The organism is Nocardia brevicatena NBRC 12119 (genome assembly GCF_000308495.1).
In the GTDB taxonomy this organism is placed as follows: Bacteria; Actinomycetota; Actinomycetes; order Mycobacteriales; family Mycobacteriaceae; genus Nocardia; species Nocardia brevicatena.
In genome coordinates this window covers 1-56,167 of record NZ_BAFU01000007.1, presented here as the reverse complement: position 1 = coordinate 56,167, position 56,167 = coordinate 1, and the positions used below count along the sequence as shown (strand labels likewise).

The 56,167-nt window shown below is 67.1% G+C and carries 59 protein-coding genes, 1 pseudogene and 1 riboswitch (1 of these 61 cut by a window edge); of the genes and pseudogenes, 21 read left to right on the top strand and 39 right to left on the bottom strand.

Annotated features, from left to right (window positions below):
• On the top strand, positions 1–1,084 hold the 3' portion of the coding sequence (radA, locus tag ON20_RS01680; RefSeq protein WP_040833074.1) for a DNA repair protein RadA. Its footprint begins 284 nt before the window's first position; the window shows 1,084 of its 1,368 coding nt (coding positions 285–1,368); its start codon lies off the left edge, out of view; the stop codon is at positions 1,082–1,084.
• A 42-nt stretch (positions 1,085–1,126) separates the two neighbouring features.
• Here radA and ON20_RS01675 read toward each other — a convergent pair whose 3' ends face one another.
• Both ON20_RS01675 and ON20_RS01670 read right to left on the bottom strand, forming a co-directional pair.
• Complete coding sequence (locus ON20_RS01675) at positions 1,127–1,825, bottom strand: lipase chaperone (RefSeq protein WP_040833033.1); 699 nt, start codon at positions 1,823–1,825, stop codon at positions 1,127–1,129.
• Between the two features lie 116 nt (positions 1,826–1,941).
• Positions 1,942–2,565: a carbonic anhydrase gene (locus tag ON20_RS01670; protein ID WP_040833073.1), complete on the bottom strand. Its 624-nt coding sequence runs from the start codon at positions 2,563–2,565 to the stop codon at positions 1,942–1,944.
• Positions 2,566–2,740: 175 nt separating this feature from the next.
• On the opposite strand from ON20_RS01670, the gene ON20_RS01665 reads away from it, so the two are divergent.
• Positions 2,741–3,658, top strand: a complete 918-nt coding sequence (locus tag ON20_RS01665) for an HhH-GPD family protein (RefSeq protein WP_051161392.1) — start codon at positions 2,741–2,743, stop codon at positions 3,656–3,658.
• A gap of 222 nt (positions 3,659–3,880) precedes the next feature.
• Here the strand turns inward: ON20_RS01665 and ON20_RS01660 are convergent, their stop codons facing one another.
• The gene (locus tag ON20_RS01660; RefSeq protein ID WP_051161390.1) at positions 3,881–4,669 is read right to left on the bottom strand and encodes an alpha/beta fold hydrolase; all 789 of its coding nucleotides are present in this window, start codon (positions 4,667–4,669) and stop codon (positions 3,881–3,883) included.
• A gap of 469 nt (positions 4,670–5,138) precedes the next feature.
• On the opposite strand from ON20_RS01660, the gene mhuD reads away from it, so the two are divergent.
• From mhuD to ON20_RS01645, 3 genes are all read left to right on the top strand, one after another.
• On the top strand, positions 5,139–5,453 hold the full coding sequence (gene mhuD, locus ON20_RS01655; protein WP_040833032.1) for a mycobilin-forming heme oxygenase MhuD: 315 nt from the start codon (positions 5,139–5,141) through the stop codon (positions 5,451–5,453).
• Positions 5,454–5,523: 70 nt separating this feature from the next.
• Positions 5,524–5,675, top strand: a riboswitch (cobalamin riboswitch).
• Positions 5,676–5,705: 30 nt separating this feature from the next.
• Positions 5,706–5,915 carry a CbtB domain-containing protein gene (locus ON20_RS01650; protein WP_040833031.1) on the top strand — a complete coding sequence of 70 codons (210 nt, stop codon included), beginning with the start codon at positions 5,706–5,708 and terminating at the stop codon, positions 5,913–5,915.
• A complete protein-coding gene (locus ON20_RS01645; protein ID WP_040833030.1) occupies positions 5,906–6,688 on the top strand; it encodes a CbtA family protein in 783 nt (260 codons plus the stop codon). Before ON20_RS01650 ends, ON20_RS01645 begins: the two co-directional genes overlap by 10 nt.
• Before the next feature lie 59 nt (positions 6,689–6,747).
• Here the strand turns inward: ON20_RS01645 and ON20_RS01640 are convergent, their stop codons facing one another.
• From ON20_RS01640 to ON20_RS01625, 4 genes are all read right to left on the bottom strand, one after another.
• On the bottom strand, positions 6,748–7,191 hold the full coding sequence (locus ON20_RS01640) for an OsmC family peroxiredoxin (protein ID WP_040833029.1): 444 nt from the start codon (positions 7,189–7,191) through the stop codon (positions 6,748–6,750).
• Positions 7,192–7,247: 56 nt separating this feature from the next.
• Entirely contained in the window at positions 7,248–7,703 is a 456-nt protein-coding gene (locus ON20_RS01635) for an SRPBCC family protein (RefSeq protein WP_040833028.1), read from the bottom strand.
• Positions 7,704–7,771: 68 nt separating this feature from the next.
• Entirely contained in the window at positions 7,772–8,446 is a 675-nt protein-coding gene (locus ON20_RS01630) for a response regulator transcription factor (RefSeq protein WP_040833027.1), read from the bottom strand.
• The gene (locus tag ON20_RS01625; protein ID WP_083864482.1) at positions 8,443–10,071 is read right to left on the bottom strand and encodes a sensor histidine kinase; all 1,629 of its coding nucleotides are present in this window, start codon (positions 10,069–10,071) and stop codon (positions 8,443–8,445) included. Before ON20_RS01625 ends, ON20_RS01630 begins: the two co-directional genes overlap by 4 nt.
• Before the next feature lie 289 nt (positions 10,072–10,360).
• Between ON20_RS01625 and ON20_RS01620 the strand changes: the two genes are divergently transcribed.
• Both ON20_RS01620 and ON20_RS01615 read left to right on the top strand, forming a co-directional pair.
• Entirely contained in the window at positions 10,361–11,260 is a 900-nt protein-coding gene (locus tag ON20_RS01620; protein WP_040833069.1) for an ABC transporter ATP-binding protein, read from the top strand.
• Positions 11,257–12,141 (top strand): ABC transporter permease, encoded by an 885-nt coding sequence (locus ON20_RS01615; RefSeq protein WP_051161386.1) that lies wholly within the window; start codon positions 11,257–11,259, stop codon positions 12,139–12,141. The genes ON20_RS01620 and ON20_RS01615 overlap by 4 nt, the downstream gene beginning before the upstream one ends.
• Here ON20_RS01615 and ON20_RS01610 read toward each other — a convergent pair.
• Genes ON20_RS01610 through ON20_RS01605 form a run of 4 tightly spaced genes read right to left on the bottom strand, consistent with a single transcriptional unit; the run spans position 12,073 to position 13,095 of the window.
• Positions 12,073–12,558, bottom strand: coding sequence for a hypothetical protein (locus ON20_RS01610; RefSeq protein WP_040833026.1), 486 nt, complete (start codon positions 12,556–12,558; stop codon positions 12,073–12,075). The genes ON20_RS01615 and ON20_RS01610 overlap by 69 nt on opposite strands.
• A complete protein-coding gene (locus ON20_RS36010; protein ID WP_157228642.1) occupies positions 12,555–12,707 on the bottom strand; it encodes a hypothetical protein in 153 nt (50 codons plus the stop codon). The genes ON20_RS01610 and ON20_RS36010 overlap by 4 nt, the downstream gene beginning before the upstream one ends.
• Complete coding sequence (locus ON20_RS36005; protein WP_157228641.1) at positions 12,707–12,880, bottom strand: hypothetical protein; 174 nt, start codon at positions 12,878–12,880, stop codon at positions 12,707–12,709. Before ON20_RS36005 ends, ON20_RS36010 begins: the two co-directional genes overlap by 1 nt.
• A complete protein-coding gene (locus ON20_RS01605) occupies positions 12,877–13,095 on the bottom strand; it encodes a hypothetical protein (RefSeq protein WP_157228640.1) in 219 nt (72 codons plus the stop codon). Before ON20_RS01605 ends, ON20_RS36005 begins: the two co-directional genes overlap by 4 nt.
• A gap of 199 nt (positions 13,096–13,294) precedes the next feature.
• On the opposite strand from ON20_RS01605, the gene ON20_RS01600 reads away from it, so the two are divergent.
• Positions 13,295–14,563, top strand: a complete 1,269-nt coding sequence (locus ON20_RS01600) for a helix-turn-helix domain-containing protein (RefSeq protein ID WP_040833024.1) — start codon at positions 13,295–13,297, stop codon at positions 14,561–14,563.
• Positions 14,564–14,568: 5 nt separating this feature from the next.
• Here the strand turns inward: ON20_RS01600 and ON20_RS01595 are convergent, their stop codons facing one another.
• The gene (locus tag ON20_RS01595) at positions 14,569–15,216 is read right to left on the bottom strand and encodes an HAD family hydrolase (protein ID WP_040833067.1); all 648 of its coding nucleotides are present in this window, start codon (positions 15,214–15,216) and stop codon (positions 14,569–14,571) included.
• 11 nt (positions 15,217–15,227) lie between these two features.
• Positions 15,228–15,578 carry a divalent-cation tolerance protein CutA gene (gene cutA / locus ON20_RS32705; protein WP_157228639.1) on the bottom strand — a complete coding sequence of 117 codons (351 nt, stop codon included), beginning with the start codon at positions 15,576–15,578 and terminating at the stop codon, positions 15,228–15,230.
• Between the two features lie 161 nt (positions 15,579–15,739).
• On the opposite strand from cutA, the pseudogene ON20_RS01585 reads away from it, so the two are divergent.
• Positions 15,740–16,555 (top strand): annotated as a pseudogene (locus ON20_RS01585) (aldo/keto reductase); the annotation flags it as partial.
• A gap of 202 nt (positions 16,556–16,757) precedes the next feature.
• Here ON20_RS01585 and ON20_RS01580 read toward each other — a convergent pair.
• From ON20_RS01580 to ON20_RS01525, 11 genes are all read right to left on the bottom strand, one after another.
• A complete protein-coding gene (locus ON20_RS01580) occupies positions 16,758–19,313 on the bottom strand; it encodes an ATP-dependent Clp protease ATP-binding subunit (RefSeq protein ID WP_040833023.1) in 2,556 nt (851 codons plus the stop codon).
• Between the two features lie 269 nt (positions 19,314–19,582).
• Positions 19,583–20,161, bottom strand: coding sequence for an anthrone oxygenase family protein (locus ON20_RS01575; protein WP_083864470.1), 579 nt, complete (start codon positions 20,159–20,161; stop codon positions 19,583–19,585).
• 115 nt (positions 20,162–20,276) lie between these two features.
• Complete coding sequence (locus ON20_RS01570) at positions 20,277–20,903, bottom strand: FHA domain-containing protein (RefSeq protein ID WP_040833022.1); 627 nt, start codon at positions 20,901–20,903, stop codon at positions 20,277–20,279.
• Between the two features lie 259 nt (positions 20,904–21,162).
• Complete coding sequence (locus tag ON20_RS01565; RefSeq protein WP_040833021.1) at positions 21,163–21,525, bottom strand: histone-like nucleoid-structuring protein Lsr2; 363 nt, start codon at positions 21,523–21,525, stop codon at positions 21,163–21,165.
• 118 nt (positions 21,526–21,643) lie between these two features.
• A complete protein-coding gene (gene lysS, locus ON20_RS01560; RefSeq protein WP_051161413.1) occupies positions 21,644–23,110 on the bottom strand; it encodes a lysine--tRNA ligase in 1,467 nt (488 codons plus the stop codon).
• A gap of 302 nt (positions 23,111–23,412) precedes the next feature.
• On the bottom strand, positions 23,413–23,835 hold the full coding sequence (locus tag ON20_RS01555; RefSeq protein WP_040833063.1) for a rhodanese-like domain-containing protein: 423 nt from the start codon (positions 23,833–23,835) through the stop codon (positions 23,413–23,415).
• A gap of 8 nt (positions 23,836–23,843) precedes the next feature.
• Complete coding sequence (locus ON20_RS01550; protein WP_083864466.1) at positions 23,844–24,509, bottom strand: cysteine dioxygenase; 666 nt, start codon at positions 24,507–24,509, stop codon at positions 23,844–23,846.
• 730 nt (positions 24,510–25,239) lie between these two features.
• On the bottom strand, positions 25,240–26,031 hold the full coding sequence (locus ON20_RS01540; RefSeq protein WP_040833018.1) for a type III pantothenate kinase: 792 nt from the start codon (positions 26,029–26,031) through the stop codon (positions 25,240–25,242).
• A gap of 24 nt (positions 26,032–26,055) precedes the next feature.
• Entirely contained in the window at positions 26,056–26,475 is a 420-nt protein-coding gene (panD, locus tag ON20_RS01535) for an aspartate 1-decarboxylase (protein WP_040833017.1), read from the bottom strand.
• 292 nt (positions 26,476–26,767) lie between these two features.
• A complete protein-coding gene (gene panC / locus ON20_RS01530) occupies positions 26,768–27,766 on the bottom strand; it encodes a pantoate--beta-alanine ligase (RefSeq protein ID WP_083864464.1) in 999 nt (332 codons plus the stop codon).
• Positions 27,763–28,710: a Rossmann-like and DUF2520 domain-containing protein gene (locus tag ON20_RS01525; protein ID WP_083864462.1), complete on the bottom strand. Its 948-nt coding sequence runs from the start codon at positions 28,708–28,710 to the stop codon at positions 27,763–27,765. Before ON20_RS01525 ends, panC begins: the two co-directional genes overlap by 4 nt.
• Positions 28,711–29,368: 658 nt before the next feature.
• On the opposite strand from ON20_RS01525, the gene ON20_RS01520 reads away from it, so the two are divergent.
• The 3 genes from ON20_RS01520 to ON20_RS01510 are packed head-to-tail and all read left to right on the top strand — an operon-like array spanning position 29,369 to position 32,259.
• Positions 29,369–29,581 (top strand): ferredoxin, encoded by a 213-nt coding sequence (locus tag ON20_RS01520; RefSeq protein WP_040833015.1) that lies wholly within the window; start codon positions 29,369–29,371, stop codon positions 29,579–29,581.
• 1 nt (position 29,582) lies between these two features.
• Complete coding sequence (locus ON20_RS01515) at positions 29,583–30,974, top strand: NAD(P)/FAD-dependent oxidoreductase (protein WP_040833014.1); 1,392 nt, start codon at positions 29,583–29,585, stop codon at positions 30,972–30,974.
• A gap of 13 nt (positions 30,975–30,987) precedes the next feature.
• Positions 30,988–32,259 carry a cytochrome P450 gene (locus ON20_RS01510; protein WP_040833013.1) on the top strand — a complete coding sequence of 424 codons (1,272 nt, stop codon included), beginning with the start codon at positions 30,988–30,990 and terminating at the stop codon, positions 32,257–32,259.
• Between the two features lie 176 nt (positions 32,260–32,435).
• Here ON20_RS01510 and ON20_RS01505 read toward each other — a convergent pair whose 3' ends face one another.
• From ON20_RS01505 to ftsH, 7 genes are all read right to left on the bottom strand, one after another.
• Entirely contained in the window at positions 32,436–33,485 is a 1,050-nt protein-coding gene (locus ON20_RS01505; RefSeq protein WP_157228638.1) for a DUF6779 domain-containing protein, read from the bottom strand.
• Positions 33,486–33,588: 103 nt separating this feature from the next.
• On the bottom strand, positions 33,589–34,059 hold the full coding sequence (locus ON20_RS01500; RefSeq protein ID WP_040833060.1) for a DUF3180 domain-containing protein: 471 nt from the start codon (positions 34,057–34,059) through the stop codon (positions 33,589–33,591).
• A 2-nt stretch (positions 34,060–34,061) separates the two neighbouring features.
• Positions 34,062–34,613 carry a 2-amino-4-hydroxy-6-hydroxymethyldihydropteridine diphosphokinase gene (folK, locus tag ON20_RS01495; protein WP_040833012.1) on the bottom strand — a complete coding sequence of 184 codons (552 nt, stop codon included), beginning with the start codon at positions 34,611–34,613 and terminating at the stop codon, positions 34,062–34,064.
• Positions 34,610–35,008 (bottom strand): dihydroneopterin aldolase, encoded by a 399-nt coding sequence (gene folB, locus ON20_RS01490; protein WP_040833011.1) that lies wholly within the window; start codon positions 35,006–35,008, stop codon positions 34,610–34,612. Before folB ends, folK begins: the two co-directional genes overlap by 4 nt.
• Positions 35,005–35,826 carry a dihydropteroate synthase gene (gene folP / locus ON20_RS01485; protein ID WP_051161411.1) on the bottom strand — a complete coding sequence of 274 codons (822 nt, stop codon included), beginning with the start codon at positions 35,824–35,826 and terminating at the stop codon, positions 35,005–35,007. Before folP ends, folB begins: the two co-directional genes overlap by 4 nt.
• A gap of 110 nt (positions 35,827–35,936) precedes the next feature.
• The gene (gene folE / locus ON20_RS01480) at positions 35,937–36,542 is read right to left on the bottom strand and encodes a GTP cyclohydrolase I FolE (protein WP_157228643.1); all 606 of its coding nucleotides are present in this window, start codon (positions 36,540–36,542) and stop codon (positions 35,937–35,939) included.
• Between the two features lie 151 nt (positions 36,543–36,693).
• Positions 36,694–39,048, bottom strand: a complete 2,355-nt coding sequence (ftsH, locus tag ON20_RS01475) for an ATP-dependent zinc metalloprotease FtsH (protein WP_040833009.1) — start codon at positions 39,046–39,048, stop codon at positions 36,694–36,696.
• Positions 39,049–39,327: 279 nt separating this feature from the next.
• On the opposite strand from ftsH, the gene ON20_RS01470 reads away from it, so the two are divergent.
• Entirely contained in the window at positions 39,328–40,332 is a 1,005-nt protein-coding gene (locus ON20_RS01470; protein ID WP_245546934.1) for a hypothetical protein, read from the top strand.
• Positions 40,333–40,336: 4 nt separating this feature from the next.
• Here the strand turns inward: ON20_RS01470 and ON20_RS01465 are convergent, their stop codons facing one another.
• Positions 40,337–41,155 (bottom strand): DUF1266 domain-containing protein, encoded by an 819-nt coding sequence (locus tag ON20_RS01465; protein WP_040833007.1) that lies wholly within the window; start codon positions 41,153–41,155, stop codon positions 40,337–40,339.
• A 187-nt stretch (positions 41,156–41,342) separates the two neighbouring features.
• Here ON20_RS01465 and ON20_RS01460 point away from each other — a divergent pair, with 187 nt between their 5' ends.
• The 5 genes from ON20_RS01460 (at position 41,343) to ON20_RS01440 (ending at position 47,725) form a co-directional block, all read left to right on the top strand.
• Positions 41,343–41,600, top strand: coding sequence for a DUF2277 domain-containing protein (locus tag ON20_RS01460; RefSeq protein WP_040833006.1), 258 nt, complete (start codon positions 41,343–41,345; stop codon positions 41,598–41,600).
• 182 nt (positions 41,601–41,782) lie between these two features.
• The gene (locus ON20_RS01455; protein WP_040833005.1) at positions 41,783–43,408 is read left to right on the top strand and encodes an aldehyde dehydrogenase family protein; all 1,626 of its coding nucleotides are present in this window, start codon (positions 41,783–41,785) and stop codon (positions 43,406–43,408) included.
• A complete protein-coding gene (locus ON20_RS01450; RefSeq protein WP_040833004.1) occupies positions 43,405–44,241 on the top strand; it encodes an SDR family oxidoreductase in 837 nt (278 codons plus the stop codon). Before ON20_RS01455 ends, ON20_RS01450 begins: the two co-directional genes overlap by 4 nt.
• A gap of 431 nt (positions 44,242–44,672) precedes the next feature.
• Complete coding sequence (locus ON20_RS01445) at positions 44,673–45,563, top strand: LysR family transcriptional regulator (protein ID WP_040833003.1); 891 nt, start codon at positions 44,673–44,675, stop codon at positions 45,561–45,563.
• A 179-nt stretch (positions 45,564–45,742) separates the two neighbouring features.
• Positions 45,743–47,725, top strand: a complete 1,983-nt coding sequence (locus ON20_RS01440; RefSeq protein WP_083864460.1) for a serine/threonine-protein kinase — start codon at positions 45,743–45,745, stop codon at positions 47,723–47,725.
• 21 nt (positions 47,726–47,746) lie between these two features.
• On the opposite strand, the gene hpt is transcribed toward ON20_RS01440, so the two are convergent.
• The 4 genes from hpt to ON20_RS01420 form a co-directional block, all read right to left on the bottom strand.
• Entirely contained in the window at positions 47,747–48,307 is a 561-nt protein-coding gene (hpt, locus tag ON20_RS01435) for a hypoxanthine phosphoribosyltransferase (RefSeq protein ID WP_040833002.1), read from the bottom strand.
• A gap of 1 nt (position 48,308) precedes the next feature.
• Positions 48,309–49,421, bottom strand: coding sequence for a tRNA lysidine(34) synthetase TilS (tilS, locus tag ON20_RS32700; RefSeq protein WP_051161405.1), 1,113 nt, complete (start codon positions 49,419–49,421; stop codon positions 48,309–48,311).
• Between the two features lie 161 nt (positions 49,422–49,582).
• The gene (locus ON20_RS01425; RefSeq protein ID WP_083864458.1) at positions 49,583–50,716 is read right to left on the bottom strand and encodes a zinc-dependent metalloprotease; all 1,134 of its coding nucleotides are present in this window, start codon (positions 50,714–50,716) and stop codon (positions 49,583–49,585) included.
• A gap of 30 nt (positions 50,717–50,746) precedes the next feature.
• The gene (locus ON20_RS01420) at positions 50,747–52,225 is read right to left on the bottom strand and encodes a D-alanyl-D-alanine carboxypeptidase/D-alanyl-D-alanine-endopeptidase (RefSeq protein ID WP_438803364.1); all 1,479 of its coding nucleotides are present in this window, start codon (positions 52,223–52,225) and stop codon (positions 50,747–50,749) included.
• 189 nt (positions 52,226–52,414) lie between these two features.
• On the opposite strand from ON20_RS01420, the gene ON20_RS01415 reads away from it, so the two are divergent.
• A complete protein-coding gene (locus tag ON20_RS01415; RefSeq protein ID WP_040833001.1) occupies positions 52,415–52,906 on the top strand; it encodes an inorganic diphosphatase in 492 nt (163 codons plus the stop codon).
• Positions 52,907–52,972: 66 nt separating this feature from the next.
• On the opposite strand, the gene ON20_RS01410 is transcribed toward ON20_RS01415, so the two are convergent.
• Complete coding sequence (locus tag ON20_RS01410; RefSeq protein ID WP_040833000.1) at positions 52,973–53,794, bottom strand: crotonase/enoyl-CoA hydratase family protein; 822 nt, start codon at positions 53,792–53,794, stop codon at positions 52,973–52,975.
• A gap of 124 nt (positions 53,795–53,918) precedes the next feature.
• Between ON20_RS01410 and ON20_RS01405 the strand changes: the two genes are divergently transcribed.
• The gene (locus ON20_RS01405; protein ID WP_040832999.1) at positions 53,919–54,470 is read left to right on the top strand and encodes a flavin reductase family protein; all 552 of its coding nucleotides are present in this window, start codon (positions 53,919–53,921) and stop codon (positions 54,468–54,470) included.
• A gap of 198 nt (positions 54,471–54,668) precedes the next feature.
• On the opposite strand, the gene ON20_RS01400 is transcribed toward ON20_RS01405, so the two are convergent.
• Both ON20_RS01400 and ON20_RS01395 read right to left on the bottom strand, forming a co-directional pair.
• Complete coding sequence (locus tag ON20_RS01400) at positions 54,669–54,857, bottom strand: hypothetical protein (RefSeq protein WP_040832998.1); 189 nt, start codon at positions 54,855–54,857, stop codon at positions 54,669–54,671.
• 17 nt (positions 54,858–54,874) lie between these two features.
• Positions 54,875–55,333, bottom strand: coding sequence for a DUF2752 domain-containing protein (locus ON20_RS01395; RefSeq protein ID WP_040832997.1), 459 nt, complete (start codon positions 55,331–55,333; stop codon positions 54,875–54,877).
• Positions 55,334–55,575: 242 nt separating this feature from the next.
• On the opposite strand from ON20_RS01395, the gene ON20_RS01390 reads away from it, so the two are divergent.
• The coding region (locus ON20_RS01390; protein ID WP_040832996.1) for an alpha/beta fold hydrolase at positions 55,576–56,167 on the top strand (592 nt) is incomplete at its 3' end.

Sequence of the window (56,167 nt, the reverse complement as noted above, 5' to 3'; positions counted from 1 at the left end):
ACCCGGCGTCGGCAAGTCCACTCTGCTGCTCGAGGTCGCGCACCGTTGGGCGCAGCAGCGCGACGAACGGTCGCTGTATGTCACCGCCGAGGAGTCGGCCGGACAGGTGCGGCTACGCGCGGACCGGACCGGCGCAGTACACGAACGGGTGTACTTGGCGGCGGAATCCGGCCTGTCGGTGATCCTCGGCCATGTCGAGCAGGTTCGGCCCACCCTGCTGGTGGTCGATTCCGTGCAGACCATGCTCGCCGCCGACACCGACGGGGTGATCGGGGGCGTGACCCAGGTACGCGCGGTGACCGCGGCGCTGACCTCGCTGGCGAAGGCAAGCGGTATCGCGGTCCTGCTGGTGGGACACGTCACCAAGGACGGCGCCGTCGCCGGTCCACGCACCCTGGAACATCTCGTCGACGTGGTGCTGCAGTTCGAGGGCGACAAGAACTCGACCCTGCGCATGGTGCGCGGTATCAAGAACCGCTTCGGCAGCGCCGACGAGGTGGGCTGTTTCGAACTGCACGACGACGGCATCACCTGCGTCACCGACCCGTCCGGTCTGTTCCTGCACCACCGCACCGAATCGGTACCCGGCACGGCCGTCACCGTCGCCATGGACGGCAAACGCCCGCTGGTCGGCGAGGTCCAGGGCCTCACCGTGGATACCCAGGTCCCGGCGCCGCGCCGCGCGGTCAGCGGGCTCGACTACAACCGGGTCGCCATGATCCTGGCGGTCCTGCAGAGCCGCTGCGGGCTCTACGTCGGCAAACAGGACGTCTACGCGGCCACGGTCGGCGGTATGCGCCTGGTCGAGCCGGCGGCCGACCTGGCCGTGGCCCTGGCCGTCACCGGCGCCGCCCGCAATACCGCGCTACCCCCCGGCTGGGTGATTCTGGGCGAGGTCGGTCTGGCGGGCGAGGTCCGCCGGATCACCTCCACGGCACGCCGACTGGCCGAAGCCGAACGGCTCGGCTTCACCACCGCCATCGTGCCACCGGGAGTGGACCCGAAGTCCACACCCATGACTCTCCACGAGGCGCCCACCCTCCGCACGGCCATTCGCCTCGCGGGACTCTCCCGGAAATCGTGACGATCGAGTACCGTCGCGTTCGGCTCTCTCCGGCGATGGCTCTCAGGCGAGATTGAACGGTTCCGGGGCGCTGCGGACCGTCCCCAGCTGCGCGACGACGTGGTAGGCGCCGGCCGGTACCGGCAGACGATCGCCCTCGCATCCCGGCTGCGAGGTCGAGCCGGACCACGTCACCGTAAAGGCCGCCTGTTCGCCGTGGTCGAGTGTCCGAACATCGGGCTCGCCGTCGGGATAGCAGTCGGTACTGGCCCACAGCTGCTCTTTCCCGTCGAGGGAGTACACCGCGACCCGTTGCAACCCGGAACCCATGTCCCGGGTGCAGGCCCCGGACGAGATATTGGTGATCACGACCCCGAAGACCGGCTGTTCCCCGACCCGGTAGGTGGGCTGTTCCACGGTCACCTTCACCGCCAGCGACTGGTCCGGACACTGCCCCTCCGCGATCGGGGCATCGCCGCTCGGGGCGGTACCCGACGGTTTGCTCGGCTCCCTCGACCCGGCCGCCTCCGTCTTGGACGGAGCCGTACTCGGGGCCGGGGAGCGGGCCGACGTCACCGTCGGCTTTTCCGTCCCGGTGGACGAGGCCGCCGCCGCCGGCGTCTCACCGGATGTGTCACCACCGCGGGATATCGCGACCACCAGCCAGATCACCAGCGCGAGCACGACAACCAAGATTCCGATGGCAAAAACACGACGCCGCCAATAGATCTCCGGCGGCAGCGGTCCAGTCGGTTCCAGCACGGTTCAACGGTAAGCGCACCGACGAGCGGCGCCACTCAGGGGCACGGCGTGTCGGACCGTAGCACGTCCACACGTCGCCGTTGGCCCGGCCCCGGGCATCCGCACCGAGATCGCGCTCAGGCGACCTCACCGATATTGCCGACCACCTTGTGCAGTTTCACCTGGCCTTCGGCCAGCTTGTAGGTCACACAGGCGATCGCGCATTCACCGGTCGCGACCCGCTGGGAGATGATCATCGACCGTTGCATGAGCAGCCGCCCGGTCTCCACGACATGCCGGGCCTCCAGCTCGTCCACGCTGGACAGGCCCTCGCGGCGGCCGATCAACATGGACGGCGTGACCCGCTCGACGATGCTGCGAATGAAACCTCCCGGCACCTCGCCGCCGTCCAGCGCGTCGAGGGTGGCCTTGACGGCTCCGCAGCTGTCGTGGCCGAGCACCACGATCAGGGGCACCTTCAGCACCCCGACGCCGTATTCGATGGAACCCAGCACCGAGGAGTCGATGACATGTCCGGCGGTGCGCACCACGAACATATCGCCGAGCCCCTGGTCGAAGATGAGTTCCGCCGCGACCCGAGAATCCCCGCAACCGAACAGAACCGCCGATGGGCTCTGTCCGGCAACGAGCTTGGCGCGGTCGGCGGCGCCCTGGCTAGGATGCAGCAGCGCACCGTTCATAAAGCGCTCGTTGCCTTCGCGAAGTGACTTCCAGGCACTGACCGGGTTGGATTGAGGCATAGTGTCCATTTTGCACGTATCCCTGCCGGGCCCCCGCGTCGGCGTTGTTACGGCGCGGCAAATACCGCCCGGCATCGGCGATATCGAAATGGTGAGGGCGAACGGCACGCAAGCGGGACACATGGTCGCACCGCGAGCGACGACGATGGGCAAGGCAAGGCGCGGGAGAAACAGGATGAGTCATACAGAGACCGAGGAGATCGCGGGGACCGAGGCCGCCGTGGACGTGGACATACTGGTGGACTGGTATCGGCGCACCGCCCGCGATCTGCCCTGGCGACGCCCCGGAGTGAGCGCCTGGCAGATCCTGATGAGCGAGATCATGCTGCAGCAGACCCCGGTCGCCCGAGTGGAACCGGTCTGGCGGGAATGGGTGGCACGCTGGCCGGTGCCGTCGGCCATGGCCGCGTCCACGCCGGGTGAGGTGCTGCGCGCCTGGGGGAAGCTGGGCTATCCGCGCCGCGCGCTGCGACTGCACGAATGTGCTCAGGTGCTGGCCACCGAGCACGGCGACGAGGTGCCCGCCGAGGTGGAGATTCTGCTCGGCCTCCCCGGTATCGGCGCCTACACCGCTCGAGCCGTCGCCTGTTTCGCCTACGGTCGGCGGGTGCCGGTGGTGGACACCAATGTCCGTCGGGTGGTCGCCCGCGCGGTACACGGACGAGCCGAGGCGGGCAATCCATCCGCCCGCGACCTGCGGGAAACCGAGGCCCTGCTGCCTCCGCAGGTCGATCGGGCGGCGGTGTTCTCGGCCGCGCTCATGGAACTCGGTGCCACGGTGTGCACCGCCCGCACCCCCGGCTGCGACCGCTGCCCGCTACCCCGCTGCGCCTGGGTGACGGCGGGCCGTCCGGCCGGGCAGTCGGTCCGCCGCACCCAGAAATACGACGGCACCGACCGCCAGGCCCGCGGCCGCCTCCTGGACGTACTGCGCGCGGCCTCCGGACCGGTGGAACGGGTGCGCCTGGACCTGGCCTGGACGCGCGACCCCGGCCAGCGTGACCGGGCACTGGATTCGCTGCTGGTGGACGGTCTCGTGGAGCAGACCGAGGACGGCCTGTTCGCCCTGGCAGGAGAGGCCGGCCAGGCGTGAACCCGCCCGACCCCACCCGGGGGCGGCCCGCGACGCAGTCACGGGCCGGCAGCACTCACCTGGCGTAACGCCCGTCTCGGCTCCGATCACACGCGGGTTGTCGACGAGCCGCACCCGGCCACATCCCCCGGACCGCGCATTTGCTGTCGGGCCACCGCGCATGCAGCCTGCCTCGAGCGTGATCTCACTTCTCCTACGGTCCTGGCCAGGCCGTCGACGGACTCACTCCCGACCGTATCCCTCGAGCGTCGGGATCGGCGCTTCGCGCTTCGGCAGCACCCGGGTCAGAAAACGCTCGACCTCCGCGCGGTAACGCGCGGGCCGATCGTCGTGCACCAGATGTCCCGCGTCATGAATGAGGACATGTTCGGCGCACGGATTCCGCTCGACCATGAGGCGCATCTGGCCCGGCGGAGTGATGGTGTGCTCCCCCTCGATGAGCAGGGTGGGCGCACGCACCGCCCGCCATTCGGACCAGAAGTCGCGACCGCCCCATTCCTCGGAGATATCGCGGAAGGTCGCAATCGAACCGTGCAGACGGTAGCCGTCGGGGCCGTGCGCGAAGGAGTTCAGGAAATACCGGCCCGCCACCGGGCCGAAGAAGTCCAGCACCGTGTCGGCGTCGGGGAACGGCTGCGGCCAGGCCTCGATCACGGCGGCCCAGTTCGCGGCGGTGCGGCCGGTGAAATCCGGGGCCATGTCCTCGACAACCAGGGCCCGGACCCGGTCGGGGTGACGGGCGGCGAAAACCCAGCCGTGCAGACCGCCCATGGAATGGCCGACCACCGTCATCGGTGCGGCCAGCTCCGCGGTGGCGGCGGCCAGATCCGCCACGAAGGCCTCGGTGGTGAGTTCGTCGGGAGCCGGGCGGCCGTGCCCGGCGGCGTCGAAGGTGTGGACATGCCCGTACCCGCGCAACCAGTCCAGGTGATCCCCCCACGTGCGCGAACTCCCCATCAGACCGTGCAACAACAGAATGGGGGCACCCACCCCACCTTCGTCGTGCAACACGGACCGAGTCTATTACCGCACAAAGCCCACAAATCCTCGGCCCACCCCCCAGCCGGCGCCAACGACACCTTCACGGATCAGCTCACCCGACGAGCGGGCCCGTCCCGACCGAAGCGATTCGCACCGACGAATTCACGCAGAGAGGAAAGCCCGAGCCATGAGAACCCCGACAGCACCGTTGAACGTGACTCGCCCAACACAGCCGGCCCCGGGCGTGGACGGACCGCAGCGACATCACGCAACGGCGACACCCAGAAGAAAAAACCCAAGGTCACGAAACCACAAAGGGTTGCGGCCCGTCTCGCGTTTCAGCGCCCGAAGCGCATGTGCCGAAGGCACGAGTCTCGGGCGCTGAAACGCGAGACCCGCCAGGGCCGCAACCCCGCGCCGCCGCCAGGCGGCGCAATCGGACACAGCAACCCCGGGCCGCCTCTGGCGGCGCAATCAGACAGAGCCCTAAGCTCGGGGTATGACCGTTGTGAAGATCAATGCGATCGAGGTCCCCGAGGGCGCGGGACCGGAACTCGAGAAGCGGTTCGCCCACCGCGCACACGCCGTGGAGAACTCCCCCGGTTTCCTCGGTTTCCAGCTGCTGCGCCCGGTGGCCGGTGAGAACCGGTATTTCGTGGTCACACAGTGGGATTCGGAGGAATCGTTCGCCGCGTGGCGGGACGGGCCGGCCAAGGAAGCCCACGCCGGACAGCAGAACAAGCCGGTCGCCACCGGGGCCTCGCTGCTGGAGTTCGAAGTCGTTCTGGACGTCGCGGGCAAGTCCGCTTCCTGACCGCCGGGTCGTGCGCCGGCCACAGTGTCCGCCGCATGTGCCGCGCCGGGTCGAAGGCGGGTGCGTATTGACTGTTACCGGGCGCGGGTGTCACAGTTCGAAGGACAAACGCGAAGGTGATGCGGTAATCCGGTGAGACTCCGGAGCGGTCGCGCCACTGTATTCCAGTCACCCGATCGGGGTGTCGGATAGCCAGACACCGGCACCCTCGCATGGACTCGACAGGACGCGTGTTCCGAGGAGGACCGGATTATGACCATCGCACACCCCCAGAGCCGAGCGCTTCCCGCTCCCGTTACGGATTCCCTGGTGACCGTCCTGGTCACGGTCGGTGTCGTCTTGTTGGCATTGCTCACGCTGTACCTGGTCGGGTTCGATCAGGGCGCCGTCTCCCGCAGTGGTATGTACCTGCACGAGCTGATGCACGACGGACGGCATCTGCTGGGGCTTCCGTGCCATTGATCGGATCGCTCACTTCTTTGCTGCTTCGCGGTTTGCTCGCCGGTTTTCTGGCGGGGCTGCTGGCCGGTACGGTCGGCTATTTCGTGGGCGAACCGAAGGTGGACGCCGCGATCGCCATCGAGGAATCCGCGGGCGGCCACAGTCACGGCGCCGTTGCCGAATCGCACGCCGGGCACACCCACGGCGGCGAGGAAGAACCTCTGGTCGGCCGCACCGGTCAGAAGGTCGGCCAGTTCCTGGCGACAGGTCTGGCCGGGATGGCGCTGGGGGCGATCTTCGCCGCGGTCGCGCATATCGCCCGCCGCCACACCACCTTGCCGGGTAACCGCCTGGCGCTCGTGCTCGGTATCGGTGGCTGGGCCGCCATCGTCGCGGTGCCGTTCTTCAAATACCCGGCGAACCCCCCGGCCGTCGGCGATCCGGAGACCATCAACGACCGGACACTGCTGTGGGTGGCCGCCGTACTCCTGGGTCTGGTGGCCGTCGGAGCCGGGGTGTGGGTGTGGAAACTGCTGTCCGTGCAGTCGGAAACCGTGCGCCTGATCGCGGCGATGGCGATATTCGTCCTGGTCACCGCGCTCGGCTACATCCTGCTACCCGGGGTGAACGAAGTGGGCGACGATTTCCCGGCGACTTTGCTGTGGCAGTTCCGCGTCGCATCGTTGTCGGTGTCGACGACATTGTGGGCCGCTCTCGGCCTGGTCTATGCCGGACTCACCGAATGGGCCGCTCGCAGCCGGACCCCGGTTCACGAACCCGCCACCACGGCCTGATCTCCGAAGCCGCGGCTCGTTGTCCGGGCTCTCGCCGGCGCGAGAGCCCGGACAACAGTTCAGGATTCGAGCGCGGCGTCCAGTCCGATGTTGTCCACCCCGGCCAGCGCCTTGCTCACCGGGCAGCCGGCCTTGGCGGCCTCGGCCGCGGCGGCGAAGCCGTCGGCGTCCAGTCCGGTGACCCGGCCACGAACGGTCAGGTCGATACCGCTGATCCGGAATCCCCCGGCCGGATCGGGGCCCAGCGTCACCGCGGCGGTGACGTCGAGGCTCTGCGGGGTGCCCCCCGCTCGGCCGATCTCGGCGGACAGCGCCATGGCGTAGCAGGACGAATGGGCGGCGGCGATCAGCTCCTCCGGGCTGGTCGTGCCGTCGGCGTTGTCGGCCGTACGCTTGGGGAACGACACGTCGTACTTGCCGACCCCCGAACTGGCCAGGTCGACTTGGCCGGAGCCGTCCTGCAGGCCACCGGTCCATGCGGTACGCGCGGTACGTGTTGGCATCACGATCCTTTCGCAGATGTTGTGTTCGCCTTCACCGATGAACGTACTCGTCCGGATCAGCCGGCCACAGCCGTACGCCGATCGAGCCGCTCCAGCACGGCGGGCCATGCCTCGCGATGGCGGTCCCGCGCCTGTTCACTCGCAAAACCGCTGTGGCGCAGGCGGAGCCGGATACCGCGCGGCTGTTTGATGAACTGCACCGTCACCACGGTCTCGGCTCCCTCGGTACCGCCCGCGCCGGTCACCCACGTCATCTCGACCAGACGGTCCGGTTCCAGGCGAAGGAACCGGCCGTAATGCGGCTGCCGGGCGCCCTCGTGCAGGGTCTCGAAATAGAAGGGTTCATTCACCTCAGGGCGCATCCGTACCGAGTCCGGTTCGGCGAACCAGATATCGAAACCCCGTGTCCATGCCAGATATAACAGCGATGCCGAAGCGGCCATGACATGCTCCACGGTGAGCTCGTACGGCCGTGCTGACAGGTCCGGTATACGCACTTGCTGGTCGACCATCGGGAAAGCCTAGCGCGTATACCGCGCCGTTCAGGGCGAAGTGGGATGACCGGCCGTTGGGGACCGGGTCATTGCCATCCGGGACGGACCAGACCGGATTCGTACGCCATCACGACGAGTTGGGTACGGTCGCGCGCGTCGAGTTTGGTGAGGATACGGCTGACATGGGTACGTGCCGTGGCCGGGCTCATGAACAACCGTTCGCCGATCTCGGTGTTCGTGAGCCCCTCGGCGACCAGGGTCAGCACTTCCCGTTCCCGGTCGGTGAGGTCGTCGAACACCGCCGGTGTCACTCCGGGCGGCGGCGGTTTGGCGCGAGCGGAGAATTCGGCGATGAGGCGGCGGGTGACGCCGGGGGAAAGCAGCGCGTCACCGGCCGCGACCACCCGGACGGCGCGCACCAGGTCGGCCGGTTCGGTGTGTTTGACCAGAAACCCGGTGGCGCCGGCCCGCATGGCCTCGAATACGTACTCGTCCAGTTCGAAGGTGGTCAGAACCACTACTTTCACCCGGGCCGATTCCGGGTCGTCGACAATCGCGCGGGTCGCGGCCAGCCCGTCCAGGACGGGCATTCGGATATCCATCAGGACCACATCGGGTGTCAGGGCCCGGCTCATCCGAATGGCCTGTTCACCGTTGTCGGCCTCGCCGACCACCTCGATATCGGGTTGGGCGTCGAGCAAGGCGACGAAACCGCCCCGGACCAGTGCCTGGTCGTCGGCGACGAGGACACGGATACTCATCGCACCTCGGCGTCCCGGGGGTCCGTATCCGCGGGGACGGCGCCGGTGTCGTGCCCTGCCGACAGCATGTCCACGCCGTCGGCGCCCCTGGTATCGCCCTCGGTGGATTCCGCACCGCCCGCCGCGGATCCCGCCTCGCCTGTGTCCCGGCCAGGCGCCCCGCCTGTGGGACCGGATGTGTCGATCACACCGAGCGGACGGCTCGGCAGGCGGGCGGCCACTCGGAAACCGCCGCTGGGGCGTGGACCCGCGGTGAGCGCGCCGCCGAGGGCGTGCGCACGTTCACGCATACCGATGATGCCGTTGCCGCCGGAACCGGAACGCTCCGACTTTCCGGCGGGCCGGGTGTTGTCGATGGTGAGGTCCACCGATTCGGTGGAATAGCGCACGGTCACCGTGGCTTCCACGCCCGGCGCGTGCCGGAGCACATTGGTCAGCGATTCCTGGATGATCCGGGCCGCCGTCATATCGATAACGCTGGGCAGAGGACGAGCGTCCCCCAGGACCTTGGTGTGCACGGACAATCCCGCGGTGCGGGAATGCCGCAGCAGTTCGTCCAGGTCGGCGATACTGGGGGCAGGGCTGCGGGGAGCCGGACCCGGTGCGGGACGGTTCACCCCGCCGCGTGCGGGACCGGGCGCGAGACCGGGAACGGGGTCGGGTACCGCGACCAGTCGGCGCCCGGTAGGGCCGTTGTCCCCGGCGTCCGCGGCGTGCCCGTCCGTATCCCGCCGCCGGGACCGATCCCGGGACGAGCGCTCTTCCCGGTACGGACGTTTGCCGAACAGTCGGCCACGGCCGGATGCGGGCTCCGAAGCCGGGTCGGAGCGGTCGTCCGTCTCCCACGACCGATCGTCGTCCGCATCGGCGGTGCCGTCCACGGGCGCACCCGAGCGGATGGCCTGCAACAGTGCGTGCACATCGACGAGCGCGTCCTTGCTCGTGGACTTGATCGCGGCCAGTGCCGTCGCCGCCTGCTGCGGTTTGGTGTGGAACAGTTCCAGGGCCACCGAGGACTGCACATTGATCAGCGAAAGACTGTGCGCGAGCACATCGTGCAGCTCCCGGGCTATGGCCAACCGTTCTTCACTGGCCCGACGCCGACGCTGCGCCTGGGCGGACCGGCGGGCGGCCTCGGCCCGCTGCCTGCGCGCCTCCAGCACCGCGCGCCGCTGCCGAATACCCTCGGCCATCCCGACCAACACCATCAACCACGCCATCAGCCCGATTGCCTGCCACACCCCGACCGGTCGGCCGAACAGTGCCGGAACAGGCCACACCAGCAGCAGATAACCGAGCGGAATCAACGGGTAGCCGAACCGGCGCGGACCGTGCACCCCCGCGGTGAGGAACGCGACGATCAGCGACAGGAAAACCGGTCCGTACCCGTAGTCGAGGAATACGAAGGCGATACAGACGCCCAGGGCGACCAGCAGAACCGACAGCGGCCGATAACGCCGGAACAGCAACGCGACCGGGCCGGCCAGCAGCAGCAGATATCCGAACAGGTCCAGCGATCGCACGCCGGTCTGTTGCAGGTTGGCCGCTCTCGCGCCGACCACCTGAACCAGGGCGACGGCCACCGCCGGTCCCACGTCCCACCCGACCAGGTCTCGACCAGACATCCCGAGCTTCCGCACCTGAACCAGCCTATGCGGCCGAAGGCGTCCGGCCATCCGTCACCACGCGTATTTCTTCATCCGGTTGTCGATCGGCCCCTGCGCCACCGCCTTTTTCGGAGCCGAGGGCCGCGCGAAGCCGTTCGGTATCGGCGCGCGGTCGTACGTGTGGCGGCGTACCGGAGAACAGGCCGGTGGACGGATGTGCCGAAAGACGTTCGGCGGGAGGGTTGTCCCGAGCGGTCGGCGGCCGGAGCGGATACCGGGTCCCGCTCGGGAAGGGAAGGAGCACAGCATGAGCGAAACGATCGTGCGAACGACGGGTCTGACCAAACGCTACGGCGACCATACCGCCGTGGACGGGGTGGATATGTGGGTCCGCGCAGGTGAGGTCTACGGGTTCCTCGGCCCGAACGGGGCGGGTAAGACGACGACGCTGCGGATGCTGGTGGGGTTGGTAGCGCCCAGCGCCGGCACCGCGACGATATTCGGCCACGCGCCCGGGGATCCGGTGGTACTCCGCCGAATCGGCGTACTGATCGAGGGTCCGGGCTGTTATCCGTACCTGTCCGGGCGCGACAACCTGCGGGTGCTGGCCCGCTACCGGGGGCTGGGCCGGGACGCCGTCGAGGAGGCCCTGGCCCGGGTCGGGTTGACGGCGCGGGCCGACGACAGGTACCGCACCTACTCCCTGGGTATGAAACAGCGGCTCGGTGTCGGCGCCGCCCTGCTCGGCAATCCCGACCTGCTCGTCCTCGACGAACCGACCAACGGCCTGGACCCGGCGGGGATGGCCGAGATGCGTGCCTTGATCGCGGAGTTGGCCGCCGACGGACACACCGTACTGCTGTCGAGCCACATGCTCAGCGAGGTGCAGGAGATCTGCGATCGGGTGGGGGTCATCTCGCGCGGCCGGTTGCTCGCGCAGTCCACCGTGACCGAACTGCGTGGTGGGGCGTCGCTGCTGGTGCGGGCGGAACCGGCCGAGGTGGCGTTTCCGGCGGTACAGCGGGCGATCGGGGCGAGTGCGCTGCTCACCGCGCGCGGTATCCGGATCGAGAGCGGCCCGGATACCGCGCCGGCGGTGGCCCGCGCGGTGATCGACGCCGGAGCCGACCTGCTCGAACTGCGGGTCGACGAAAGGACCCTGGAAGAAGCGTTTTTCGAGATGACCATGATGGAGGATGCGCGATGACCGCGATACCCGTTTCCACCGATCGGAGCCCGTTCGGCGGTTTTCTCGCCAGTATTCGGGCGGAGACGCTGCGCTTGCGCGGCTGGCCCGCCTTCTGGATCGTGCTCGGCACCTGGATCGCGCTGAACCTGGTGTTCACCTATCTGTTCAACTACCTCGCCTACAGCTCCGGTGAACAAACTGCCATGTCCGACGGACTCCCCCCGGATCGATTGCTGCCACAGTTGCTGCCTTCCGCGGTACCGGAGGTGTTCACGCAGGGTATGGCCATGTTCGGTGGGGCGCTGATGCTCATTCTCGGCGCTCTCACCACCGGCAGCGGCTATGGCTGGGGCACCTGGAAGACGGTGTTGACCCAGGGACCGTCGCGCACGGACGCGGCCACGGCGACGCTGGGCTGTCTGTTCACGGTGGCGGTCGGGGTCGTGCTCACCGCGTTCGCGGTGGATCTCGGCGTCGCCACACTCATCGCATTCACCGAATCTCAGCCGATCGTCATGCCGACGGTCGAACAGAGCATCGCCGGAATCGGCACCGGCGTGGCGATTCTCGGCATGTGGACGCTGGCGGGTGCGCTGATCGGCGCGATCGCCCGCGGCCCCGCCCTGGCGGTGGGGCTGGGACTGGTGTGGGTACTGGTGGTGGAGACACTGCTGCGTGGGGTGGAGAATATCTTCTCGCCGATCTCGGTGGTCACCGATCACCTGCCGGGTACCGCGGCCGGATCGCTGGCCGGTGCCATGCGCGATTCCACGGCCCCGACCACCCCCGGTGTCCTCGATATTCTCGGCCGCGGCGAGGCCGCGCTGGTGCTACTCGTCTATCTGGCGGTGTTCGGTGTCGGGACGGTATGGCTGGTCCGGACACGGGACCTGGCCTGACAGAGAATCGGATGCGGCGGGCGAGTTATCCATAACTCCGGCCCGCCCGCTTCTGCCAAAGGGTTCCGCTCGGTGATTGCGCGTCAGGATCGCGCTCCCCATGATCTCGGCGATCGGGTTCCACCGGGCGTGGCATTCGCCGTCCAGTTCGAGCACGTCCGCCTGCTTCACGATCCGGTCCAGATACCCCTCCAGATGGTCGGCACTCGGCGCGAACACCGCCTCGGCCTCATGGTGTCGGATACGTTCTTCGAGATCGGCCACCCCGGACAACCCGCCGGCGGCGCACAGCGTTTCGCACAGCTCGTAACCGAGCCGCAGAGCCAACCGCTCGATGCGACGGGTGTCGAATTCCGCACAGCCGGTGAGGTCGGTACGCAGGTAGGCGAGGGCCGGTACAAGGTCGTCGTCGGTCACGGGGCCTCCGACGAGTCGGGGGTGTGGTCCAGTGCGCGCAGACGGTCGATAACCCTGGTGAGGATGATGGCGTGCGGCACGTACGACAGGAACGATTTCGCCCTGGACTTGGCCCGCTCGTCGAGCGGGGGCCGATGAGGGAGTGCCATCACATCACCGCCGTGGCGTAGCTCAGTCCGTCCAGATAGCGGTGGCAGCCACCGTGTCCGGCGTGCGTGGACATCAGAAACCGCGCATGCTCGAGACTCGAGGGCGGGTGCGTGTCGCCGCATTTCTCGAGACGCCACCGGTTGATCAGCTCGGTGGGGGCGGTGCGAGTCATCGGACTCTGCCCGGGTCGAGGACAACCACGCCGGCTGCGACGAGCGTGTCCAGGGCCGCTTGTTTGCGGGCGCATTCGAGACCACAGTCCTTGTGCGTCTGCCAGGCGGCGTGCGCCGCAGCGGTGGTGAACGGTTGGTCCGGTTTCTCATGGGGCCAATTGGGTGCCCATATGCCCGAGCGCATTTCAGCGACGGGGTCGCCAATCTCTGTCATCGGAGACCTCGGTGTTGGGTTGTGGTGGTGTGGGATGGCCGACCCGCACGGTGCTGGGATCAAACCGATACGGGACGGTGCAGCACTCAAATCGTCTACCCTTAGTAAGGCCTTATAAAGGACATATATGAGGTCATAGAGAGGACATTTACTTACTATTCTCTTGGAATATGTCCTCATGGATGACTAGACTGCACTCATGGTTGTACCGGGGAACGCGGCGCTTCGTGCCGCCAGGCAAGCGTTCGGGTATCGATCTCAAGCAGCGCTGGCCGAGGCCGTGAACGAAACCGCGCGCGCGATCGGACTGCGAATCTCGGTTACCGCTCGGACGGTTCGTCGATGGGAATCTGCGGAACCTCCGTGGCCCCATCCCGAGCACGTAACCGCGCTGGAGGCGTTGTTCAAACGGCCGATTTCCGATCTGGGATTCACCCCGCCGTGGACCGATGAAGGTGCCACGAGTTCTGGCCGGCCGACGAGTCACCCGGCTGTGGATTTGCGTGGGGGACGCCGCTTCGGCGTGCCTATCGCACCACTTCCGGCATCCGTGGCCTCGGATTTCATGGCGATCACGGTGTCCCACCGTCACCTGTACTGGTCACTGCCTGCCGCAAGCCTGCACCGACCTGTCGCTGAACATGTACAACTCGGGATGTTTCTGCTGTCCCAGGCGCCCGCCAAGTCCGCTGTTCTCGGCAGGGCCGTTTCGGAATCGAGCCTCTTGGCGGGCCGTCTCGAATTCTTCGATCTACAGAAGCCCGAGCTCTCGCAACCCATTTTCGTGACTGCGCTCCAAGCAGCGCACGAAGCCGATGATCTCCTTCTCGGCGCGGCGGCCCTTGCGCACATGGCGTTCGCTCCGGCTTTCTCCGGCGACTCTTCTCGGGCCGAAGAAGCCCGGGAACGGCTGCGCGCGGCACGGACATTCGCGCGCAGAGGCGATGCCGGCGCCGAGATGATGGCATGGCTGGATGCGGTCGAGGCGGAGGTGGAGACCCGCGTGGGTGATATCCGGCGAGCACTGGATCTGCTCCACCACGCTGAAGAAACCTATCGGGAACACGATGCCGATGCGCACCCGTCGCCGCCCTGGCTGGACTGGTTCTCGCCCACTCGACTGGCCGGGTTCAAGGGGCACACCCTGATGGCTGCCGGTCGAAGTCGTGAAGCACAGGAAACACTCGAACAAGCCTTGGCCGCACTCCCGGACGAGGCGGTGAAGCAACGATCGGTCTTTCTGGCAGACCTTGCAGGAACAGCTGCCCACGCAGGCAACCCCGAACAGGCATGCAGGTACCTCGAAGAAGCGCTGGATCAGCTCGGCCGGACCTGGTACGCGACCGGCATGGACCGAATCAAGGCCGTTCGGCAAACACTGCGGCAGTGGGACTCACTGCCGATCGTACGCAGCCTGGACGATCGCCTGTACAACTGGCATACAACCGTCGGTTCCCTTACGCGCTAGGGCGGTTAAGCCTCGGTGGCAACGATGTCCGGAAGTTCGGTGAGGTCACGGATGCGCCAGTCGGACAGCTCCGCGACCTCCGGCCTATCGCGCAGAATCCAGCCCCACGGTCCCCGCTGAATATAGGCCGTCCGCATACCGGCTCTCTTCGCGGGCGCGACATCGTTGTCGAGCCGGTCACCTACGTAGACGATCTCGTCGGCGCCGCACGGTGCTTCCTCGATCACCTTTTCGAAGAATTGTGCGGAGGGTTTTTCTACGCCCCAGTCGTCCGAGGTGGCAATGAAGTCGGCCGGCAGGTTCAGCTCGCGCAGTAGCTTGCCGGATCGAACCGTCTGATTACCGACGATCCCAACCCAGATTCCCATTTCGCGTAATTTGGAGAGTGCCGGACGAACATCCGGATACAGGTCGTCTTCGCCGAACCATTCCGGCTGTCCGGCATCCGCCCGAGCTTGACGCTCCCGGGTCAGATCGAACCCCGGCCGGAACACCTGGAACGTCTCTCGGTAATCCTTCCCCGCCGCGATGGCCGCACCGAAGACCGCAACGAACGTGTGCCGGGGCACACCGAGCCAGTCTGCCCATGTTCCATACTCACGAGTCTCATCTACGAGCGTCTCGCCCACGTCGAACACCACAGCCGAAATCACGACCGCCAACCTTACCCGCGCTTGCTACTCGCCCTCGGCTCCGCCGCGGGCGCCTGTTCCTGTGAGGCTGTAGTGCGCTCTACCCAGGCAGCGTAGGCGTCGGTGCACCACGGGACCTCGGTTGCGGTTACCTCCGGGTTGCCCCAGGTATGCAGTTCGGCGATGCGTTCGGCGAGCCGGTCGCGGGGGCCGGCGCTCGTGCGGGCGGTGACCCGCCATTCCTGGCTCTCTCCGAGTTCGCCGAGGTGCCAGAACACCGAGGTCGCAGGCCCAGTGATTTCGGCGCCGGCTGCCAGTCGCTCCGCCACGATCGCACGAGCTATGTCTTTGGCGACGGATTCGGTGGGAGTAGTGGTGGTCACGGACCACACCCGTGAGGTTGGCATTCTGCCAGATTAGGCATGCTGTGGTCGAGCGGCCTTTTGCGTTGCTTCGCCCTCTACCTCGCGGTAATCGCCGCCGACACGGTCCGGATGAGCTACCGTTTCCCGAGCCCTGACCGATCAACGAGGAGAAGCAGCGCATGTCACAGCCTGTGATACCCGACATCACCCTCGATGACGGAAACACCATCCCTCAGCTGGGGTTCGGTGTGTTCCGGGTGCCGAACGAGGAAGCGACGGCCGCGGTCGCCAAGGCCCTCGACGTCGGGTACCGGGCGATCGACACCGCCGCCTACTACAAGAACGAAAGCGGTACGGGTGCCGCCATCGCAGCCTCCGGTATCCCACGGGAAGAACTGCACATCACCACGAAGGTGTGGCACACCGATCTGGGGTTCGAATCGACAATGCGGGCCGTGAAGGCCAGTCTCGCGAACCTGGGCGTCGACTACCTGGACCTGTATTTGATCCATTGGCCTGTGCCGGCGCGTGGCCTGTATATCGAGACGTGGCGGGCGATGGAGAAGATCAAAAGCGATGGGTTGGCGCGTTCGATCGGTGTCTCGAACTTTCCTCCGGACGTGCTCGAGCGGCTGCTCGCCGAGACGAACACCGTTCCGGCGGTGAACCAGGTCGAGTTGCATCCGTGGCTGCCGCAGACCGCGGTACGGGAGTTCGACGCCGGCCACGGGATTGCGACGCAAGCATGGAGTCCACTTGCTCACGGGCAACTGGTCGACGACCCGACGGTGGCTGCTGTCGCACAGCGGCATGACAAGACGCCGGCGTAGATTCTGCTGCGGTGGAATCTGGAGCTCGGCAATGTGGTGGTGTCGAAGTCGGTGATACCAGAACGTATCCGTTCGAATCTCGAGGTTTTCAAATTCGAGCTGGCAAGTCAGGATCACGATTTGTTGGCGTCGTTGGATTGCGGCCGCCGAACGGGCCCAGACCCCTGTGTAGGACGTAAGAGAAGACGTCTACTGGGCCCTTTTGACATCCGAGCTACCGGCCATGGACCGGATCGAACAGTAGCCTCAGTGGCTCACGTCCACTTCAGTTCTTCATCGACGCCCTGTCGTCCGGCCACCGGAACCGGGCCACCGACAGCAGAAGGCTCCTCCCGCACCAAGGCGAGAGGAGCCTTCGCTCGGATCGCTATTCTCCCGAGGCCGCCTCGGAGGAGCCTTCCGCCGCGCCGGTCAGCACGACCTCCGGCTTCTCCTCGCTGCCCGACTTGGTCAGCTTCGCCTTACCGGTGAAGGTGAACCGGGCGTCCTCGCCGGAGCCCTCGCCGTCCCAGCCCTCGACGTCCACCAGGACGCTCTGGCCGGGGCCGATCTCGCCGAAGAGGATCTTCTCCGACAGCTGGTCCTCGATCTCGCGCTGGATGGTGCGGCGCAGCGGCCGGGCACCGAGCACGGGGTCGAAGCCACGCTTGGCCAGCAGGTTCTTGGCGTTCGCGGTGAGTTCGATCGCCATGTCCTTGTTCTTCAGCTGGGTTTCGACGCGGTTGATCATCAGGTCCACCATCTCCACGATCTGCTCGGTGGTGAGCTGGTGGAAGACGATCACGTCGTCGATCCGGTTGAGGAACTCGGGCCGGAAGTGCTTCTTCAGTTCGTCGTTGACCTTGAGCTTCATCCGCTCGTAGTTCGACTGGGTGTTGTCGCTCGAGGTGAAGCCGAGCCCGACCGCCTTCGAGATGTCGGAGGTGCCGAGGTTCGAGGTGAAGATCAGCACCGTGTTCTTGAAGTCGACCGTGCGACCCTGGCCGTCGGTGAGGCGACCGTCCTCCAGCACCTGCAGGAGGGTGTTGTAGATCTCCTGATGCGCCTTCTCGATCTCGTCGAACAGCACCACCGAGAACGGCTTGCGGCGCACCTTCTCGGTGAGCTGGCCGCCCTCCTCGTAGCCGACGTAGCCCGGCGGGGCACCGAACAGCCGCGAGGCGGTGAAGCGGTCGTGGAACTCGCCCATATCGATCTGGATGAGCGCGTCGTCGTCGCCGAACAGGAAGTTCGCCAGCGCCTTGGACAGCTCGGTCTTACCGACACCGGACGGACCGGCGAAGATGAACGAACCGGACGGACGCTTCGGATCCTTCAGACCGGCGCGAGTGCGGCGGATCGCCTTGGAGACGGCCTTGACGGCGTCCTCCTGGCCGATGATCCGCTTGTGCAGCTCGTCCTCCATGCGGAGCAGACGGGTGGTCTCCTCCTCGGTGAGCTTGAACACCGGAATGCCGGTCCAGTTGGCCAGCACCTCGGCGATCTGCTCGTCGTCGACCTCGGCCACCACGTCCAGGTCACCCGACCGCCACTGCTTCTCCCGCTCGGCACGCTTGGCGACCAGCTGCTTTTCCTGGTCGCGCAGGCGAGCGGCCTTCTCGAAGTCCTGCGCGTCGATCGCGGACTCCTTCTCCCGGCGCGCCTCGGCGATCTTGTCGTCGAATTCGCGCAGGTCCGGCGGGGCGGTCATCCGGCGGATACGCATCCGCGCACCGGCCTCGTCGATCAGGTCGATCGCCTTGTCCGGCAGGAACCGGTCGTTGATGTAGCGGTCGGCCAGCGTGGCGGCGGCCACCAGCGCGCCGTCGGTGATGGACACCCGGTGGTGCGCCTCGTAGCGGTCGCGCAGACCCTTGAGGATGTTGATGGTGTGTTCGACGGTCGGCTCGCCCACCTGCACCGGCTGGAAGCGGCGTTCCAGGGCGGCGTCCTTCTCGATGTACTTGCGGTACTCGTCGAGAGTGGTCGCACCGATGGTCTGCAGTTCCCCACGGGCCAGCTTCGGCTTCAGGATGGAGGCCGCGTCGATCGCGCCCTCGGCGGCACCCGCACCGACCAGCGTGTGCAGCTCGTCGATGAACAGGATGATGTCGCCGCGGGTATTGATCTCCTTGAGCACCTTCTTCAGGCGCTCCTCGAAATCACCGCGATACCGGCTGCCCGCGACCAGGGAACCCAGGTCGAGGGTGTAGAGCTGCTTGTCTTTCAGCGTCTCGGGGACCTCGCCGTTGACGATGGCCTGGGCCAGGCCCTCCACCACGGCCGTCTTACCGACGCCGGGCTCGCCGATCAGCACCGGGTTGTTCTTGGTGCGACGGCTGAGCACCTGCATGACCCGCTCGATCTCCTTCGAGCGGCCGATCACCGGATCGAGCTTGCCTTCCAGGGCCGCCTGGGTGAGGTTGCGGCCGAACTGGTCGAGCACCAGCGAGGTGGACGGGGTGCCCGTCTCACCGCGAGCGCCGGACTCCACCGGCTCCTTGCCCTGGTATCCGGACAGCAGTTGGATGACCTGCTGGCGGACCCGGTTCAGATCGGCGCCGAGCTTCACCAGCACCTGCGCCGCGACGCCCTCACCCTCGCGGATGAGGCCGAGCAGGATGTGCTCGGTGCCGATGTAGTTGTGGCCGAGCTGCAGCGCCTCGCGCAGGCTCAGTTCCAGCACCTTCTTGGCCCGCGGGGTGAACGGAATATGGCCGGACGGTGCCTGCTGGCCCTGGCCGATGATCTCCTCGACCTGGCTGCGCACGCCTTCCAGCGAGATACCGAGCGACTCCAGGGACTTGGCCGCGACTCCCTCGCCCTCGTGGATCAGCCCCAACAGGATGTGCTCGGTGCCGATGTAGTTGTGGTTGAGCATCCGGGCCTCTTCCTGGGCCAGGACGACGACGCGCCTCGCGCGGTCGGTGAACCTCTCGAACATCGCTCCCTCACTCTCCTGCTCCGGACTTTCCGGCAACCCGCGCCGCAGTGTTGTGCACCACCACAGGCGTCAGCCTGCCACGAAGGCCGGGGGTTGCGGCCCCCGCCTCCCACTCTAGTTGGCAGGGGATTCCTCCGCCGCCGGTCCACCCTGTGTGGACCGTCGTCGACACGGCTATTCACTCATAACGCCCCCGACAGCGGTTTCGTTTCCGCTCAGGTTTTGCCCTGAGCGAACACCCCCCGCCGATGGGAAACGGCGCTTTCCGGTCAGCGGTGCGATCGGTCGTACGCCGCAATACCCACATCCGTCCGCACCATGCCCGCGGATCGGCTGTCCACGCGCACCGGCTCGCGCCCGCTCTGGACACCGGCGGCGAACAGCGCTGCGCAGAGAACGAGGAAGGCCAGGCCGTGCAGAACGCTGCGGACGATGTTCCAGCGTACCCAGCCGGGTTCGAACGCGGCCCGGACCGCCTCCGGATCGGGCAGCGTCGCCGGATCGCCCGCGGCGGCCAACTGGTCGTTCAGAGGGACATTGCACCCCGCGGTGATCCCGAAGGCGACCAGGTTGAGCACCAGGGCGATCCCGATCCACCACAGGGTGGGGCGGGAACCCAGGTGCAGTACCGCCGCGAGGAGCGTGAACCCGACCATCCCCAGGAATCCGACCATGAAGGCGGGGTTGATGATGACGATATTGATCTTCTGCATCACCTCGATCACCATCCGGTCGTCCATCCGCGCGAACGCGGGCATCACCGAGATCGCGTACGCGTAGAAGACCCCGGCGATCAACCCGGTGGCGAGGGCCGCCGCCACCAGGGCGGTGATACGAATTGCGGACATGACTACTCCTGCCGGACCGAATGGTGTGTTCCGGTGGACAGTCAACCGGCGACCCGCGGGCGGGACCATCGTCGAGACGCTCACGCACTTGCGCGAACGTCTACACCGCGCGGAATCACAGATCCCGCTCGGAAATGATTCCGTTCTGCATGGCCAGTGCCGCGAGCCGAACCCGCTTCTGATTCTGCGGTAGATCCTCGACCCCGAATTTGGCAAACAGTGCCCTCAGATGAGTCTTGACGGCATCGACACTGAGAAATAATTCGCTGGCTATTTGCTGATTGGAGGCCGGTGTGGCGAATCCGGTGCCGTGTTTATAGGGCCGGCACAGCGCGATCAGGACTCCGCGCTGGGCCTCGGTCAGCGAACGCACCGTGGGAATTGCTCCGGCGGACGCCTTCGTCACGTCGTCGGCGACACCGGTGAAATCGTGAAACGAAACCAAGGAGGTGCCGGCCCTGATACGGTCACCCGCTGTCAGTCTGCGACGTCCGACCAATCGCTCACCATTGACAAATGTCCCGTTCCGAGAGAGGCCGTCGTCGACAATCATCCATTGCGCACCGAGATATTCGACAGTGGCGTGCAGACGGGACACCTCGGCATCCCATCGCAGCGATAAATCGGCATCGGCGGACCGTCCGATGGTGACGCGCGGTCGGTCCGGACTCAGCACGAGTTCCCGCCTGCGCCCTTCACTGTCGGTGTAGCGCAGGAACGATCCGTCGGATCCGGCCACCATGCCGATACCTCACCTCTTCATATCGGCATCCCTCTGCCGACCACGGTACCCGGCTCGCAATGCGGCGGGCCCGGCCGAACCGCTACGGCGGAGGACTGCCGCATTGCGAGCGAGCCCGCCGCATCATGAGCAAGTTTGAAACACCAGCATATCGGTTCGGCGGTCGACGGCGGGACCGGTAGCAATCGATCATTGCTATCAATAAATAGGACCGCCGACCGGCCGTTCGGAAATCCCTCGGACGGCAGCCGAAAGGGGACTAGCTCTTGGCGGCCTTGTTGTACAGATCGGTGACTTCTGCGGAGATACGTCCACGAGCCGATACCTTGTGGCCATTCCGCCGCGCCCACTCGCGAATAGCGGCACTTTGTTCACGATCCATGGAGGCCCGGGCCTTGGTGCCACCGCCCGAACCGCCTGCCGCGGCCTTCACCCGACGTCGGCCACTCACCCGCCGAGCGTTGTTGACCCACTGCTCCATCTCTTCACGCAGCTTCGATGCATTAGCAGCGGACAGGTCGATCTCGTACGACACTCCATCGATTGCGAACTCGATGGTCTCGTCCGCGATGGACTCACCGTCGACATCGTCGATCAAGCTAACGGTGACCTTCTTTGCCATGAGATGAACGTCCTCTCGAAATCGTGCGACCTGCAAACCCAGGCCGATTACCCCGAGGCAAGAATACCTCGAATTCGGAAATTTCCAAGACGAGCGGTTGACGGTGGAAACCGTTCGCTCAACGGCCGCCAGGCCGCACTATTGGGAACAGTATCGTTTCCCGGATTCCCAATCCGGTGAGCGCCATCAACAACCGATCGATTCCCATACCGGTTCCGGTCGTCGGCGGCATACCGTACTCCATCGCGGCGAGGAAGTCTTCGTCGAGCACCATCGCTTCGTCATCACCGGCGGCGGCCAACCGCGCCTGATCGATGAATCGCTCGCGCTGGATCACCGGATCCACCAACTCCGAATAGCCCGTGGCCAACTCGAAGCCGCGCACATATAGATCCCACTTCTCGGCGACCCCGGGCTCGGACCGATGCTGCCGGGTGAGCGGAGAGGTCTCGACCGGGAAGTCGCGCACGAAAGTCGGCGCGTACAGCTTGTCGCCGTAACAGTGTTCCCAGAGTTCCTCCACCAGTTTCCCGTGGCCGTAGCCCTTGTCCTGGGGAATTTCCAGACCGACCCGTTCGGCAAGCGCCAGCAATTCCGAAACAGTTGTTTCCGGAGTGACCTCGATACCCAGTGAGTCCGATAGAGACGGATACATCCGAACGGTAGCCCACTCGCCACTCAGATCGTATTCCGTACCATCGGCCAGGGCCACAACCTGAGTTCCCAATGCCTCGGACGCGACTTCCTGGATCAATTCTCGGATCATACGCGCGGAGTCGTCGTAGGTACCGTACGCCTGATAGGTCTCCAGCATCGCGAACTCGGGCGAATGGGTGGAATCGGCACCCTCGTTGCGGAAGTTGCGGTTGATCTCGAAGACTCGCTCCAGCCCGCCGACCACACAGCGCTTGAGGAACAACTCCGGCGCGATGCGCAGGAAGAGGTCCATATCGAGGGCATTGGAATGGGTGACGAACGGCCGCGCCGCGGCACCACCGTGCAGGGTCTGCAGCATCGGCGTCTCGACCTCGAGGAACCCCCTCCGCTCCAGCGCGTTGCGCAGCGCCCGCACCACCGCCACCCGGGTGTGTGCCATCTTCCGAGCCTCTGGACGCACGATCAGATCGACATAGCGCTGCCGGACCCGGGACTCCTCGCTCATCTCCTTGTGCGCTACCGGCAGCGGCCGCAGCGCCTTGGCGGCCATCGACCAGGAGTCGGCCATAACGCTCAATTCGCCGGTCCGCGACGCGATGACTTCACCGTGCACGAAAACGATATCGCCGAGGTCCACATCGGCCTTCCAGGCCGCCAGCGCGTCCGCGCCCACACCGCGCAGGCTGATCATCGCCTGCAGTTTGGTGCCGTCGCCTTCCTGTAGCTGCGCGAAACACAGCTTGCCGGTATTCCGGATGAAAATGACGCGCCCCACCACACCGACGATCCGGCCGGTGGCGGTGTCCGGTTCCAGGTCGGGGTAGGCGGCCCGAATTTCGGCCAGAGTGTGCGTGCGCGACACCTCGACCGGGTACGCCTCGCTCCCTTCGGCGAGCAACCGCTCCCGCTTCTCCCGGCGAATCCGCATCTGCTCCGGGAGCTCGTCGACTTCCGCGGCGCGGACGGTCCGCTCGGCGGATACCGCACCCACGGAGTCGCCGGATGACGTGGTGTTCGTGTTGCTCACATCGAGCTACCCTAGCGTGCACCGAAAAACGATTTGCGGGCCGCCCGGCCGTTCTTTCGTTATAACGAAACGATATAAGTTGGCGCGTCGGCTTGCCTTCGGAAAATTAGACCGGACGGCTTGCTACGGATATCGCCCCCCGCCGGTCCTCGGCGAAAACTATTGCGTGAGGGTCCCATTCGCCCGACGGCAGAGCCGGAATTTCACAGCGCGGCGAGCGCGTCCACTTCCCGGGTGAAGTGCGGTGCGCCGACGGCGACCGTCAGCATGCCCGCCGCCTTCAATGCCCGATAGCCGCCGATCAGATCGGTGGCCCGGTGCAGCCCCAACCGTCGTAGCGAGACCGCGGCAAGACTGGAGGTGTAGCCCTCCGAGCACAGCACGATCCATTCGACATCATGATCGGTGGCCAAGGCCAGCCGAGCCGAACTGCTGGGATCGAGTCGCCACTCCAGGACATTGCGCTCGATCACCAGCGCCCCGGGAAGCGTGCCTTCCCGACCGCGCTGCGCCTGCGGCCGGATATCGACCAGGACGGCGCCCCGGGCCAATGCGGCGGGTAATTCGGTAACAGAGATACGCCGCAGCTGCGCTCGGGCCTCGGCAAGCATCTGATCAATGGTCAGATGGGTCATCACATATCACCTTCGGGCTGATCGGTGAGAACGGTACGGGTGCGCCGCAGAGTGCCGTGCCCGGTCGGTTCGTAATAGGACATGGCGGTCAACGGCGGTGAATAGGCGTGCACGCTCAAGGTCGGCTCGAGCGGACCGAGAGAATCGCCCTCATCGGCCGGAACAGCCGGTGATCCCGGGTCGGGAGCGCGCATCACATCGTGGACCCAGCCGATCGGAAACCCGGCCTGATCGCCCGCGGTGAGAATGCGACGCCGTAGCTCGGTGCCGGTCCACCGGTATTCGGTGAGCGCCCCGCTGAGCACGGTGAGCGCCCCGAGCGAACCGGCGTGATCGTGCAGTTCGGTGGATTTGCCCGGCGTCCAGCTGATCAGCCAGATATCCACCTCGTCATCGGCCGACAGCCGAGTGGCCCAGCGTTCCTCGGTCGGCCACCGCCCCTCGGCCGGGAGCAGATGGTCGTACCGGCCGGCCAGGACATCCTCGGCGCCCTCATCGGTCAGCCGAAGCAGATCGGCAAGCCGCAACCGAGTAGGCAGTGCAGACGCGATCGGACGATCCGGAACAGCGTCCGGTACCGGCTCGGTGGTATCGGCCGGAGCAGAAACCCGCGCGGCCGGAAAAGCGCGAGCGGATACGGAAGACGAACGAACTGCGGAGCGCATGTGCGAATCTCCAGGAGATGGTGACGGTCGAGGGGCAGGAGCTCAGCCTCGATCGGTCGAGGCTCGATCAGCCTCGACAACACTCCTGGGACGCCACGCGAAGAAGCACGCGGTGAGTCTAACAACCACCCCGCCGGACTGCCACCCACCACTACACGAGATAGGTCACAGCCCCGCCCCAGCCAGCCCTTACCCCCAGCGGCCGAAGCCCGCCGCGGGACCGAACCGACCGAAGCATTGCCGCGACAACCGCATCACGGAGAGAAGACACGGGCCCCAGGAACCGCCGGAATACCGACAACGCATCCCCTCCAAACCCCGCCGGCCCCACCGAAGCACCGGCACGCAGGACCAGAGCCCGCTCGCCGGCCCGGTCGATACCTTCTCGGACACCCCACCCAAGCGGACGGGCCTACCCGGAACAGGCCCCACCGAAGCGAGGTCGCACAACGGATCCGTGGAGGAAGGAGAAACCTGGGCCACAAGGCCCCCGACAGCACTCCCGAAGACAGAGCCACCGAACACACCCCCGAGCCCGACTCCACCGCAACCCACCTGCCCTCCCCCGTCACCCAGCCCAATGTGCCGAGTCTTACGAGGCCCCCACAAAGGGTTGCGGCCCGTCTCGCGTTTCAGCGCCCGAAGCGCATGTGCCGAAGGCACGAGTCTCGGGCGCTGAAACGCGAGGCCCGCCAGGGCCGCAACCCCGCCCGCGCGAAGGCGCGGGCCATCAAACCCTGCGCCGCTGATTGCGTTCGTACACCAGACGCAGCCCGGTGAGTGTCAGATTGGGTTCATGGTGCTCGATGGTCTCCGATTCCCCGATGATCAACGGGGCCGCGGCACCGGTGGCGACCACCGCGACATCGTCTCCGGCGAAGCCGTCGATATCGTCCCGAATTCGATCGATCAGCCCGTCGACGAGTCCGGCGAAACCGAATATCGCACCGGACTGGATACATTCCACGCTGTTCTTCCCGACCACCGAGCGCGGACGGGCCAACTCGACCCGGCGCAGGGCCGCGCGTTCGATGAGCGCCTCGGTGGCGATCTCCACTCCGGGCGCGATGACCCCACCGAGGAACTCGCCCTTGGCCGAAACCAGGTCCACGCAGGTGGAGACACCGAAATCCACCACAATCGCGGCGGTGTCGTATCGGTGGTGGGCGGCGAGACCGTTCACGATCCGGTCCGCGCCGACTTCTTTGGGGTTGTCCACCAGTAGGGGAATACCGGTTCGCACACCGGGTTCCACCAGGACGTGCGGCACATGCGACCAGTACCGGTCGAGCATGATCCGCAGTTCACGCAGCACCGGCGGCACGGTGGACAGTGCCGCCACCCCGATCACCTCTTCGAGGCGGTCACCGATCAGACCGCGCAACTGCATGGCCAGTTCGTCCGCGGTGTGCAGCGGGTTGGTGTGAATCCGCCAGTGCCGCACCAGCTTCGCATGCCCCCCGCTGCCGGAGAACAGGCCGAGGACGGTGCTGGTGGTGCGGACGTCGATCGTCAGCAGCATCTCGCGTTCGGTCCCGTCCGGGTGTCAGGCGAAGGACAGGTCGCGGGGGCTGAGCAGGCCCGAACCCTCTGGGGCGTGCGCGGGGTCGGAGCCCAGTTCGATCGGCCGATTCCGGTCGTCGACGAAGACCACTCTCGGGTCATAATCGCGTAGCTCCTGTTCGTTCATCATGCCGTAGGCGATGAGGATGACCAGGTCACCGGGATGAACCAGATGGGCCGCGGCGCCATTGATCCCGATAACGCCCGAACCCCGCTCCCCGGCGATCACATAGGTCTCCAGACGGGCGCCGTTATCGATGTCGACGATGCAGACCTGTTCGCCTTCGAGCAGATCCGCGGCGTCGAGCAGATCCTGGTCCACGGTGACCGAGCCGACGTAGTGCAGATCGGCGTGGGTCACGGTGGCCCGGTGGATCTTCGACTTCATCATGGTGCGCAACATCGTCGTCGCCTTTCTGTGTTCGATGGCGCCGCCTCCGGCGGCGCGGGTCGGGGCCCTCGTGGTCCCGGGTCTTCCCTCCCTCCGCGAATCCGCTGACGTGAATGCGCTCCGGTCGGTCCGGATCCGGGGCGGACCCCGACCACTGGGGTGGGGCGGTCCGAGTGGTGTTCGGCGGTGGGGATCGGTGGTGTTTCGGCGGGGGTCGGTGTCTGTGGAGGTCTCTGGAGCCTGCCTCCTGTGTTGCTCTGTCGAGCGACGCGTTGCCTGTTCAGGACCGGGGCGGGAGCGGCCGCTAAGGTGGGCAGTCCGTGAGGGTGTCTTTCCACGCTGCGTCCCGATGGTGTGAGTTGGTATCGGTCCGGGGTTCCCTGTGGGCGGACGATGTCGCGGCCGGCTCCGGGTGGCCGTCGAGGGGGGCGCCCAGGCGCACCGCCATGTTGTCGATCAGGCGGGTGGTGCCCACCTTGGCCGCGATCAGTAGCCGGGCGTTGCCCGTCTCCGGCGTGGGGCCCAGGTCGGCTCCGCGCAGTTCGAGATAGTCCAGTTTCACCCCGGGCGCGGCGTTCAGGACCGAATGGGCGGCGGCCAGTACGGCGTCCGCGCCGGCGGCGCCGGCGGCGGCCCCGGCCAGCAGGGCGGCCGACAGGGCCGTCGCGGTTTCCCGTTGTATGGGGTCGAGGTAGCGGTTGCGGGAGGACAGCGCCAGACCGTCGGATTCCCGCGCGGTCGGTACCGCGACGATCCGGGCGTCGAAATTCAGATCGCGGACCAGCCGGCGGATCAGAATGAGCTGCTGGTAGTCCTTCTCACCGAAGAAGGCCTCATGCGGTCGGACGATCTGCAGCAGTTTGGCCACCACGGTGAGCATGCCCGCGAAATGGGTGGGACGGGACGCGCCCTCCAGTTCGGCCCCGACCGGACCGGGATGCACGGTCGTACGCGGTCCGTCCGGGTACATATCCGATACGCTGGGCGCGAATACCAACTCGACCCCTTCGGGACGCAGCAGTTCGATATCGGCGTCCAGGGTTCGCGGATAGCTGTCCAGGTCTTCGTTCGCGCCGAACTGCAGCGGGTTGACGAAGACCGAGACGACCACCACCGTATTGGTTCGCTTGGCGCGGCGCACGAGTTCCAGGTGTCCCTCGTGCAGCGCGCCCATGGTCGGCACGAATCCGATGGTGCGGCCGGCGCCGCGCAGCGCCCGTGACACGGCGGTGAGCACGGCCGGATCGTGGTGTACGGACAGTTCGCCCCTGCGGTATGCGCCGCGCAGTGTCGAGTTCATCATCGGCCCTTCTCCAACAGTTCGAGCAGGTCGGCACCGGCACCGGCCCGTTCGGCGGTGCGCAGCGACAGCGCGCGGTAGCCGGCGGCCAACCGGGGGTCGGTGGCCGCGAGCGCGTCCAGGTGAGCGGCCACGGCCGCGGTATCACCCCGGGCGACCGGGCCGGTGAGTGCGGACCGGCCGCGGCGCAGCGCATTGTCCAGGGCGGCCGAGGCCAACGGGGCGAGCAGCCGTTCGGCGAGGCCGTTGGGCTGATCATCGACAATCTGTTGACCGAGCAGTCCGGGCCCGGTCAGGGCCGTCCGCAGCGCGTCGACCGCGTCCAGGATCAGGGTGACCAGGTGGTTGCTGCCGTGCGCCAGGGCGGCGTGATAGAGTGCGCGGTTCTCCTCGGCCACCCGCACCGGTTCCCCACCCATCTCGATCACCAGGGACTGGGCGATGGCGTAGCCGATCTCGTCCGCGGCGGTTACGCCGAAGCAGGCATTGGACAGACGGGACAGATCCTCGTCGTGGCCGGTGAAGGTCATGGCGGGGTGGATGGCCAGTGGCAGTGCGCCCGCCTCCCGCAGGGGGGCGAGGATGCCGATACCGTTGGCGCCGGAGGTGTGCGCCACGATCGCCCCGGCCCGGACCACCCCGGCGGAGGCCAGTCCGCGGACCAGACCGGCCAGTTCGGCGTCGGGTACGGCCAGGATCAGCAGTTCACTGCGGGCGGCGATCTCCTCGATCGGCAGGATCTCCGAGTCGGGCAGCCGGGTACGGGCCCGATGGACGGAGGCATCGGAAATCGCGGCCACGCCGAACACCACATGTCCGGCGCGTTCCAGTGCGGCACCGACGGCCGATCCCACCCGTCCCGCCGAGACGATTCCCACCGTCAGTCGTGCGGGCGCCGGATCGCCGCCGGAGGCAGCGTTGCCAGGTGTCACGCTTGGCGAGGTCACCAGTGTCCTCTCGATGTCGTTCCAGTCCCGCCGTGCGGGTACCGGACGTTACGGAACGAGGATATGGGCCCGCCGCGACCGACGCCATGCCCGCGCACGTGATATACACCGCATCCGGACCCGGTGCGGTGACTCCTACGCTTACCGGGACGCGAAGAACATCCCGACCGATCGAACCACTGTCGTCGCGTTCGGTCCGGCGTGGGCCGGGTGCCACTGGCCATGTGATCGAACCGAGGACCGTCCGGCCGTGGCAGCGGCGCCCGGAAGCAGTCATCCTCCGCGAGCACTCCGAAACGAACGAGGCCCGCCGTTCACGCAAATATCGTCCATCGTGGTGCGGAGTGGCTCAGGTAATCGAAGACCATCCGGCGGGTTGGTCCGCACTCGGCGAAGGCATCCGTCACCGGGTGGGCGGCCGGCGTAGTGCCTCGTATGGGCGAGAGGCCGAACATGGCAGGTGGCCATCGGCCGGCGTACGCGAATACCATCGATATCGGATGCTACGAATCCTTGGCGAGGTGCCCGCCCGGCACTTTATTCGGACGTGACCACCTTCTGGGAGTTCACGTCGAATTTGCGAGCGTAAGCGCTTTCCGGCCCGTAAACGGTTTCGCGGGGACCACATCGGGACACGGCTCGGATAAGGAGCTGAGAAATGCGCATTGTGGTTGACCTGAACCGGTGTCAGGGGTATGCGCAGTGCGTTCCACTGGCACCGGATGTGCTCGAACTGTTGGGTGAGGAGGCGCTGGCCTACGACCCCAACCCCGATGACTCGCAGCGCCTCCGTGTTCTGCGGGCGGCGGCGGCGTGCCCGGTACAGGCGATCCTGGTGCAGACCTACACCCCGAACAGTGGGAGGCGGTGACGTGAGCACCGCGTCGCTGGCCGCCGACCTGGTCAAGACGTTTCGGGCCGAGGGCCGCATCGTGATCGTGGGGGCGTCGTTGGCCGGGCTTCGTGCCGCGGAAGCCTTGCGGGATAAGGGTTTCCACGGTTCTTTGACACTCATCGGCGCTGAGCCGCACGAACCCTACGACCGGCCGCCGCTGTCCAAACAGGTCCTCCAGGGATGGGTTCGCGCCGATCACACCAAACTTCCCTGTATGCGAGCCGTCGATGCCGACTGGCGTCTGGGTGTGGCCGCGACCGGTTTGGACCGGGCAAACCGGCGGGTCTTGTTGGCCACCGGGGACACGGTGCCCTACGACCGACTGCTCATCGCCACCGGTGTGCGGGCACGACCGTGGTCCAACCCGGCCGAGGGTGTCCTGCAGGGGGTGTTCACGCTGCGCACCTGTGATGACGCGGCCCGATTGCAGGCGGCGCTGCATGCGGGGCCGAAGCGGGTTCTCGTCGTCGGCTCGGGGTTCATCGGCTCGGAGATGGCCTCGGTGTGCCGCGCACTGGGACTGCCGGTGACCGTTACCGAGCGCGGGAGTGGCCCGCTGGCGGGGCCGCTGGGAGGGGTACTCGCCGATATCGCTGCCCAGATGCAGCGCGATGCCGGCGTCGACCTGCGCACAGGCGTATCGGTGGAAGCTCTCGACGGCGACGCCGACGGGCATGTGCGCCGCGCCCGGCTGTCGGATGGCACCACGGTGGATGCCGATGTGGTGGTGGCGTCATTGGGGTCGATTCGCAACGTAGAATGGTTGCAAGGCGCCGGGCTGGCCGCCGGCTTCTGGGGGGTTGGTTGCGATGCGGGCTGTCGCGCATTCGACATCAACGGGGTGGTGACCGACAGCATCTTTGTGGCCGGAGATGTCGCGCGCCGGCCACACGTGCTGTACGAGTACCAGTTCATCTCGATGGAGCATTGGGACAACGCCGTGTGCGGGGCGCAGGTCGCCGCGAACAACATGATCGGTCTGGAGCCCGGCCGGCGACCGCATCTGCCGCTGCCGTCGTTCTGGTCGGCCCAATTCGGAGTGAACATCAAGGGTGTGGGTGTGTGCTCGTTCGGCGATGAGGTCGTGTTCACCCAGGGTTGTCCCGAGGACTATCGCTTTGCCGCAGCCTACGGCCGCCGAGGCCGCATCGTAGGTGCGGTGACATTCGATCACGGCAAATGGCTCCAGTACTACGCGGCGATGATCGAGCGCTCGGCGCCGTTCCCACCACCACCGCCGGGCTATGACCAGGCCGCGGCACCGATCCCGATGCCGGCCCGTTTCCCCGACCCGCGAGTGCCGACCGAGATCCCCACCGTGGTGCTGACCGGACATGACCCCACCTCACGGGCCGCCGAGTTCCACTGACCAGGGAGCCGATATGACCGCAGCAACCACCTGGGCGGAGGCGATGAAATACGAACACCGCGCAGACCCGTATCCGTTCTTCGACGAACTGCGCAAGACCCCGGTCGCGCGAGTGGCCGACAACCTGTACGTGGTGACCGGCTATCGGGAACTGCTGGCGCTGGCCCACGACCCCCGGATCAGCTCCGATATCGGCCGCAACCCGGTGAGCGCCGACCTGCCGGCAGGCGCCGACTCGGAACCCGGCGCCGAGGGCATGAGGGCCCACGGTCGCCGGCCGAGCATCATCATGTCCGATCCCCCCGATCACGATCGGGCGCGTCGGCAGGTGATGCGCCACTTCGGCCCACCGCATTCACCCGATGTCATCCCCGGCACAGAGCCCGACATCGTGCGCCTGTGCAACCGGCTGCTCGACGACATCAAGGCCAGTGGCAGGACCCGATTGGATGTGGTCGATGATTACGCCTACCCGGTGCCGGTTGCGGTGATTTGCAAAATCCTCGGTGTCCCGCTCGCGGACGAGCCCATATTCCACGCCTGGATCCACGACATGTTGACCGGTACGGATCTGGGCCCGGACGCGAATACCGAACAAGGCAGGGCCCGTGTCGAGAAGGGCCGGGCAAGCCGTGACGCGCTCACACGATATATGGCCGATCTGATCGAGCAGCTCCAGCGCGAGCCCGGCGAGGGATTGGTGTCCAAATTGCTCCACGACAGCGGTCCCGACGGTCCGATGCCGCCCGAACAGGCGTTGTCCAATGCGATGCTGCTGCTTGTCGCCGGTCACGACTCGACGGTCAACACCGTTTCCAACTGTGTGATGACGCTGCTGCGCAACCCTGGCTCCTATGACCTGCTGCGCAGCCGGCCGGAATTGCTCCCTCGCGCGATCGAAGAGGTCCAACGACTGCAGGCGGCGGTACAGTTCTTCCCCAGCCGCAGCGCCACCGCCGATATCGACATCGCCGGCACGGTCATCCCGAAAGGGGCAGCGGTGTATCTGGTCTACGCCGCCGCCAACCGCGACCCGAACAGATTCGCCAACCCGAACCGCTTCGACCTCCAACGCCCCGACAACGAGCATTTCGGCTGGGGCAGCGGCATCCACACCTGCCTGGGCGGCCCGCTCGCACGACTGGAAGTCAACCTGGCGCTGGAGACCTTCCTGCGCCGCATCGCCATACCCCGCCTGGTCGTCGATCCACCACCGTATCGGCGAAGCCAAGTTATCCGCGGCCCCCGGCACCTGCTCATCGACTTCGACCACGTCACCGACTGAGGACCGATAAAGCACTTCCCCCGTCGACGGGCCTTGAACCATGGGGGTGTCTCGGGGACTCGGTCACCCGGTCCCCGACGTCACCGCCGCCGTCTACTGGTTCGGTAGTGGGAAACGTCGCGTTCTTCGATATGCCACTCGCCGGGTGCGGGCGGTCGACAGCGGGTGGCTCCGATCTAACTGTGGTGGTCTTCTTCCCGCAGGTTGGCCATGATCTCGGCAACGGACAGGCGCCGCGATTCGCCGGCGTCCGCCCGGCCGTGGCGACGGCGCCGGGACGTGGTCGATTCGTCGGCCACCGGTTTCCGGGCACGCGGCCATTCGACGCCCTGCTCCGGAGACGACGTGTCCTGAGCGGGGCGGTCCGCGCCGGTGGCCGATTCGGCCGCGGCATCCGCCGGTGTCGGGTCGCCGGCGGGCTCGGCGTCACCCTTCGCAGCGGGTTCGGGTTCGTCGTGGAACCGGGTGAACGCATCCGCCCATCGCGACGAGGACGATCCGGCTCGCCTTTTCTCGGTATGGTCCACACTGTCGCCGGTCGATTCACCGGATCCGTCGCAGGCGGCATCCTCGTTCTGGTCCAGGACGAGGATGCCGAATTCGGCGGTGACCGGGTCGTCGTCCGGGCTCGCGAACTGCGGGTGGGCGGGATTCTCGGACTCGTAGACGGGTGTCACGGTACTGCGGATGGTCGCCGCACCGGGTTCGCCGTCGGTCCGTGCGGACACTTTTTCCGACTCCCCGCTCGCGACGCCCACCAGTTGCGGAACGCGGAAGGAACCGGCGTGCAGGGCGGGCCGGTCGACCGGCAGGTCACCGTCGAAGAGTCGCTCCAGATGTTGTCGGAGTATGGACAGTTCGGCCTGCAGAGCGGCCATCTCGGCCGCCTCGGCGTTCACTTCGGCGCGCACCCGGGCCTCGACACCGAGTTCGTACTCACGGCGCGCGTTGATCTCACGCTCGAGCTGGAGCCGATACACCGTCTTCAGGTCGTCGGCCCGGGCCTTGCCGAGCTCGGCTTCCTTCCGGTACTTCGTGGCCGCGATGGCGCTCAGTACCGCGGCCCACAGGGCGACAACGACACCGACCCGAATGAACTGGACGCTCTCGCTGAGAGCAAGGAGCACGCCGGCGACCAGGCCGAGCAGAACCAACACACCGATGAACAGCTTTCCCGTGTCTTCCCGTTGCGTCGGAGAAACACTGCTACGGGAGGGTGAAACCATATCCGCAAGAGTAGCGGCGATCCGCCCATCCGCCCAGGTCACGATGTCGTGATCGATATGACAAGGTAGGCGGCTTCTCGTGGGCGGAACTCCCGGGCGACCGTTACGGAGCGGCAGGGGTGTCGGTGGGATCCTCGGGGGCGCGGCAGCAGTACTCGAGCCACAGCGCGGCCACGACCAGAGCGATACCGGCGCCGCACCCGATCAGCGCGCCCGGTGAATCGGCGGCGGCCGCCCGGAGGGTTCCGCGTTGCGGGAACACCCATCCCAGGAAACCCAGCCACACGCCGGCAGCGGCAGCACCGACCTGCGCCGAGGCCTTGGCCAGCGCGACCGCGCGCGCCACGGTGATGGGATGCAGTTGGTGACGGTCCGCACCGATCTGGCTGTCGTTGACGCGGGCCCGGATGAAGAACCCGAGCGCGGCCTCGATCGCCGCCACCGGATACAGGGAGGCACCGGCGAAATTGGAAATCGGTGGGAAGCTGTCGTAGGCGATGCGGGTGGCCACCCAGGCGACAAGGGTCGCGATCAAGGCGATGGCAAACAGTTCCCGGACCCGGGTGGGCTTCAGTTTCACGGTGTGATCTCCCCGGCCGGTCCCGCGACCAGCGACAACTCGGTACGTCGTATGCCCGACCGCTCCTCGGGCTCCAGGCCGTCCAGCAGGGCCCGCACGCTGTACACGACGCCATCGACTTCCAAGGTCGCCTCCGGCATCACATCCAGCCACGGCACCAGAACGAAGGCCCGCCGGTGGGCCTGCGGATGCGGCAGGGTCAGCTCGGGGTCGTCGCTTCGGCACGCCACCGGTTCGCCGTCGACCGGTTCCGCGCACCAGACGATATCCACGTCGAGTGTGCGCGCGCCCCAGCGCACCGTGCGTACCCGGTCGGCGGCGGCCTCGAATTCCCGCCCGCGCCGCAACCAGTCCCGGCAGCGGTAGTCCGGGTCGTCCGCCAACACCACGGCGTTGAGGAAATCGTCCTGTTCGACACCGCCCCACGGGGCCGTGGCGTATACCGCCGATACCGCGAGCACGCGGGCACCCAGGCCGTCGACCACACTGCGCAGCAATGCGAGCCGATCCCCCATATTCGAGCCGATGGACAGCACCGCGCGGCTCATCCGACCAGCCGTTCCCGGGACCGACGGGTGACCACGCGGACATCGGCGAACCGGTGTGGGATGGGCGCGGCAGGTTTGTGCACCACCACCTCCACGTCCTCGATTCGAGAATCATCGGCCAGCACGGCATCGGCGATCTCGACGGCAACCGTCTCGATCAGATCGCGGGGCGGGCCCTGCACGATCCGTACCGCCAGATCGGCCAGGCCGCCGTAGTCGACGGTGGCGGCGAGATCGTCGGTCGCGGCGGCGGCGGAGATATCCAACCACACCGTCAGGTCGACGATGAACTCTTGGCCCTCGCGGCGTTCGTGGTCGTAAACACCGTGATATCCGAACACCCGCAGACCACGCAGTTCGATCCGGTCGGTGGCCGGCGGCGGCGCACCGTTCACCGCGTGGCTCCCGCCACCCTGCGGGACCGCTGCCAGGCGTCGGTCACCGCGATGGCGTCCAGCGAGCCGCGCACGTCGTGCACCCGCACACCCCAGGCACCGTGCAGCGCGGCCAGCGCCGAGATGGTCGCGGTGGCGGTTTCCCGGCCATCCGGCGGCCGCGGGCCGGTCTCGTCGGCCAGCAGGGTGCCGAGGAAACGTTTGCGGGAGGCGCCGATCAGGACCGGCAACCCGTCGGCGACGAACTCGGGCAGCGCGGCGAGCAGCGCCCAGTTGTGCTCGTTTGTCTTCGCGAAACCGAGGCCGGGGTCCAGGAGCAACCGGGCCGGATCGACCCCGGCGGAGATCGCGCGCTGCACTTGGGCGTGCAGTTCCGCGCGCACCTCGGCGACCACATCGTCATAGCGGTCGGCCGGACCGGTGTGCCGGTAGTCCGCGGCCGCCCGCCAATGCATGAGGATCCAGGGCACCCCGGCGTCGGCGACGACCTCGACCATGGCCGGGTCGGCGCGCCCGCCGGATACGTCGTTGACCACCGAGACCCCGGCCGCGATGGCCGCCTCCGCGACCCGCGCGCGCATGGTGTCCACGCTGGTGGGGACACCGGCGGCGACCAGTCCCCGAATCACCGGGACCACCCGGGATGTCTCGGTCTCCGGATCGATGCGGACCGCGCCGGGGCGGGTCGACTCCCCGCCCACGTCGATGATGTCGGCGCCGTTCTCGAACAGCCGCACCCCGTGCCCGACCGCCAGATCCGGATCGAGGTAGCGGCCGCCGTCGGAGAACGAATCGCCGGTGACGTTCACCACACCCATCACCACACACGACCGTCCCTGTCGCGGGGTCACCCCGGGCTGCGGCACGACCCCGAACAGCGGCCGGTGTACTCCGGCGGCCGGGTCCCTGGTGGCCGGTGGCTGGTCGGTCACTTGCGCAGAATCAGTTCGAGGGCCTCGGCGCGCGAGGCCGCGTTGGTCTGCAGCAGGCCACGAACCGCCGATGTGGTGGTGCTGGCGCCCGGCTTGCGAATACCCCGCATGGCCATGCACAGATGTTCGGCCTCGATCACCACGATGGCCCCGCGCGGGTCCAGTTTGCGCATGACGGCGTCGGCGATCTGGCTGGTCAGCCGTTCCTGTACCTGGGGACGTTTGGCGTACAGGTCGACCAGCCGGGCCAGTTTGGACAGGCCGGTGACCCGACCGTGCGGGCCGGGGATATAGCCGACGTGCGCGACACCGTGGAACGAGACCAGATGGTGTTCGCAGGTCGAGTACATCGGGATGTCCCGGACCAGCACCAGCTCCTGGTGTTCCTCGTCGAAGGTGGTGTCGAGGACCCGGTCCGGTTCCACGTAGAGGCCGGCGAACATTTCGCGGTAGGCGCGGGCCACCCGGGCGGGGGTGTCCACCAGGCCCGGGCGGTCGGGGTCCTCCCCGACCGCGATCAGCAGTTCCCGTATCGCGGCCTCGGCCCGCGGCTGATCGAACGGTTTGCCGGTATGCCGCGCAACGAGTATTCGGCCATCGATCTCGGCCGTATCACCCAGATCGGTAGGTATATCCGGAGCAGCGGGCACCCGGCCATTGCTGTGCTGATTGGCCGACAATAGAGGACACCTCCAAATCTCAGGTGCGGCTGTGCGCCTGACACCATCGGTGACCGAGCGTAAACCGCGCTGGTCAGTGCCGACCGTTCGGTTCATCCCAGGGGCGGGTCGCCCCCTCGCCACCGGCGTCATCCCCGGTTTCGCCCGGGTTGTGTTCGTGACCGCCGTCCGGCCGCCGGTAACCGTGCGACTGCTCCGGGGCCGAGGCCGGCAGCCCGCCGTAGCCGGGCCGGGCACCGGACGGCTGCGGTTCCTGCTGCGGCGGCCATCCGGGAGCCGACCATCCGGCGGGAGCGCCGTAGTCGGGTCGGGAGCCCTGAGTGCCGCGTCCCGGATAGGCCGGGGCCGGCTGTGGCGGCAGCGGGTAGCCGGCGGGCGGGTGGCCGTAGCCCGGCTGCGCCGGAGTATCGGCGGGCTGCGGATAGCCGTTCGCCGGGCCGACCGCGGTGGTCGCGGGCACCGCGGGCCTGTGCGCCGGTTCCGGCGGCCAGGGTTCGCCGCGTTCGGCGGCCAGTTCCCCGGGGGTCTTGACCGGCGGCTTGTCCGAGGGCACCCGTTCGCCGAAATCGTTGAAGACGGTGATCCTTGGGCGCTTCTGCACCGCGGTGAGGATCGTCTCGAGCTCCCTGCGGTGGAGGGTCTCCCGCTCCAGCAGCGCTGTGGCCAGATCGTCGAGCACATCGCGGTACTCGTTGAGGATGGCCCACGCCTCGGTGTGCGCGGCCTCGATCAGGTTGCGCACTTCTTCGTCGATGGCACCCGCCACCTCGTGCGAGTAGTCGGAAGCGGTGCCCATGGAACGGCCGAGGAACGGGTCGCCGTGGTCCTGGCCGTAGCGGACGGCACCCAGCTTCGCGCTCATACCGTATTCGGTGACCATGGCCCGGGCGATCTTGGTGGCCTGGTCGATATCGGAGGACGCGCCGGTGGTCGGCTCGGCGAACACCAGTTCCTCGGCGGCGCGACCACCCATGGCCATGACCAGGCGGGAGATCATCTCCGATCGGGTCATCAGGCCCTTGTCGTCCTCGGGCACCGTCATGGCGTGTCCGCCGGTGCGGCCGCGAGCGAGAATGGTCACCTTGTACACCGGCTCGATATCGGGCATCGCCCAGGCGGCCAGGGTGTGACCGCCCTCATGGTAGGCGGTGATCTTCTTCTCGTGTTCGCTGATGATGCGGCTCTTGCGGCGTGGGCCGCCGATAACCCGGTCGACCGACTCCTCGAGCGCCTCCCCGGTGATCATCGAACCGTTCTCCCGGGCGGTCAGCAGGGCGGCCTCGTTGATCACATTGGCCAGATCGGCGCCGGACATACCGACGGTCCGCTTGGCCAGTCCGTCCAGGTCGGCGTCCGGTGCGATCGGCTTGCCCTGCGAGTGCACCCGCAGGATGGCGCGGCGCCCGGCCAGGTCGGGATTGGTGACCGGGATCTGACGGTCGAATCGCCCGGGGCGCAGCAGCGCGGGGTCGAGGATATCGGGGCGGTTGGTGGCCGCGATGAGGATGATGCCGGTGCGGTCGCCGAAACCGTCCATCTCCACCAGCAGCTGGTTCAAGGTCTGTTCGCGCTCGTCGTGACCGCCACCGAGACCGGCGCCGCGCTGGCGTCCGACGGCGTCGATCTCGTCGACGAAGATGATGCACGGGCTGTTCTGCTTGGCCTGTTCGAACAGGTCCCGGACCCGGGAAGCACCGACACCGACGAACATCTCCACGAAGTCCGAACCGGAGATGGTGAAGAACGGCACACCCGCCTCCCCGGCGACGGCGCGGGCGAGCAGCGTCTTACCGGTACCGGGCGGACCGTAGAGCAGTACACCCTTGGGGATCTTGGCGCCGAGCGCCTGGTAGCGCACCGGGTTCTGCAGGAAGTCCTTGATCTCGTAGAGCTCTTCGACCGCCTCGTCGGCGCCGGCCACATCGGCGAAGGTGGTCTTGGGCATGTCCTTGGACAGCTGTTTGGCCTTGGATTTGCCGAAGCCCATCATGCCGCCGCGGCCACCGCCCTGCATCCGGGACATCACGAAGATGAACAGGCCCAGCAGGATGATCATCGGCAGGACGAACAGCAGGATCTGGGTGAACCAGCTCTCCTGCCGCACGACGGTGTTGTACGGCGCGCCGGAGCCGCGCACGGCCTGGAAGATCTGGGCCGAGGTGTCGCTACCGCCCGGATACTTGGCGATGATCTTGCTCTGACCCTCGGTCGCGTCGTTGCCGTTGTTCAGCTCGATCCGCAGCTGCTGTTCCCGATCGTCGATCTGAACATGCTTGACGTTGGCCTTGTCCTCGAGCTGGCTCAGGGCCACCGAGGTGTCGACACTCTGCCAGCCGCGCGTATCGTTGCCGAAATAGCTGAACAGATAGATCACGAGCACGATGCCCGCGATTATCGCCAGGGTGCGAAACACTGTCTTGCGGTTCATAGAGCGTCGGCCTGGCGGCCAGTCCTTTCGGTGGTGTCTCCGCGTTCTTACCTAGCGATGCGTCTGAAGATCGTGGCGCAACCCACATCGTTTCCGCCTCGTGAACGGATTCGGATGCGGATATGCCACGTTACCGCGTACGGTCTACTCGTTACATCGCGCTACTGACTTACCTCGCACACAGAGTTCGGCAGGTGATGCAGTTCAATGGATAAACGGTCGGAAAACACCGGTAGTTCCCGAACGCCTGCCAACCGGTCGAGTTCGAATGATCACATCATGGCACGCACGACCGATGACAACCGAAGGCGCAACCTGAGCGCAGGGGGTATGGACATAGTCGAGCTACGAACACCCACAGCAATAGTGCGGCACGGCCGCGGTCGCCTGACCGTGTTGCGCCCCGGTGCGGACGGCGACGAAGACGACGAACGGGTCTTGGACGTTCCGGTGACCGACCTGCTCCAGGCCAAACTCAGCCGGCGCGCCGACGACGCCGTCGTCATCGAGATCTACCTGCGGTATCCGACCCCGGTCCTGACCGGGGTACCGGCCGATCGCACTCCACTGCCGGTGCTCATCGCCGAGCACGACGTGCCCGCGGCCGCCGATATCGTGTCCCGGATCAACGATCAGATCCTGGCGGCGCAGCGTATCGACGTCGCCGCCCCCGATCTCACACCGCCGACGCCGGAATGGACCGACGACGGACCGGTTCGCGCCGATGTGGACCGGGCCGTGCACCGGATGGCCGCCCCGATGGACGGCCCGGGAGCCGACTCGGCCGTCGCCGACCTGCACCGGTATGCCGGCCCCGACGAATACGTCCTCGAAACGGCCTTCGTCGTCGCCCGGCCACCGGTGGGCGACGGACCGGGCCTGCTGGCGGTGACCAGTCGGCGACTGCTGTTCGTCTCGTCCGACACCGGTGAGCGGCAGGCCCATGAGCTGCCGATTCCGGTCATCATGTGGGCGCACGCCACCGAGGGCACGGGCGAGGTGGGCACCCCCGACACGTCGGTCGGTATCGATATCCACGACGGCAACCTCACCATGCACTTCGCCGGCCGGGGTCGGGGCGATATCGAACGCGTCACCTGCGCAGTGAACTTCGCCGCCCGGCTGATGGCCTTCGACGGGCTGGCCGGTCCGCCCGATCCCGGGGTGGGGCAGCTGTACTCGGAGTGGGAACTGCTGGTCGAACGGCATTCGCTCGGCATGGTGGACGATACGCAGTTCCAGCGCTACGGCCGCGGCATCCTGCGCTCGCTGCCCGGGGTGTGACCCGCTACGGGTGCAGGCCGATACGCCGCCACGGGCTGGACGGTCGTAGCCACAGCCGCAACAGCTCCATTCGGCGATCGACTCCGCCGTCCTTGAGTTCGGCCAGGTCCTCGCCGGCCTGCCAGTAGGTCCAACCGGCGAGGTAGGCATCACCGAATTGACGCCAATTCCGGTATTTGCGCTGTGCGGGCGGCAGCGCGCGGGCCAGGTACCGCCAGGCGGTATCCGCCTCGATGTACCCGGCGGTATAGGCCATCCGGGCCACCGCGACCACGCGGGCCAGGTCCCAGGCGTGGATATCGCTGGGCAGCGGCCGAGACAGGTGCTCGGTGAATCCGATTTTGATCGCCTGGGACCAGATGTCGTAGTCGCGGACCAGAGCCTCCGCATTGTCGATACCGCGGAACGAGGCCACCTGCCGCAGGAACGCGCGGTGTCGATCGGCGCGTTCGCCGAACCGGTCGCGTTCACTGGCGTTGACCGAGGCCATGACCAGCGGATGGACCAATGCGTAGAGCGGAGCGTGCATACCCTCGAGCAGCTGTTCCATCGTGGCCCGGGCCTCTGTGCCGTCGGTGATACCCCAGGCGCCGGTGAGAGTGTCTATGGCCAGTTCGCGTCGGTCGCCGAGGGGATGGTCGCGTTCGGGTCCGAGCAACAGCGCGTCGTGGAAGGCGTCCCAACGGGCCGAATAGAAGGCACCGAGCGACAGGGCGCGCAGCCGGTCGTCTTCGATCTGCGCGTCGGACCAGTGATCTTCCTCGCGCTTGTCGAGCTCCGGGTAGGGAAATGGGGTGAGCGTGGGTAATCCGGCTGCGGCCATACCGCGAGTCTAGGTGGATCGATGCCTCCGTGGACGGACGTGGACAGATTGCCCCCTATCCGTAGCGAGGGTGGACGAAGTGTTGCTTCGGGCCGCGATCGGTCTTCCCGCAGCGGGCGGGCGAGAGATTTTCACATCTTCGTCTGTGTCCCCGACACGCCGACACTCTGTGGCTTAGTGTTCTCCCATGTGTAGAAACATCACCGTTTTACGTGGCCTGGAACCCGCCGCCACCGAGCAGGAAATCTATGCCGCGGCCCTGCAGTACGTGCGCAAGGTGGGTGGGTTGTCCGGGCTGAGCTCCACCACGAAACCGGCCGTCGACAAGGCGGTGGCGGCGATAGCCGCGGCGACCACCACGCTGCTGGCCGAGCTGCCGGAGCGACGGGTTCCGCCGGCCACCGAGCCGCCGCTGCGTCGGATCGCCGCGCACGAGGTGCCGTGACGCTCCCGCGATAGACCCGCCACCGGCCCGGACACCGCCGTCACGGCCGGGTACGGCACGGCGCCCCGCTCCCGTCACGAGATTGAGATATTTCGAGACAAAGTGTGTCACGATCACAGTCGGTGAGCCGATTCACGAATCGCTCACCGGCGTTCACAGCACGACGCAGTGGGAGGACAGCAGTGACCAATACCGAACCGGCGCAGGCCGGAAAGCCGCCGCAATCCGACAGAGATACCGCCACCACCCGAACGGGCACGGCCGCAGGCGAGAAGACCGCGGTCCTGCGGGTGCGCAATCCGGCCACCGGCGAAGTGGTCGGCACCGTACCGGATGCCTCCGCGGACGAAGTCGCCGCGCAGATCGCTGAGCTGCGCAGACACCAGCCGGAATGGGAGGCGCTCGGCCCCGAGGGTCGCAAGGAGTGGCTGCTGAGACTGCAGGACTGGATCATCGACAATACGGAGCACCTGGCCGATGTCGTGCAGTCCGAGACCGGCAAACCGCGCGTCGACGCGCTCATCGATCCGACCTTCTCCACCGACCTGATCGGCTACTACGCCCGCCGAGCGGGCAAATTCCTCGTCGATGAGCATCCGTCACCGCACAGCCCGCTGGCCCGCGTCAAACGGCTGACCACGGTGTACCAGCCGTATCCGGTGGTCGGTGTGATCACCCCGTGGAACTTCCCGCTGGCCATGCCCGCGCTCGACGTGGTCCCGGCCCTGGCCGCGGGCGCGTCCGTGATCCTGAAACCGTCGGAGGTCACTCCGCTGTCCGCGCTGGAACTCGCCCGCGGCTGGGCCGAGATCGGCGCGCCCCCGGTACTGACCGTGGCGACCGGCGCCCGGGAGACGGGAGCGGCCGTGGTGGCGGGCGCCGACTACATCCAGTTCACCGGGTCGACGGAAACCGGGCGCAAGATCGCCACCGCCTGCGCGGAGCGGCTCGTTCCCTACAGCATGGAGCTGGGTGGCAAGGACCCGGCCATTGTCTTGGCCGACGCGGATCTCGATCGGGCGGCGCACGGCATAACCTTCGGCGGAATGTTCAACTCCGGCCAGGTCTGCATCTCCGTGGAACGAGTGTATGTGGAGGCTCCGGTCTACGACGAGTTCGTGCGGAAGCTGACCGCCGATGTCGCGGCATTGCGACAGGGGCGCGACGGTCGCACCCCCACCCACGATATCGGCGCGATGGCCAACGAGAGCCAAGTGAACATCGTGCAGCGGCATATCGATGAGGCCGTCGCCGCGGGCGCCTCCGTGCTGGTCGGCGGCAAGCGGGCCGGTGTGGGTACCTTCTTCGAACCGACCGTGCTGGTGGACGTGGACCACAGCATGGCGTGTATGCGGGAGGAGACCTTCGGGCCGACGCTGCCGGTGATGAAGGTCGCCGACGAAGCCGAGGCGATTCGCTTGGCCAATGATTCGCCCTACGGCCTGTCGGCCACGGTGTGGACGGGCGACAAGGCCCGTGGCGAACGGATCGCCCGGCAGTTGAACGCGGGTGCGGTCAATATCAACGACGTCTTCGCCAATCTGTTCAATTTCGCGCTGCCGATGGGTGGATGGGGCACATCCGGTGTCGGTGCCCGCTGGGGTGGAGCAGGCGGTGTGCGCAAGTACTGCCGTGCCAAGGCGATCACCGTCCCGATCCTGCCGACCCAGGAGAAAGAGCTCACCTGGTTCCCGTACCGGCTGCCGAAACTCCTGGTCGCTCTCGGTGCCATGCGCGCGGCGAGCGCACGTGGGCTGCGGCGCATCGATCTGCCCGCACTGCTTCGACTCAAGGGAGACAGCCAGTGACCAAGGCAGACAGGATCCGCGACAAGGTTGTCGTGATCACCGGTGGCGCCCGGGGTATCGGGCTGGCCACGGCTACCGCTCTGCACGCACTGGGCGCGAAAATCGCCATCGGGGATATCGACGAAGCGACCGTCAAGGAGTCGGGTACCGCCCGTGACTTCGAGTTCTACGGCAAACTCGATGTCACCGACCTGGCATCGTTCACCGCCTTCCTGGACGAGGTGGAGCGTACGCTCGGCCCGATCGACGTGTTGATCAACAATGCCGGGATCATGCCGACCGGCAGGCTGATCGACGAACCCGACAAGGTCACTCGACGAATTCTCGATATCAACGTCTATGGCGTGATCATCGGCTCCAAACTCGGACTGGCCCGCATGCTGCCCCGCAAACGCGGCCATCTCATCAATATCGCGTCGCTGGCCGGCGAAACGCATATCCCGGGCCTGGCGACCTACAACGCCAGCAAGCACGCCGTGCTCGGTTTCACCGATACGCTGCGTGAGGAGTACCGGGGTTCCGGGGTGCATTTCTCCTCGGTGCTGCCCACGCTGACCAATACCGACCTCGGTTCCGGAGTGTCGGCCCCCAAGCTGCTGCGCGCCGCCGAGCCGGAGGAGATCGCCGCCGCGATCGTGAAGCTCATCGCTTCGCCGAGATCGAAGGCGCGGATCACCGCGGCCGCCGGGTTCACGGCCCAGTTCATGAACCGCCTGCTGCCGGTGGCGGTGGCCGATGCCATCGGGCGGGCCCTGGGTTCGGGCACCACTTTCCTCGACGATGTCGACAGCGAGCGGCGCAAGGCCTACGAGGAGCGCGTCCGACAGGACTGATACCGCCGAAGTACCCGCCCGTGCCGCGGTCCGTTCCTCCACGGACCGCGGCACGGGCGCGTCCGGGCACAGCGAAGTCGAACAACCCTCTTTCACGCTGAATGTGACCAATATCACAAACAGTCTCGCAAATTGTGAAATACCGCCCCGGCAAGGCCAATGGCCGTTCGCCGACGTGCGTCCGCCGCCGTCTGCCGAGGTCGCGGCGAAAGCCCCACCCCGCCGCGCCACCCCCGCGCACCACAAGTCATTCGGTTCATCTATTACCGGATGGGCCACTCTGGGCAATTGTCCGAAACCAAGGCTGCATAACAACACAAGGGGCAATATGCTGTCACTAACAAACCTGGCGACTGTTTAGCACACCCTATTCAGACCCTTCGGACACATTAGGGCTGGAAATTCGGGATCGATTCTGATAGCAAGGTGCTATGGACCCGCATTTACGCGATCTGCGGTACTTCGTCGCCGTCGCTGAAGAACTGCATTTCACCAACGCCGCTCAGCGGCTGCACATCGCTCAACCCACCCTGTCGCGGCAGATCCGGCAGCTGGAACGTCAGCTCGATGTGGTCCTGTTCGATCGCAATCAGCGCAGTGTTGCCCTCACCGTCGCCGGCAAGGAACTGCTCGACGGCGCTCGCAAGATTCTCGAACTCTGGGAGACCACCAACGAATCGCTCCAGGAAGCCGGAGAGGTTCTACGGGTCGGCCTGCAGTCCACCCTCGGCCGCGGGCTGCTCAACGACCTGGAAAGCGCCAGCGGACACCGGCTCGCCCTCCACCCCGCATCCTGGACCGACCCGTCCAGCGGGCTGGCCGGACGACAAGCCGACCTGGCACTGGTCTGGCTGCCGCTGCCCGACTCGAACCGGTACCGGTGGCAGGTGCTGCGCACCGAGCCCCGATGGGTGCTGCTACCCGAAAACCACCCCCGGTCCGGGCAGGAAACCATCGACTTCGCCGATCTGCTGGACGAACCGTTCATCGCCCTACCCGCCGAAGCCGGAGCGATCCGGGATTTCTGGCTCGGCAACGACGCCCGCAACGGCCGGCCCGCCCGGATCGGTGCGGAGGCCGCGACACCCGAGGAACGCCTCGAGGCGGTGGGACTCGGACTCGGCCTGTGCCTGCTCGCCGAGAACAATGTCCCCATGTACCGCTGGCCCGGCCTGACGGCCCGGCCGGTGACCGGACTGCCGCCGTGCGAGCTCGCCGTGGCCTGGCGCTCCGATGACAACCGCCCCACCATCCTGGAATTCGCGCACCGCGCGCTGGAGGGCGGCTTCGCCGGACCGCACGCACTGCCTGTCTCCGCATGAGAAAACCGCTCGTATATCGAGTGATACCTGCGCGAACAGCGCACGCGCGAGGGGTTCTCCGATAAGATTTCGAGTAGAGCGTGCGGCATCGCTACTGGCGGTGGGGCGGTGGACACGAGCTGCCGCCCTCGCTGCCGGACGGTACCGCTTTTGGTAGTCGCCGAGCGACCAGGATCGGTATGGATCCTCACCCGAAGTTCAGCACCGAGGACGAGACGGTAACGCGGACCACCTCCACCCCCGAGGCGACCGTCGTGGGCACTCGTGCCACAACACCGTCCGCCACCGGTGACGGTGTGCAAGCAGTGCTCGACGATATCGAGATCGGCAGCCGGGTCGGCGAATTCGATCTGCTCACCGAACTGGGCAGCGGCGCGTTCGCCCGGGTCTTCCTGGCGCGGCAGCGGTCCATGCAACGAATGGTGGCCGTGAAGATCTCGACCGACCGGGGCACCGAACCGCAGACCCTGGCCCAACTGGACCACGACTACATCGTCCGGGTCTTCGACCAGCGCCTGCTCTATACCGACATCGACCGGTCGGGGCGCCGGCTCCGGCTGCTGTACATGCAGTTCCTCCCGGGCGGAACCCTGCTCAATGTCCTGCGCTGGGTTCGCGCCACCCCACCCGAGGAACGCAGCGGCCAACTGCTGCTGGACGCCGTGGACACGGCCATGGAGGAAAAGGGCGAGATACGGCCGACCGACTCCAGCGTGCGCGCCGAGATCGCCCGGCTCAGTTGGCCGGAAACCGTGGCCTGGCTGGGACGCAGACTGGCCGAGGCATTGGACTACGCCTCGGCGCACGGCGTCCTGCACCGGGATGTGAAACCGGCCAATGTGCTGCTGACCTCGGATGCGGTACCCAAACTGGCCGATTTCAACATCAGCTTCAGCCGGGATATCGAAGGTGCGGGTCCGGTGGCCTACTTCGGCGGCTCACTCAGCTACATGTCCCCGGAGCATCTGGAGGCATCGCATCCCGACTACGACCGCTGGGCCGCGGACCTGGACACCCGCGCCGATATCTATTCGCTCGGGGTGGTGCTCTGGGAACTGCTCACCGGCAGCAAACCCTTCGACGACACCACCGCGGGCAAGGATCCGAAGGACGACAAGTTCGTCCTGGAGGCCATGCTGCAGCGACGCCTGCGCCGTATCGACGACTCGGCCCTGCAGCGCATTCCGGCGGACTGCCCCGCCACACTGCGCCGTGTTCTGCTGACCTGCCTGGAGCCGGACCGCAACGACCGTTGGTCCCACGGCGCGGTCCTCGCCAAACAGTTCGAGCTCTGTCTGGACCGCCACGCCCGCGACCTGGTCGATCCGGCACCGGGCAGCTGGCGGCTGCGGCTGCGTCCGTGGCCGTGGATGATAACCGTGCTTTTCCTGGCAATCGGGGTACCGAATATCCTCGCGTCGCTGTACAACGTCCATTACAACCGGCAGCTGATCGTCGACCGGCTGACACCCGAAGCCCAGGAGACATTCATCGTTGTCACCGGCACGGTGAACGCTGTGGCCTATCCACTGGCGGTCCTGATCCTGTTCTATCTGTCCCGCCGGTTGATCCTGGTACCGCACGGCCTGCACCAGGGCAAACGCTATGACGCGGCAACCCTGCGGCGAGCCCGAATCGACTCACTGCTCCTCGGCGACCGTGCGGTCTTCGTGGTGTCCGTGATGTGGATCGCCGCGGCGATCATCTTCCCCACCGTATTGCATCTGGCGACCGGCACCCTGACCTTGCACACGATGATGCATCTGCTCACCTCGATCATGGTGTGCGGCGCGATCGCCGTCACCTACCCCTTCTTCCTCGTGGTCTTCTACATGATGAGCTGCATTTACCCGCTGTATCTGCGGCATGGGGAGATCAGCACCTCCGACGCGCTGCGGCTGCGCCGGCTGAACCGCCGCTGCCACTGGTACCTCACCCTCGCCGCCTCGATACCGCTGCTCGCGGTGGCCGGCGTGACATTTCTGCAACCCATCGATATCTCGGCGGTGATCGTGGCCATCCGGCTACTGTGCCTGGGTGGCGTCATCGCCTTCGCCGGCTCGTATCTGCTGTTCCGCGCCCTGAGCACGGATCTGCGGGCATTGGAACGGGTGGCCGCGCCCGACGAGACGTTCCAGCGCCGAGAAGCGCGGCTGGTATGAACTCGCTCCGCCGGGTACGGCTCAGGACTCGCCGCCGTAGACCCGCGGGTGCAGGGTGCCGATATACGACAGATCGCGGTAGCGCTCGGCGTAGTCGAGGCCGTAGCCGACGACGAATTCGTTGGGGATGTCGAACCCGACGTGCGCGACCTCCACCTGGGTACGCAGCGCATCCGGTTTGCGCAGCAGGGTGACCACCTCGAGCGAGGCCGGGTTGCGGGTGGACAGGTTGCGCTTGAGCCAGGACAGGGTGAGCCCGGAGTCGATGATGTCCTCGACGATCAGCACATTGCGGCCCGCGATGTCCTTGTCCAGGTCCTTCATGATGCGTACCACACCCGACGAGGAGGTGGACGAGCCGTAGGACGATATCGCCATGAACTCCATCTGGGTGGGGATCGGCAGCGCCTTGGCCAGATCGGTCATGAAGAAGATCGCACCCTTGAGCACCCCGACCAGCAGCAGATCCCCCTCCGGGGCGTCGGGCGGGTACCGTTTGGCGATCAACTCGGCCAGTTCGGCGATCTTGTCGGCGATTTGTTCCTCGGTGATCAGGACCGAAGCGATATCGTTCCCGTACACGTCAACCGGTGTCCCTTCGGTCTCCATCATCCCGCCCCGCGCGAGCAAGTGTCAGCCTGCCACGTTCACGCGCGGCGACCAACCTCGTCCCCGGATCCCCGCCGCCCACGGCCACCGCGCCCTGGCCGCGCCAGTCGACCACCAGATCGTCGATGGCATGAATATGCTTGCTGGTCACCGCCTTCGCACCGCCCGCCAGCAGCCAGGAGCGGATCGCACGGCGGCGCAGCGCGGCCGGCGCGGCCGCGAGGCTCGCGCAGGACAGGCTCCCGTCGGCCGCCGCCGAATCGGTGACCGCTGCCCCCACACCCCCCGAGGACACGGCCGGCGGTCTCGTCGGATCGTCGGGTGCGGCATCGTTCGCGGACGGGTACGGCCACGGCCGGGACGCGCCGGCGGCTTGCAGGAGATCGGCGGCGAATGTGTCCAGTACCGCGTTGTCCTCACGCAACTGTTGCGCCGTACGGGCCAGGGCCACCGCGGCACGACCGCCCAACACATCCTCGAGCAGAGGCAACACCTCGGTGCGCAGGCGGACCCGGGTGAACTCCGGTGAGCTGTTGTGCGGGTCCTCGTACGGCGCCAGCCCCAGGTCCGCGCAGAACCGTCGGGTGGTCTCCCGGCGGATATCGAGCAGCGGACGCCCCCACGGCGCGTTATAGGGCGCCATCCCCTGGACGGAACGCGCGCCCGAACCCTGGGCCAGCCCGAGCAGCACGGTTTCGGCCTGGTCGTCGAGGGTGTGGCCGAGCAGTACCGGCAGCCCGTCGCGCGCCTCGTCCAAGGCCGCGTACCGCGCCCGGCGGGCCGCCGCCTCCATCCCCCCGCTACCACCGACCCGCACGGGCAGTACCCGCGCCGAGCGGCAGCCGAGTGCCAGCGCCGTCGCCGCGGCCGCGGCCGCGACCTCGTCCGAACCCTCCTGCAACCGGTGATCCACGATCAGCGCGTCCACGGCCTCGGCCTCGGCGAGGGCCGCGCCCGTGAGCGCCAGCGAATCGGCGCCGCCGGACAACGCCACGGCCACCGCCGCGCTTCCGGGCAGGTACCGGCCCAACCACGCCCGAACCGCATGCCGCAGTGCGAGCACCGCCGCCGTTTCGGGCAACCGCACCCGCTGCTCCCGCGCCGCGTGCGTCGTCACGGTGACCCGTCCCACCGCCCGCACGCCCCCGCGAACCCCCCGGCCGGCCTGCCGGACCGAGCCCGACCACCGGGGGCGGTGCGCACGCCGCCATACCGAACGGCGGCCTCCGTCCCCGCGGTGACCACGGTTCAGCCCAGAACCCGGGCAATCCAGCGCTGCGGATCCCCGATCTCATCGGTGCGCGGCAAGGTGTCCGCATCGGTCCACACGGTGTTGAACCGGGCCATCCCGACCGTACCGATAACCTCCCTCACGAACGCCTTCCCGCGTATGTACTGGGCCACTTTCGCGTCGACGCCGAGCAATGCGCGCAAAAGGCGCTGGATCGGATTGGTCGGACGCATTCGCCGTTCGTCGAAGGCGCCCCGGATCTGCTCCACGGTGGGAACGACGCTGGGCCCGACCGCGTCCATCACATAATCGGCATGCCCTTCCAACAGGGTGCCGAGCATGAGCAGCCGGTCCAGGGCCTCGCGCTGCGGCGGCGCCTGGGTGGCGCGCAGCAGGCCGACCACCCCGCGGGTGGACGGGTCGTCGGACACCTCACCGCGGCGTCGCTGTTTGAGCTCCTCGACGAGCCGCGACAGCATCTGCGCCATCGGCTCGTCACCGATCTCACCGAGCACGTCGACGTTCTCGCGCATGTACTCGGCCAGCCAGGGCGCCGAGGAGAACTGCACCCGATGGGTCACCTCGTGCAGGCACACCCAGAACCGAAAATCGGTGGGTGAGACCCCGAGGGCGCGTTCCACGCCCACGATGTTCGGCGCCACCAGTAGCAGGGTGCCGTCCGGGCCGACGAACGGGTCGTACTGGCCGAGGATGGCGGTGGACAGGAAGGCCAGCATGGCACCCACCTGCATCCCTGCCGGTTTCCCGATCAGCCGGCCCTGGCCGGTATCGGTTCCGCTGCCGGTGAGCCGGGACATGGAATCGGCCGCGGCACCGATCCAGCCCGGTCGATCGACGATGCGGGCGGCGGGAACGGGCCGGTCGTCGAGCAGACCGGTCACCTCACGTACCGGCCCCTCGGCCCGTACGGAGGCCGCGGCCAATTCGGCGACGACCTGTTCGGCAGCGAGTCGGGTGGTGCGGGGTCCGGACGGGACCAGCGCGGCGCCGGTCCGCGCCGCCCACCGCCAGTCCACCGTCCCGGACAGCTTCCGGTATCGGCTGTCGGCGGCCGCGTTACGGTGCTCGACCCCGTCCGGGTCCGCCGACACCACCGCGCCGGAATCGCCGGGGCCTTCTCGATTCGTCATAAGCCCTCCACCGGTCGGGTGGATCCACGATTACGTGCATCCACAATTACGCAGTGTGGCGGCGACGGCGTCCAGGGCGGGCCTGCTGACCTCCGGCGGCCGATCGTTCGACATCAGGGCGAAAGTGAGCACCCGGCCGTCACTGTCCAGCACATACCCCACCAACGTGCTGGCAACGGAGAGAGTTCCGGTCTTGGCCCGCACCCATCCGGCGCCGGCCCGATCACGGGTGACGAAACGGTTGGTGAGCGAGCCGGTGCCCCCGGCCACGGGCAGATGGTCGAGCAGCGGCGCCAAGGCGGCCGACAGATCGTCGCCGGTATCGGACCGCGTGGTGGATGTCGGGCCCGACAGCGCTCGTGGCGCCCACGGCTGCAACTGCGTCGGCCGCGCCGCCTCCTCCTTCCGGGCATCGGCGGAGGCGGCCGTGGCCACGATTCGGTCCAGCAACCGTGCCGGCACCCGATCGTCGGTCGACAGGCCGCTGGCATCGTACATACTCACCCCGGTCATATCGAAACCCGCGTCCCGCAGCTGCCCGGCCACCGCCTGCACCGCACCGTCGAACGACGCCGGCCCACCGGTGGCCACCGCGATCTCCCGGCCGACGGTCTCGGCCAGCACATTGTCCGAGTACACCATCATGTCGTGCAGCCGCTCCCGCAGCGGTGCGGACGCCACACTCGCCAGTTCCGTAGCGTTCACGGGCGCCGTACCGGCGCGTACCCGGGCCGGATCCAGCCCGAGCATTCCGGCCAGTACCCGGCCCACATCCAGGGCCGGGGTCGTCGAACGCGGCGAGTACTCGGCCGGTGGATCGATCCGCCCGCCGTCCAGCATCACGGGTTCGATCGGCGCGATGGAACCGCCGCCGATATCCACGGGATCCCAGCCGCGCGCCATGGTGGGCCCGCTGTAGAGCGAGGTGTCGACCAGGATGGTGTCCGCGGACACGCCCGCCCGCCGCAGCTGGTCGGCCAGGTCCGCCAGCCGCGGGCCGTTCGGGTAGTAGCCCTTGCCGTCCGGCACCGCGGTGAGCGTGGGGTCGCCGCCGGCAACCAGCACGACCTCCTTCGGATTCGTCCCGGCCACAACCCGGGTGTGTACCCGGTGGTCGGGCGGCAGCGCGAGCAGCGCGGCGGCGGTGGTCAGGATCTTCGCCGTCGACGACGGAATCGCCGCCTTGTTCTCGTCGGCGCTCCACAGCACGGTCTGGGTGGCGGCGTCGGTGACCGATCCGCTGAACGCGCCGAGATCAGGGTTGCCGACCACCGGAGCCAGCGCCGCGGCGAGGCCCGCCGCCGTGGGCGCGGGTGCGTCGTCCGGGGCGGGCGCCACACGCGAGGAGGGCTGTGCCGGCGAGGGCGGTTCGGCGACGGTGAGCCCGCCGTGCCGGAATTCGGGTGTCCACGGTCTCAGTGTGACGGACACAACCGTTGCGATCCCCACCAGCACCACCAGAACGGTGACCAGCACTATCCGCCTGGTGCGACGTCGACGTCTGGCCAATCCGCCGATGTTGCTACCACCCTGACCCACCACGTTGCCCGCTGTCTCCCTTGTGCCGACTGTCGCACCGGGTGCCCGCACGACCCGAATGCCCGCCGACAACACTATCCTCGGTTCGCAACCGTTCCCCCGAACAACCTGGTGAGTCGGCCGGAAGCAGAAGCAGACGCACCGGAAGAAGGAGATGGCGTGGAGTTCGATGTAACCATCGAGATCCCCAAGGGATCCCGCAACAAGTACGAGGTCGATCACGAGACCGGCCGAGTCCGGCTCGATCGGTTCCTTTTCACCTCCATGGCCTATCCGGCCGACTACGGCTATATCGAGAACACCCTCGGCGAGGACGGCGACCCGCTGGACGCCCTGGTCCTGCTGCCGGATTCGGTGTTTCCCGGTGTGATCGTGGAGGCCCGGCCGGTCGCCATGTACAAGATGACGGACGAGGCCGGCGGCGACGACAAGATCCTGTGTGTCCCCGCGGGGGATCCACGGTGGGATCACATCCAGGATCTGAAGGATGTCCCGGAGTTCGAACTGGCCGCGATCAAGCACTTCTTCGAGCGGTACAAGGACCTCGAACCCGGTAAATACGTCAAGGGCTCCGAGTGGGTCGGCCGCGCCGAGGCCGAGGCCGAGGTGGAGGCCTCTTTCCAGCGCCTGAAGGACAAGGGCGGCCACTGAGCCGAACGAACCGGGAGCGAATGCGGCCCGCCCGGTGCTCCGCATTCGCTCCCGTTGCGCCGCGCTCTACCTGCCCTTGAACTCGGGTGACCGCTTGTCGAAGACCGCCTGCATGGCCTCGGTCAGGTCCTCCGACGGCAGGAAGGCCGCGTTCCACGCCGCGACATACCGCAGTCCCTCGGCCACTGTGGCGGCGTTTCGCCGGCTCACCACTTCCTTGACGCCCTGCACCACCAGCGGCGGATTGGCCGCGATCTCCCGGGCCGTGGCGTGCGCGGCCTCCAGCGCCGCCTGTTGGTCCGGGAACACATCGTTGACCAGACCGATCTTCTCGGCGCGGGCGGCGTCGATGTCCTTGCCGGTGAAGGCCAGTTCGCGCAGATGCCCCTCGCCGATGATGGCCGGCAGGCGGTGCAGCGACCCCACATCCGCCACGATGGCGACCTTCGCCTCCCGGAGGCTGAATGTGGCTTCCGCGCTGGCATATCGGATATCCACGGCGGCGATGAGGTCCAGCCCACCGCCGACGCACCAGCCGGACACCGCGGCGATCACCGGCTTACGGCATTCGGCCACCGCCGTCACCGAACCCTGGAGCCGGTGGATCTCGTACAGGAAGTCGGTGCGCGGGGCGGCGAGCGCGCGATCGGCCATCAGCGGGCCGAAGGTGCCGCTCATGGCGGGCAGATCGAGGCCGTAGGAGAAGTTCTGGCCCGAGCCGGTCAGCACGATGGCCCGGACTTCCGGGTCGGCGTCCAGGCCGTGGAAGATCTCCGGCAGTTCACGCCAGAAATCCGGACCCATCGCATTGCCTTTGCCGGGACCGGTCAACGTCACCTGCGCGACACGGTCCGCCGTCTCGACCGTGAAAGCCTTCCAATCAGTCATTCGCCCAGGGTAGCCAGGTGCCGCGGGGCGGCGGCCGAGGCCGGGTCACGTCGGGCGTCGGGAGCGTTTCGCGGGGTCGGGCTCCTCCCGCCCGCCGAACGGGAATCCGCGCTACGTTCGACAGGTGACCGAAGCACCACGGCCCGACATCGGAGTCCGGATTCCCGACGATCTCAGCGGTATCACCGCCGATCAATACCGCGCCTCGATGCGGCACTACCCGGCCGGCGTCACGGTGGTGACCCTGGGCTCGGCCACCGGACCGGTCGGTTTCACGGCCACCTCGTTCGCCTCACTGTCGCTGGAACCCCCGCTGGTGTCGTTCAACATCAGTCACACCTCGTCCAGTCTTGCCGCCGTGAACGCCGCGCAGTCCCTGGTCATCCACTTCCTCGGCGAACACCAGCGCCATCTGGCACAGCGTTTCGCACGTGCCGCCGAGGAACGCTTCGCCGATCGCTCTCTGTGGACCACCCTCGCCACCGGTGAGCCGGTCCTGCACGGCACCCCGATCTGGTTGCGCACCCTCGTGGAGAAGCTCGTGCCGATCGGTGATTCCACCCTTGTCGTCGGCCGGGTCACTCGCGTGCACGACAACACCGACGAAGCACCCGCCGCGGCGCCGCTCCTGTACTACAACGGCCGGTACTACCGACCTACTCCCCTGGCGGACTGAGAGCCCCGGGGTAGCTGTCTCCGTACCGTACGCCGGCGGTCGTACCCGGCCGGTGGGGCGAGGGCGGTCGAAGGAAGTTCGGACCGTATCCGTTCCCGAGTTACATGGTGATGGTCACCGACGATGAGATCCCGGTCGAGATCCGGGGAAATCGAAAAAGCCGATTGTGTATCGCGTCGCCACCGCGGCCGGTGCGGGTCAGAAGACGAGGTAGCGGGCGGCGAGCTGTTCCACGAGTGGGTCGTCGTCACCGACGCTGTCGAGGGCGCCCAGGTCGCTTTCCACCGAGATCAGCCGCGGATCATCCGGCTCGCGGTCGCCGGGGCCGTCCTCCGCGATCTGCCGCAGCAGTTTCGCCCGTACCCGGTCCTTCAGCGAATCACCCATATACCGAGCCTTCCCGGTCAGACAGGTGTCAACCAGGAGCCCCAGGGTGTGTTGCGCAACACCGTGTAACCCGCGAGGAAGGCGAAGAACGCCCACATGGTGATCGAGCCGATTCCCGGGAGCCGCATCGACTCGCCCCGCCAGGCCCGGATCACCCAATCTCCCACCCATAGGGTGAAGGCGACCAGCAGGGGCAGCGCGAGCAGGTTGCTGTGCAGCGAATCGAGGAGTTGCCCGTCGGTGAGATTGTGTACCGCACGCATCCCACCGCAGCCCGGGCAGTACACGCCGAACATCAGATAGACCGGGCACATACCGTACGAGCCCTCGATATGTGGGTCCCGGAAGTGCACCACCGCCACCGCGGCGGCGCCCGCTCCGGCCACCAGCAGGGGTAACACCGCGCCACGCCATCCGCCCCGCAGCGGTGCGCGATCCGGTTCGACGACCGCTTCCGCAGGTTCCGTGTTCTCCACGATTTCACGGTAGCGCGCCGCCGGGAGCTGCCAGAAAAATATGGAGCCGCTATCTCCGGATCAGCGGCAACCCTGCATAAATCCTGATGCGAGTGGGAAGGTTTCAGTTAACAGCGGGAATCACCGGAACGACATTCGGAGTGACGCGCGGAGGCTCGCACTTTTTGGCTGGTCGGTGCTTGCACTTGCAAGCGCTCAGCTTGCGGGTTACCGTGACGCTGGACACAAAGGAGTGTGCTCTGATGCTGGTGAACTCGCTCTCAACGCTGGCGCAGGCGCGTTACGGCGCCCTGACCGCCCCCTACCGGGCCGGATTCCGACACCGCACCTACTCGACGCCGGGGCTGAACAAGCCCACCGCGCGCCACGAGGTCATTCCCGTGACCACCGTCGACGGAGCCCGCCTGCGAGTACACGCCTATGGACCGGCCGATGGCGAGGTCATCGTCCTCATCCACGGCTGGAGCTGCTGTATCGAGTACTGGAATCCCCAGATCAACGCCTTTGCCGACCGCTATCGGGTAGTGTGCTACGACCAGCGCGGACACGGCGAAAGCACCATGGGCAGCACCGTCCCCAGCGACCGCACCCTGGCCGATGATCTGGCCGCGGTGCTCGAGAGCACGCTGCGTCCCGGCCGGCGCGCCGTCCTCGTCGGACACAGTATGGGCGGTATCACTCTGCAGGCATGGGCCGCCCGGCACCCCGTCCAGGTGGCCCGCCGCGCGGCCGCGGTGGTCCTGGCCAATACCACCTCGGGCAATATTCGGTACGACACCGATTTCCTGCCGCTGCTCAACAAGCCGCTCATGGTGGGAAACCGGCCGGTCACGC

What these genes read in the sequence shown, in the direction of transcription:
- ON20_RS01670 (WP_040833073.1), bottom strand. Translation starts at nt 2,565, where the DNA reads ATGCCTCAATCCAACCCGGTCAGTGCCTGGAAGTCACTTCGCGAAGGC.
- ON20_RS01665 (WP_051161392.1), top strand. Translation starts at nt 2,741, where the DNA reads ATGAGTCATACAGAGACCGAGGAGATCGCGGGGACCGAGGCCGCCGTG.
- mhuD (WP_040833032.1), top strand. Translation starts at nt 5,139, where the DNA reads ATGACCGTTGTGAAGATCAATGCGATCGAGGTCCCCGAGGGCGCGGGA.
- ON20_RS01650 (WP_040833031.1), top strand. Translation starts at nt 5,706, where the DNA reads ATGACCATCGCACACCCCCAGAGCCGAGCGCTTCCCGCTCCCGTTACG.
- ON20_RS01640 (WP_040833029.1), bottom strand. Translation starts at nt 7,191, where the DNA reads ATGCCAACACGTACCGCGCGTACCGCATGGACCGGTGGCCTGCAGGAC.
- ON20_RS01635 (WP_040833028.1), bottom strand. Translation starts at nt 7,703, where the DNA reads ATGGTCGACCAGCAAGTGCGTATACCGGACCTGTCAGCACGGCCGTAC.
- ON20_RS01630 (WP_040833027.1), bottom strand. Translation starts at nt 8,446, where the DNA reads ATGAGTATCCGTGTCCTCGTCGCCGACGACCAGGCACTGGTCCGGGGC.
- ON20_RS01625 (WP_083864482.1), bottom strand. Translation starts at nt 10,071, where the DNA reads ATGTCTGGTCGAGACCTGGTCGGGTGGGACGTGGGACCGGCGGTGGCC.
- ON20_RS01620 (WP_040833069.1), top strand. Translation starts at nt 10,361, where the DNA reads ATGAGCGAAACGATCGTGCGAACGACGGGTCTGACCAAACGCTACGGC.
- ON20_RS01615 (WP_051161386.1), top strand. Translation starts at nt 11,257, where the DNA reads ATGACCGCGATACCCGTTTCCACCGATCGGAGCCCGTTCGGCGGTTTT.
- ON20_RS36010 (WP_157228642.1), bottom strand. Translation starts at nt 12,707, where the DNA reads ATGGCACTCCCTCATCGGCCCCCGCTCGACGAGCGGGCCAAGTCCAGG.
- ON20_RS36005 (WP_157228641.1), bottom strand. Translation starts at nt 12,880, where the DNA reads ATGACTCGCACCGCCCCCACCGAGCTGATCAACCGGTGGCGTCTCGAG.
- ON20_RS01605 (WP_157228640.1), bottom strand. Translation starts at nt 13,095, where the DNA reads ATGACAGAGATTGGCGACCCCGTCGCTGAAATGCGCTCGGGCATATGG.
- ON20_RS01600 (WP_040833024.1), top strand. Translation starts at nt 13,295, where the DNA reads ATGGTTGTACCGGGGAACGCGGCGCTTCGTGCCGCCAGGCAAGCGTTC.
- ON20_RS01580 (WP_040833023.1), bottom strand. Translation starts at nt 19,313, where the DNA reads ATGTTCGAGAGGTTCACCGACCGCGCGAGGCGCGTCGTCGTCCTGGCC.
- ON20_RS01575 (WP_083864470.1), bottom strand. Translation starts at nt 20,161, where the DNA reads ATGTCCGCAATTCGTATCACCGCCCTGGTGGCGGCGGCCCTCGCCACC.
- ON20_RS01570 (WP_040833022.1), bottom strand. Translation starts at nt 20,903, where the DNA reads ATGGTGGCCGGATCCGACGGATCGTTCCTGCGCTACACCGACAGTGAA.
- ON20_RS01565 (WP_040833021.1), bottom strand. Translation starts at nt 21,525, where the DNA reads ATGGCAAAGAAGGTCACCGTTAGCTTGATCGACGATGTCGACGGTGAG.
- lysS (WP_051161413.1), bottom strand. Translation starts at nt 23,110, where the DNA reads ATGCGGATTCGCCGGGAGAAGCGGGAGCGGTTGCTCGCCGAAGGGAGC.
- ON20_RS01550 (WP_083864466.1), bottom strand. Translation starts at nt 24,509, where the DNA reads ATGCGCTCCGCAGTTCGTTCGTCTTCCGTATCCGCTCGCGCTTTTCCG.
- ON20_RS01540 (WP_040833018.1), bottom strand. Translation starts at nt 26,031, where the DNA reads ATGCTGCTGACGATCGACGTCCGCACCACCAGCACCGTCCTCGGCCTG.
- panD (WP_040833017.1), bottom strand. Translation starts at nt 26,475, where the DNA reads ATGTTGCGCACCATGATGAAGTCGAAGATCCACCGGGCCACCGTGACC.
- panC (WP_083864464.1), bottom strand. Translation starts at nt 27,766, where the DNA reads ATGATGAACTCGACACTGCGCGGCGCATACCGCAGGGGCGAACTGTCC.
- ON20_RS01520 (WP_040833015.1), top strand. Translation starts at nt 29,369, where the DNA reads ATGCGCATTGTGGTTGACCTGAACCGGTGTCAGGGGTATGCGCAGTGC.
- ON20_RS01510 (WP_040833013.1), top strand. Translation starts at nt 30,988, where the DNA reads ATGACCGCAGCAACCACCTGGGCGGAGGCGATGAAATACGAACACCGC.
- ON20_RS01505 (WP_157228638.1), bottom strand. Translation starts at nt 33,485, where the DNA reads ATGGTTTCACCCTCCCGTAGCAGTGTTTCTCCGACGCAACGGGAAGAC.
- folK (WP_040833012.1), bottom strand. Translation starts at nt 34,613, where the DNA reads ATGAGCCGCGCGGTGCTGTCCATCGGCTCGAATATGGGGGATCGGCTC.
- folP (WP_051161411.1), bottom strand. Translation starts at nt 35,826, where the DNA reads ATGGGTGTGGTGAACGTCACCGGCGATTCGTTCTCCGACGGCGGCCGC.
- ftsH (WP_040833009.1), bottom strand. Translation starts at nt 39,048, where the DNA reads ATGAACCGCAAGACAGTGTTTCGCACCCTGGCGATAATCGCGGGCATC.
- ON20_RS01470 (WP_245546934.1), top strand. Translation starts at nt 39,328, where the DNA reads ATGGCACGCACGACCGATGACAACCGAAGGCGCAACCTGAGCGCAGGG.
- ON20_RS01465 (WP_040833007.1), bottom strand. Translation starts at nt 41,155, where the DNA reads ATGGCCGCAGCCGGATTACCCACGCTCACCCCATTTCCCTACCCGGAG.
- ON20_RS01460 (WP_040833006.1), top strand. Translation starts at nt 41,343, where the DNA reads ATGTGTAGAAACATCACCGTTTTACGTGGCCTGGAACCCGCCGCCACC.
- ON20_RS01445 (WP_040833003.1), top strand. Translation starts at nt 44,673, where the DNA reads ATGGACCCGCATTTACGCGATCTGCGGTACTTCGTCGCCGTCGCTGAA.
- ON20_RS01440 (WP_083864460.1), top strand. Translation starts at nt 45,743, where the DNA reads ATGGATCCTCACCCGAAGTTCAGCACCGAGGACGAGACGGTAACGCGG.
- ON20_RS01425 (WP_083864458.1), bottom strand. Translation starts at nt 50,716, where the DNA reads ATGACGAATCGAGAAGGCCCCGGCGATTCCGGCGCGGTGGTGTCGGCG.
- ON20_RS01410 (WP_040833000.1), bottom strand. Translation starts at nt 53,794, where the DNA reads ATGACTGATTGGAAGGCTTTCACGGTCGAGACGGCGGACCGTGTCGCG.
- ON20_RS01400 (WP_040832998.1), bottom strand. Translation starts at nt 54,857, where the DNA reads ATGGGTGATTCGCTGAAGGACCGGGTACGGGCGAAACTGCTGCGGCAG.